The organism is Albidovulum inexpectatum, assembly GCF_002927635.1.
Classification (GTDB): domain Bacteria; phylum Pseudomonadota; class Alphaproteobacteria; order Rhodobacterales; family Rhodobacteraceae; genus Albidovulum; species Albidovulum inexpectatum.
In genome coordinates, this window is sequence record NZ_PRDS01000002.1 from 226,135 (window position 1) to 283,805 (window position 57,671).

The window sequence follows — 57,671 nt, forward strand, 5'->3', positions numbered from 1 at the left end:
CGTCCACGAATTCCTCCAGCGGCACGCCATATTGCAGGCCGACCGACACCGCGATGGCGAAATTGTTCATCATCGCCCGGAAGCCCGCGCCTTCCTTGTGCATGTCGATGAAGATCTCGCCCAGCGAGCCATCGGAATATTCGCCCGTGCGCAGATAGACCTTGTGGCCGCCCACGATGGCCTTTTGGGTATAGCCCTTGCGCCGATCGGGCAGCTTGCGACGGCCCCGCGCGACCTCCTTGACGATGATCTTCTCGACGACCTTTTCGGCCAGGACGGCGGCCTTTTCCTGCGGGCTGCCCGAAGCCAGGATTTCCTCGGCCTCGTCGTCGTCCTCGACCAGCGCCGAGGCCAGAGGCTGGCTCAGCTTCGATCCGTCACGATAGAGCGCATTGGCCTTGACGCCCAACTGCCAGGAAAGCTCGTAGGCCGCCAGAACATCCTCGATCGTGGCCGAGTTCGGCATGTTGATCGTCTTGGAGATCGCACCCGAAATGAAGCTCTGCGCGGCCGCCATCATGCGGATATGGCTTTCGACCGAAAGGAAGCGCTTGCCCTTCTTGCCGCAGGGATTGGCGCAATCGAAGACCGCGTAATGCTTCGGATCCAGATGCGGCGCACCCTCCAGCGTCATCGTCCCGCAGACATGGTCATTGGCTTCCTCGATCTGGCGGCGGGTAAAGCCCAAATGCCGCAACAGGTCGAAGGACGGGTCGTTCAGCTTCTCGGCCGGGATGCCCAGGGTCTCGCGGCAGAATTCCTCGCCCAGCGTCCACTGGTTGAAGACGAACCGGATGTCAAAGGCCGTGGGCAGCGCGGCCTCGATCCGGTCCAGCTGCTCCTTGCCGAAGCCGTGGCCGATCAGCGTCGTGTGGTTGATGCCGGGGCAATTGCCAAGGCTGCCATGACCCACGGCATAGGCGACGATCTCTTCGATCTCGGCGCTCGAATAGCCCAACTTTTCCAAGGCTGCCGGAACCGAACGGTTGATGATCTTGAAATAGCCGCCGCCCGCGAGCTTCTTGAACTTCACAAGGGCAAAGTCGGGCTCGATCCCGGTGGTGTCGCAGTCCATCACAAGGCCGATCGTGCCGGTCGGCGCAATCACGGTCGTCTGCGCGTTGCGATAGCCATGCGCCTCGCCCAGTTTCAGCGCATCGTCCCAGGCCTTGCGGGCAAGCTCGGACAGGGTCTTGTCGGGGCAGTTCGCGTGGTCCAGCGCCACCGGCTTGACGGCCAGACCTTCATAACCGTCGGTTTCGCCATGCGCCGCGCGGCGATGGTTGCGGATCACGCGCAACATGTGGGGCGCGTTGCGCTCATAGGCCGGGAAGGCCCCAAGCTCGCCCGCCATCTCGGCCGAGGTCGCATAGGCGACGCCCGTCATGATGGCCGTCAGCGCACCGCACAGCGCTCGGCCTTCATCCGAGTCGTAGGGCAGACCCATGTTCATCAGCAGGCCGCCGATATTGGCATAGCCCAGACCCAGCGTGCGGAAATCATAGGATCGCTGTGCGATCTCCTTGCTGGGGAACTGCGCCATCATCACGCTGATTTCCAGCGTGATCGTCCACAGCCGCGTGGCGTGAACATAGGCCTCGGCATCGAACTTTCCGTCGCGATAGAAGGTCAGAAGGTTCATCGACGCCAAGTTGCAGGCCGTGTCGTCAAGGAACATGTATTCCGAGCACGGGTTCGAGCCGCGGATCTCGCCATCCTCGGGGCAGGTATGCCAGGCGTTGATCGTGTCGTGGAACTGGATGCCCGGATCGGCGCAGGCCCAGGCGGCATGGCCCACCTGCTGCCACAACTCGCGCGCCTTCACGACCTTGGCAACCGAACCGTCCGTGCGGCGGATCAGCTCCCAGTCGGCATCCTCGCGCACGGCCTTCAGGAAGGCATCGGTCACACGCACCGAGTTGTTCGAGTTCTGTCCCGAGACCGACGCATATGCTTCGGAATCCCAGTCCGTGTCATAGGTCGGGAATTCGATGCTGTCATAACCCTGGCGGGCATAGTCCAGCACGCGCTTGACATAGGTTTCGGGGATCATCGCCCGGCGCGCGGCACGGATCGCGGCCTTGAGTGCGGCGTTCCTTGCCGGGTCGCAGGCGTCCTCTTCGGCGCCATCCCATTTGCGAATCGCGGCAAAGATCTCGTTCAGGTGTTTTTCGTGGGTCTTCGAGCCCGCGACCAGCGCCGCGACCTTCTGCTCTTCGATCACCTTCCAGTTGATGAACTGTTCGATGTCGGGGTGATCCATGTCCACGATCACCATCTTGGCCGCGCGCCGCGTGGTGCCACCCGACTTGATCGCGCCGGCGGCCCGGTCGCCGATCTTCAGGAAGCCCATGAGCCCCGACGACTTGCCGCCCCCCGACAGGGGCTCGCCCTCGCCGCGCAGGCTCGAGAAGTTCGTGCCCGTGCCCGAGCCATACTTGAACAGGCGCGCCTCGCGCACCCACAGGTCCATGATGCCGCCTTCGTTCACCAGGTCATCGCTGACCGACTGGATGAAGCAGGCATGCGGCTGGGGATGCTCATAGGCCGAGGCCGACTTGACCAGCTTGCCGGTGAAGGGATCGACGTAGAAATGCCCCTGCGCCGGGCCGTCGATGCCATAGGCCCAGTGCAGCCCGGTGTTGAACCATTGCGGGCTGTTGGGCGCGGCCATCTGGCGCGCCAGCATGTAGCGCATCTCGTCGAAATAGGCCCGCGCGTCTTCCTCGGACGAGAAATACCCGCCCTTCCAGCCCCAATAGGCCCAGGCGCCGGCCAGCCGATCAAAGACCTGACGGGCCGAGGATTCTCCCACGAAGCGTTCGCTTTCGGGCAGCTCGGCAAGCGCCGCCTCATCGGCGACCGAACGCCACAGGAATTCCGGCACGCCCTTTTCGCGCACCTTCTTCAGCCGCGCGGGCACGCCGGCCTTGCGGAAATATTTCTGTGCCAGAACGTCCGAGGCAACCTGGCTCCAGCTTTCGGGGACTTCGACGCGATCGTTGCGGAAAACGACGGTGCCGTCGGGATTGCGGATTTCCGACACCGTGGTCCGAAACTTGATGCCCGCATAGGCATCTTCCCCGGCCTTCGTGAATCTGCGTTCGATCTTCATCTCTGTCCCATCCTTGGTCGTCACATGCGCGGCGCGCGAAAACTTCGACTGACAGACGGACACACCTTCCCAGCCGCGGGCAACGGCCCCGCGTCGACGCCGACCTTGACGTCGGTGCGAACGGTTGGTGATCCAGCCTGCCACTAAATATTGTGGCCTACACTCTGCAGAACACAAACTGACGTAGCGGGCGCCGGTTGGTCAACGAATTTTTTTCGCTTTTCCACAGCGATTTTCTGTTGACGAAGGCCGCATGGCGGGCCGGCTTGATTCACCTGTGGGGCGCCGCCTCTCGCCGCCGGAACCGACTCGGCCGAAACATTGCTTGCGTTTCCAAGGATTGACGGGCGCAGTTCGCACGCCGTCTGAAATCCGGGGCGACCCCGGTGCGGGACGGACGCGGAGCGGCAGGTGAATGGTCGGGGCGGCGAGATTCGAACTCACGACCTACGGTACCCAAAACCGTCGCGCTACCAGGCTGCGCTACGCCCCGACGAAGCAGTCTCTAGCCCGACACGCGGTCAGAGGCAAGCTCAGGAACACGGCCACAGGGCTTTGTCCTGATCCAGCCGGGGATGACGCATGACCGCCCCCGGCCCCAGTCCCAGCGCCCTGGCCAGGCCGCCGTTGATTTCCAGCACCATCACCGTATCCGAAGGACCGGGGATGGGCGTCAGATCCAGAGGCTTTGCCATCGAATGCACGGCCGTGACGCGGCCATCGGGCGCGACAAAGATCATGTCCAGGGGAATCAGCGTATTCTTCATCCAGAAGGCCACGGGTCCGGGGCGGTCATAGACGAACAGCATCCCCGCCCCGCGCGGCAGACTTTCGCGGTGCATCAGCCCCCGCGCACGCTCGGACTCGTCATCGGCAATCTCGACCGAGAATCGCGCGGCCCCTCCGTCCCAGCGGAACTCGGCCACGCCCGGCGCGCAGGCCGCCCACGACGCGCCAGCACAGACGAACAGTCCGGCAGCAGCACACGCAAGGCGCGAGCGCCAATGACGGATCACTTCTGCGCTCCGCGCAACGCGACGTCCCAGGCATTCACCTGCGCAGCCATGCGCCCGCGCTTTCCCTCGATCACCCGCAGGCAAACGGCCTCGCCGGGCTGAAGATCGGCAAAGCCGGACCGGCGCAGCACATCGATATGGATGAACACATCCTCGGGCCTGCCAAAGACATTGGCAAATCCGAATCCCTTGGCCTTGTCGAACCATTTCACCCGCGCGGGTTCCAGCGGCAGCGCAAGGATCTGCTGCATGTCAGCCTCGGAAAGATCCGGTATCGGCGCGGTATTCTCCTCTGGCGGCAGGATCTCGATCACCTCGACCGCCTGGGCGCCGCGCGCCGTCCTCTGAACGATGACCTTGATTCGAGCATTGTCCGCGACCGAGCTTTGGCCGAAGTTCCGCAAGACATTCGCATGCAGAAGGATATCGCCTTCGGCACCATCGCCGACCACGAAACCGAATCCCTTGCCGGGGTCGAACCATTTCACGCGGCCCGTAACCACGTTCTGGTCCTGTTGTTGTTCTGCCATTGTCCGTTTCCCAATCCCGACGTGACCCTGTGCAGTAAGGGCCGGGCTGTATTCCAGGTTGAACGTGAACATCGGCACTCGGTAATCGCTCTGTGCGTTACATCACGGGTAAAGGCGCGTGACATCCCACGATCCGTCCGGACTGGCGCGGCGCCACCGGAAACGGTCGTGCAGCCTGAAAGGCCCGTCCGCCCAGAACTCGATTTCCAGGGGCGTGATCCGAATGCCGCCCCAGAAGGGCGGGCGCTTTGGATTCACCCCCTGTTCCGCCGTGACGCGCGCGACTTCGGCAAGCAATGCCGCGCGCGACGAAAGAGGTTCGGACTGACGCGAAGCCCACGCACCCAGCCTGCTTTTCAGCGAACGCGAGGCGAAATAGGCATCTGCCTTTTCCCCCTCTTCGCGACTTGTCAGGCCCCTTACTCGTATCTGTCGTCTTAGCGACTTCCAGTGTAGCACGAAAGCCGCCTTGCCGGATCGGGCGATTTCCTTCGCCTTAACCGACCCGTAATTCGTGTAGAAGATAAAGGCGTCCGGCTCAATCTCTTTCAACAGGACCATGCGTACATTTGGCAGGCCTTGTTCATCCACCGTGGCAAGCGCGATGGCATTGGGGTCGTTCGGCTCCAACGGCTCGGCCTCGGCCAGCCAGCGGCGCGCAATCGCGAACGGATCATCCCCGGCGAAGATACCTGTCCGGTCAGTCATGTCTTTCCCTTCCCCGACCGAACACACCACACTGGCGCGCACATCGCAAGCATGGTTGCGACGCTCGGGGTGATCGACGCGCCATTTCACCGGCAGCCTGCCCAGTCTTGAAGCCGGGTGCAACTTCGCCTAATGCTTGCAAACCAATCGAAATCGGCACGGGGACAGACATGGCGACCAAACTCATGGCCGGCAAACGCGGCCTAATCATGGGCGTGGCGAACGACAAGTCGATCGCTTGGGGAATCGCAAAGGTCTGTGCCGAACACGGTGCCGAGATCGCGTTCTCCTACCAGGGCGAAACCTTGCGCAAGCGGGTGCAACCACTGGCCGATCAGATCGGCGCGACCGAGCTGATCGAATGTGACGTCTCGCAGCCCGAGTCGCTGGACGCGCTCTTTGACCGGCTGAAGCAGGTCTGGGGCAAGATCGACTTCCTGGTTCACGCGATCGGCTTTTCGGACAAGAACGAACTGCGCGGCCGCTATGTGGACACCAGCCCCGAGAACTTCCGCATGACGATGGATATCTCGGTCTATTCCTTCACCGCGGCGTGCCAGCGCGCTGCGGCGATGATGCCCGATGGCGGCTCGCTTCTGACACTTACCTATTATGGCGCGGAACGGGTCATGCCGCACTACAACGTGATGGGCGTCGCCAAGGCCGCGCTCGAGTCCAGCGTGCGCTATATCGCCGAGGATCTGGGCAAGGATGGAATTCGCTGCAACGCGATCTCGGCCGGTCCCATCAAGACGCTTGCCGCCAGCGGCATCGGCGACTTCCGATATATCCTCAAGTGGAACGAGCTGAACTCGCCATTGCGGCGCAACGTGACGCAGGAAGAGGTCGGCAAATCCGCGCTCTACCTTCTGTCGGATCTGGGCTCGGGCGTCACCGGCGAGGTGCATCACGTCGATTGCGGCTATCACGTCGTCGGCATGAAGGCGGTTGACGCGCCCGACATCGACGCCGTCACCGGGCGCAAGGAGTAGGACCATGGTCGATCGTCTTCCCCACGAAAAGGGCTTTCACGTGTCCTGGGATCAGCTGCACCGCGATGCGCGGGCGCTGGCATGGCGGCTTGATGGCCGCGGACCCGACGACGGCGCGTGGCGCGCGGTCGTCGCGATCACGCGCGGCGGCATGGCCCCGGCGATGATCGTCTCGCGCGAGCTGGATATCCGCACGGTCGACACGATCTCGGTCAAGTCCTACAACCACCAGAACCAGACCGAACCGCGCGTCATCAAGGCCCCGCAATCGGACATCATGGGCGATGGTGGCGAAGGCGTGCTGATCGTCGATGACCTGGTGGATACCGGCAAGACGCTGGAACTGGTGCGCAAGCTGTTCCCGAAGGCACATTTCGCCACGGTCTATGCCAAGCCCGAAGGGCGGCGGATGGTGGACACCTACATCACCGAGGTCAGCCAGGATACCTGGATCTTCTTCCCCTGGGACATGGCGCTGCAATATGTCCAGCCCTTCCGCGGGACCGACTGACCGCGCGAGGGAGTCGTGTACCCGCTGAACCCATCGATCGCGGCCACCTCCGCACCACCGATCATGGAAGCGCGCGGCTGGCTGCGCGGCATGGTCTTTCCGCCCGACCGCCCGCTGATCGATGTCAGCCAGGCCGCGCCGATGGAACCGCCGCCCACGGAACTACGGCATGCGATCGCGCAGGCGGCGCTGAACGATCCGCAGGCCCATCTGTACGGCCCGGTACTTGGGTTGCCCGAACTGCGCACCGAGATTGCCACGCGCTGGTCAGCGGCCTATGGCGGCCGGATCGCCGCGGATGAGGTCGCGATCACGCAGGGATGCAATCAGGCCTTTTGCGCGATCATGGCAACGATTGCCGGACCGGGCGATGAAGTCCTGCTGCCCGTTCCGTGGTACTTCAACCACCGCATGTGGCTCGAGATGCAGGGCGCCCTGCCCGTTCCACTGCCGACCGGTGCCGACCTGCTGCCCAACCCCGATTCGGCCCGGGCCCTGATTACGCCACGGACGCGCGCGATCGTCCTGGTATCGCCGAACAATCCGGGCGGCGTGGAATACCCGGCCCGGCTGTTGCGCGCCTTCTTCGATCTGGCGCGCGAACACGATCTGGCGCTGATCGTGGACGAAACCTATCGCGATTTCGATTCGCGCCCCCAAAGACCGCATGACCTTTTCGCCGAAGCCGACTGGCGCGGCACGCTGGTGCATCTTTATTCCTTTTCCAAGATCTTTCGCCTGACCGGCCATCGCGTGGGCGCCATCATCGCGGATGCAGACCGACTGGCGCAGGTCGAAAAATTCCTGGATACCGTGGCGATCTGTCCCTCTCAGCTGGGGCAGATGGCTGCACTCTGGGGGCTGAGGAACCTTGGCGACTGGGTCGCAGCCGAACGCGCCGAGATCCTTGCCCGCCGGGAAACCCTGACCCGGGGCATCGAAAGACTTGCGGGGTGGCACCTGAAAGGCTGCGGTGCCTTCTTTGCGCTGGTCGAACATCCCCACCCCCTGCCCTCGCCCGACCTTGCGCGCAGACTGGTGGCCGAGGCGGGCGTGCTGACCTTGCCCGGCACGATGTTCCGCCCCGCCGGCGACCCAGATGGCGCGCGCGAGCTGCGGCTGGCATTCGCCAATATCGACCGCGCGGGGATCGAAACCCTGATCGCCCGGCTGACACGGTGGCACCCCTGAGCGCGGGCCTTGCCGCGCGCGCGGCGGTGGCCTAAGAACCCCTGAGCAAACGAACCTGGGAGCGGACCCGCATGTCGAACCCCTTGCGCAGCAAGAAGCGTGGCAACACCATAATCTGGATTCTGGTGGGTATGCTGATCCTTGGCCTTGGCGGATTCGGCGCGACCAATTTCGGCGGCACGGTCCGGTCGATCGGCTCGGTCGGCGACAAGGAAATCGACCTGCGTGACTATGCGCGCCTGCTGCAACGCGAAATGAACGCCCTTTCGGCCCAGATCGGTCGCCCGGTCACCTTCCAGGAGGCACAGACACTGGGCCTTGACCGCCAGGTACAGGCGCGGATGTTTGCCTCGGCGGCGCTTGACGACGAGGCCGCCCGCATCGGCCTGTCGATCGGCGACGAAGAAGTCGGCCGGCGCATCCTGGGGATCGAGGCCTTTCAGGGTATCGATGGCACCTTCGACCGCGAGGCCTACAAGCTGGCGCTTCAACGCGAGGGCCTGACCGAAGCCGAATTCGAGGAGCGCCTGCGCGAAGAGGCCGCGCGCTTCATCCTGCAGGATGCCGTGATGGGGGCGACCGTCGCCCCGCAGGTGATGGTCGACCGCCTTGCCGCCTGGGTACACGAAACCCGCAGCTTTACCCTGGCCGAACTGACCGCCTCCGACCTGCCGGAACCGGTGGGCGAACCCGGCGAGGACGACATCCGTGCCTACTACGAGGCGCATCCCGATTTGTTCACCGCCCCCGAGACGCGCCAGATCACCTATATCTGGCTGACGCCCGAGATGCTGCGCGACGAGGTCGAGATCGACGAGGAAGCCATTCGCAAGCTGTATGAGGACCGGATCGACGAATTCGTCACGCCCGAGCGTCGTCTTGTCGACCGGTTGGTCTATCCCGACGAACAGAGTGCGACAGAGGCGAAGGCGCGCCTTGAAGCGGGCGAGGCGACATTCGAGGACCTCGCCGCCGAGCGCGGCCTGACCCTGTCGGACATCGATCTGGGCGAAGTGACGCGTGACGATCTGGGCAACGCGGCCGACGCCGTCTTTGCCCTGACCGAACCCGGCGTCGTGGGGCCGATCCAGACCGACCTTGGCCCGGCCCTGTTTGCGATGAACGGCATTCTTGACGCCCGCGAGGTACCTTTTGAAGAAGCGCGCGATGAACTGGCCGGAGAGGCGCTGCTGGATCGCGCGCGGCGCGTGATCGCCGATCGCATGGACCAGATCGAGGACCTGCTGGCCTCGGGCGCCTCGCTCGAGGAGGTCGCGCAGGAAACCGGCATGAAGCTGGGGCAGATCGCCTATGCCCCGGACAGCGAAGACGAAATCGCCGGCTATTCTGCCTTCCGCGAAGCGGCCGAAAAGGCCCGGACCGAGGATTTCCCCGCGCTGGAATCGCTGGAAGACGGGGGCATCTTCGCGCTGCGGCTTGACCGGATCGACCCCCCGGCCCTGCGACCGATGGAGGAGGTGCGCGATGAGGTCATCGCCTATTGGCGCCGCGAAGAGACGCTGAAACGCCTGCGCGAGCTTGCCGCCGAAATCGAAGCGCGCGTCGCCGAGGGGACCCCGCTGTCCTCGACCGGGCTTGTCACCACGCGGTATGAACACTTCCGCCGGAACGGGTTCCTGTCGGGCGCGCCGCAGCAGGTCGTCGAGCGGGTCTTTTCGCTCTCGAAGGGGCAGACCGCGATCGTTGACGACGGCGAGACCGTGTTCGTTGTCGCGGTGGACGATATCCACGCTGCGGACCCCGAAGACGAGGAACTCCGCGCGACCCGTGAAGCCCTGGATGCCCAGATCGCCCAGGCGATCGGGACCGACATGCTTCAGGCCTTCACCGCCGCCGTTCAGGAACAGGCCGGCATCAACCTGAACACGGCGGCCCTGAACGCGGTGCATGCACAACTGAACTGAAGGACCGCATTCGTGCAGATCTCGCCCAGCTTTGACGAATTTGCCCGCGCCTGGGAGCAGGGAAAGAACCAGCTGGTCCATGTGCGACTGGCGGCCGATCTGGATACGCCGGTCTCGCTGATGCTGAAGCTGGCCGATGCCGGGCCGATGAGCTTCATGCTGGAAAGCGTCACTGGCGGCGAGGTGCGTGGACGCTACTCGGTCGTCGGGCTGAAACCCGATCTGATCTGGGAATGCCGGGGCGAAGGCAGCCGGATCAATCGACAGGCGCGCTATGATTCCGATGCGTTCGAGGATCAGCCCGATCACCCGCTGGAGGCCCTGCGCGCATTGATCGCCGAAAGCCGCATCGAGATGCCACAAGGCATCCCGGCAATCGCCGCGGGGCTGTTCGGTTATCTGGGCTATGACATGGTCCGGCTTGTCGAGCACCTGCCCAACGTCAAGCCCGACCCGATCGGCGTGCCGGACGCGGTCCTGATCCGACCGACGGTCGTGGCGGTGCTGGACGGCGTGAAGGGCGAGGTCACGGTCTGCTCGCCCGCCTGGGTATCGTCAGGCCTGTCGGCCCGGGCGGCCTATGCACAGGCGGCCGAACGCGTGATGGATGCGGTTCGCGATCTCGAGCGCGCGCCCGTCGGCAGCAGCCGTTCTCTGGGCAATGCCGCGCATCTGGGCGAGATGACGTCGAACTTCACCCCCGAGGGCTATCGGGCCGCCGTCGAGAAAGCCAAGGAATATATCCGCGCGGGCGACATCTTTCAGGTCGTTCCGTCGCAGCGCTGGACGGCCGAGTTCAACCTGCCGCCCTTTGCCCTGTATCGCAGCCTTCGACGCACGAACCCGTCGCCTTTCCTGACATTCTTCAATTTCGGCGACTTCCAGATCGTTGGCGCCAGCCCCGAAATCCTGGTCCGCGTGCGCGATGGCGAAGTCACGATCCGCCCGATCGCTGGCACCCGCCCCCGGGGCCGCACCCCCGAGGAAGACCGCGCGCTCGAGGCCGATCTGTTGGCCGACCAGAAGGAGCTGGCCGAACACCTGATGCTGCTGGATCTAGGCCGCAACGATGTCGGCCGCGTGGCGCGCATCGGCACCGTGCGCCCGACCGAGAAATTCATCATCGAACGCTATAGCCATGTGATGCACATCGTCTCGAATGTCGTTGGCGAGCTGCGCGAGGACCAGGACGCGTTGTCGGCCCTGCTGGCCGGCCTGCCCGCGGGCACGGTCTCGGGCGCGCCAAAGGTCCGCGCGATGGAGATCATCGACGAACTCGAGCCGGAAAAGAGAGGCATCTATGGCGGCGGCGTCGGCTATTTCGCGGCCAATGGCGAGATGGATTTCTGCATCGCGCTGCGCACGGCCGTGGTCAAGGATGGCAAGCTGTATATCCAGGCCGGAGGGGGCGTCGTCCATGACAGCGACCCCGAAGCCGAATTCCAGGAAACGGTGAACAAGGCCAAGGCGTTGAAGGCCGCGGCCGAGGCCGCCGGGATGTTCGTCGATACCGGCCGCAACAGCTAGGGCCGCAAGCCTGTATCCTGCGCAAGAATGGCCCGCCGGGCGGCGGGCTTCGGCCCCGTCACTGCCGGCTCAACAGCACCGCCGACACCGGTGCCACGACCATGTTGCTTGCACCATCCGCGACCCAGGCCTTCAGGCTGGCCACCGTTTCCGGACGCGCGCGCCCCAGAACGACGACTTCGCCCGAACGGCGGGCGTCAAGCGCTGCCATGTCAAGATAGCGCCGGATGGACAGGCGCGACTCGCCGCGCGCATCCAGCAGCCGATCGATGCTGGCGCTTGGCACGCCGAGCGACTCGGCAACCTGCCTGGCAGCATTCAGACCGCGCTTGACGCTGACCAATGCGCGGCCATCCTCGGCTGCCAGCTCGGCCACGTGCTGGGCAAGCGTCCTGTCTTTTTGCAACGGACTTGTCGGCAGGCTGACGATCCCGATTGCCTCGGGCACGGCCTCAAGGAAGCCTTGCCAGGCAATCTCGACATCCGAGGCGGCCGCATTTGCGGGCATGTCCGGGAACAGGATCGCGACCTCCAGACCAGCAGCGCGCAACGCACGCGCCCGGGCGGCGGCGTTCGGCGCAAGCGGGTCCACGGCAACCGTGACCGGCTGTCCGATCGCGGCGATCTCTTCGGCCTTCATCGGCGCGTCCGGTTCATCTGCAAGAACGACCGCAACCACTGGGGCGCCGTCGGCTCGCTCGACGCGGACGGCGAAACGCTCCAGCGCCGTGACCGTAGCGGGCGCCTCGGCTTGCTCGACTTCCTCGGCGGGCTCTGCCTGTTCCTGGACCGGATCGCCGATCCGCGGCAGACGGATGGCGCCATTGCCCGGCGCGGTCAGACCGGTCTGCACGCCCAACTCGTCTTGCGATGGGGTATCCGGCTCGGGCTCGACCGCGATGACCTTCGGCAGATCCGCGCCGGGCTGCGCGACGTCAGCGGCAGGCTCGCTGGCGGGGGTGACGATCCCGCTTTCGGCTGGCGGCGCGGGCGCGATCGCCGGGGGCTGAGTGATCGACCGGTCGATCGCGGGCGAGGCATCCGGGCTGTCCACCATCTGGTCCAGGCCCTCGCCCAAGCGTGCGGGGTTTTCGTCCTCGACCGCCTGCGGCAGGCTTTCTGATCCTTCGGTCGGCGCGTCGATCCCGTCGGGAATGGATGTCGCGGCTTCGGGAACGGGCGCGGGCAATCCATCGCTCGGCCGAGGCGTCGCGTCGGCTTCCGGCACACTGGGCGATGCGACCTCGGGCGCCTCGGGTGCGGGCTCGACTGCCGGGGCCATGGGTTCCGTGTCGGGCCGCTCGCGCGTGAATTCGGATCCCGCGGGCGGTTCCACGATCGGGGTTTCGGGGCGGTCTGCAGGCTGTGGCTCTGCTTCGGGGATGGGCGCGGGCGGTTCCGCATCGCCCGGTGCGGGCACCATCGGTTCCTGCGCGGGCGGTTCCTGCGCGGGCTCGGGACTGGCCGGGGCGCTTGCGGCTTCCGGTGCCGCGAAGTCCTGCGGCGGAACTTGCGCGTTGGCATCCGAAAGGTCGGTCGCGCCGATACGTTCGGCAATGCGCACGGGCGGCGCCATCAGCGAAACCCCCGCAAGCGCAAAAGTGCTGACCACCGTGCCGGCCAGCAGGCCCCGCATCACACCACCTGCCACGACTGCCTCCGCCTGTTCCGTCCTGCGTTTCGTCTTGTTCGGGGCCGCGTCATCCCTTGACCCGGATGCGCGGCTCTGACCATGTATAGCGCGATGTATAACCCGAAGGGATGCCGCTATTCACCCCCGAATATGCGCCCGCAGGCCAAAGGTCCGCCTATGTTGCTTCTGATCGATAACTACGACAGCTTCACCTACAACCTGGTGCATTATTTTGGCGAATTGGGCGCCGAGGTCGTCGTCCGCCGGAACGATGCCCTGGATGTCCAGCAGGCCATGGCGATGAAGCCGCAGGCGATCGTGCTGTCCCCCGGCCCCTGCGACCCCGATCAGGCGGGCATCTGCCTTGCGCTGACACTGGCGGCGGCGGAAACGCGCACGCCGCTTCTGGGCGTCTGCCTGGGGCATCAGACGATCGGCCAGGCCTTCGGCGGCCGCGTTGTTCGGGCGGGCGAGATCGTGCATGGCAAGATGGGCACGATCCACCATGCCGGACAGGGCGTGTTCCGCGCCCTGCCCTCGCCGCTGCTGGCCACCCGCTATCATTCGCTGATCGTCGAACGCGAAACCCTGCCGGATTGCCTGGAAGTGACCGCATGGCTCGAGGATGGCACGATCATGGGCCTGCGCCATCGCGAGCTGCCGATCGAAGGCGTGCAGTTCCACCCCGAGTCGATCGCCTCGGAGCATGGACACGACATGCTGCGCAACTTCCTTGAAGAAGCGCAGATCCCCGTTCAGCCGCTGAAGGAATCCGCATGACTGCCCCCGACATCCGCCCGCTGATCGGAATTGCCGCAGACCGGCCGCTGACGCCTGCCGAAGCCGAAGCCGCCTTCGAGGCCCTTTTCGAGGGGGCCGCGACCCCGGCGCAGATGGGGGGCTTTCTGATGGCCCTGCGCACGCGCGGGGAAACCGTGGACGAGATCGCCGCCGCGGCAAAGGTGATGCGCGCCAAGTGCCGGGCGGTGCGCGCGCCTTCGGGTGCGATCGACATCGTCGGCACGGGCGGTGACGGCAAGGGCACGCTGAACATCTCGACCGCCACGGCCTTTGTCGTGGCCGGCGCGGGGGTGGTGGTGGCCAAGCATGGCAACCGCAACCTGTCGTCGAAATCGGGCGCGGCCGATGCGCTGACGCAGCTTGGCATCAATGTCATGGTCGGGCCGGAAACCGTCGAACGCGCGCTGGCCGAATGCGGCATTGCCTTCATGATGGCGCCCATGCATCACCCGGCCATTCGCCACGTCATGCCCGCACGGACAGAGCTGGGAACGCGGACGATCTTCAATCTTCTGGGTCCGCTGACGAACCCCGCCGGCGTCAGGCGCCAGCTGACGGGTGCCTTCTCGCGCGACTGGATCCGGCCGATGGCCGAGGTTCTGGCTGCCCTTGGGTCGGAACGCGCCTGGCTTGTCCATGGCGGCGATGGCACCGACGAGCTTGCGATCTCGGCCGTCAGCCATGTGGCCGAGCTGCGCGACGGCAAGGTGCATGAATTCGAAATCCACCCCGAGGAAGCGGGGCTTCCCGTTCATCCGTTCGATGCCATCCTTGGCGGAACACCGCAGGAGAACGCCGCCGCGTTGCGTGCGCTGATGGCCGGTGAAAAGGGAGCCTACCGCGATGCGGTCCTGCTGAACGCGGCGGCGGCGCTCTTGGTTGCGGGCAAGGCCGCGAACCTGCGCGAAGGCGTCGAGATGGCGGCCGAGAGCATCGACAGCGGGCGCGCGGCGGAAAAGGTTGCTGCGCTGGCCCGCGCGGTTCCGGCCGAATGAGCGCGGCCGCCGATCCCGCACCGCTTGCCGAAGTCCCGGCAGCATGGGCCGACCTTACATTCTTTCGGGATGACTGGCCCGCAATCGCGGCGCATATCGCGGCCGAAGATCGCCCCGTCTATCCGCCCGCGCCCCGGATCTTTGCCGCGCTGCAGGCTTGTGCCCCCAGGGACGTTCGCGTGGTGATCCTGGGACAGGACCCCTATCACAGCCCCGGCAAGGCCGACGGGCTGGCCTTTTCGATCGCACCGGACTTTCGGGGGCCATTGGGCAGTCTTGGCAACATCTTTCGCGAGCTGCGAGACGATCTGGGCGTCGAGAGAACCCGGCAGGATCTTTCGGATTGGGCCGAACAGGGCGTGTTGCTGCTGAATACCGCGCTGAGCGTTCCGGCAGGTCAGCCCAAGGGGCACGCACGCATCGGCTGGGACCGGCTGGTGGCGCAGGTGCTTGCACGGCTGGACGATACGCCGCGCGCCTTCCTTCTGTGGGGCGGACCCGCACAAAGTATTGCCGCGCGCCATCTGAAGAACCCGGACCATCTGAAGGTGATGAGCGCGCATCCCTCGCCCCTGTCCGCGCATCGCGGGTTCTTTGGCTCGCGCCCCTTCAGCCGCGTCAACGAATGGCTGATTGCACATGGCCAGGCGCCAATACGATGGGCATAGCCACCCTGCCGATGTCGGGGCTTTTCGCGCAAGCTTGCCAAGGGTAGAACGACGACATGCACATTCTGGACAAGATCAAGAGCTACAAGCTGGAAGAGATCGCGCAGGCCAAGCGCGCGCGCCCGCAATCCGGCATCGAGGCAGAGGCGCGCGCTGCTGCCCCCGTGCGCGGCTTTGACGCCGCCCTGGAGCGGGCCGAGTCCAGGGGATATGGCCTGATCGCGGAAATCAAGAAAGCTTCGCCCTCCAAGGGCCTGATACGAGAGGATTTCGATCCACCCGCGCTGGCGCGCGCCTATGAAGAGGGCGGCGCGGCCTGCCTTTCGGTCCTGACGGATGCGCCTTCGTTTCAGGGAGCGCCGGAATACCTGATCGCGGCACGCGCGGCGGTTTCGCTGCCCGTTCTGCGCAAGGACTTTCTGTATGACACCTATCAGGTCGCCGAGGCCCGGTCATGGGGTGCCGATTGCATCCTCGTCATCATGGCAAGCGTCGATGATGCGCTGGCTGCCGAGCTGGTCGATGCCGCGCATCACTGGGGCATGGATGCCCTGATCGAGGTGCATGACGAGGCCGAGATGGAACGCGCCCTGCGATTGGATTCCCGCCTGATCGGCGTAAACAACCGAAATCTCAAGACCTTCGAGGTCAGCCTTGACGTAACGCGGCGACTGGCGCCGATGGTTCCGTCCGATCGTCGACTGGTCTGCGAAAGTGGGCTGTTCACGCCGTCCGATCTGGCGCAGATGGCCCGCTGCGGCGCGCGGTCCTTCCTTGTCGGCGAAAGCCTGATGCGACAGCCTGACGTCGCGGCCGCGACCCGTGCGCTGCTGGCCAATCCGGTGGAGGCATAGATGACCCTGACCCATTTCGACGCCGAAGGCCATGCGCATATGGTCGATGTCTCGGACAAGGCCGTCACCGATCGCATCGCGGTTGCGGAATCGTTCGTGCGGATGCGGCCCGAGACGCTGGCATTGGTAACCGAGGGACGCGCCCGGAAAGGGGACGTTCTGGGGGTGGCGCGGATTGCCGGGATCATGGCGGCCAAGAAAACCTCGGACCTGATCCCGCTATGCCACCCGCTTCCCATCACCAAGGTGTCCATCGATCTGGTGCCGGATGAACGACTGCCCGGCGTGCGCATCACCGCAACCGTCCGCACGACCGGGCAGACCGGGGTCGAGATGGAGGCGCTGACAGCGGCCTCGGTCTGCGCCCTGACGGTTTACGACATGCTGAAGGCGGCAGAAAAATCTATGGATATCGGGGGCTTGCGGGTTGTTTTGAAAGATGGCGGCAAGTCCGGTCGCTACGAGGCCAGCTCGGAGGGTTGACCCATGATCCCGGTTGAAGTCGCCCTCGAGCGCGTTCTGGAACTGTGCGAACCGCTGGCGACCGAGATGATTGACCTGCGCGAAGCCGCGGGAAGGGTTCTTGCCGAACCAGCCACCGCGCGCCGCGCCCAGCCGCCCTTCGCGGCCTCGGCGATGGATGGCTACGCCATTCGCGACGCGGATCACCGTCCCGGGTGCAAGTTGAAGGTGATCGGCACATCGGCCGCCGGCCGCGGCTATTCGGGAGCCGTTTCCTTGGGAGAGGCCGTTCGCATCTTCACCGGCGCGCCCGTGCCCGAAGGTGCCGAACGCGTCGTGCTGCAAGAAGACGTTGAGCGCGACGGCGACACGATCACGCTGGGTAACTCGCTGGAAGAGGCCCGCCATGTCCGCCCCGCGGGACAGGATTTTGAAGATGGCTTCCGTTTTCATCCGCGTCGCCGGCTGTCCCCGGCGGATCTGGCCCTGATCGCGGCCATGAACGTGCCTCGCGTCACGGTCCATCACAGGGCTGATGTGGCCATCCTGTCGACCGGCGATGAACTTGTCATGCCCGGAGAAACGCCGGGGCCCGACCAGATCATCGCGTCGAATGGCTTTGCCCTGGCCGCGATCGCCGAAGAGGAAGGCGCGACCGCAAGAATCCTGCCAATCGCGCGAGATGATGAGGAATCGTTGCGTTACGCTCTGGATCTGGCACGCGATGCCGACCTGATCGTCACGATCGGCGGCGCGTCGGTCGGCGATCACGACCTTGTCGCCAAGGTTGCTGGGTCGGCGGGGGCCGAACAATCGTTCCACAAGGTGGCGATGCGCCCCGGCAAGCCCCTGATGGCCGGACGCCTGGGCCGGTCGATCATGCTTGGTCTGCCGGGGAATCCTGTTTCGTCAATCGTTTGCGGCCATATCTTCTTGCGGCCGATGTTGCGCGCCCTGCACGGATTGCCCAAGGCACCGCTTCCGACGCGGCGTGGCCGGCTGGGCACGGATGTCGCCGCCAACGGACCGCGAACGCATTTCATGCGCGCGCGCCTGTCCGATGCAGACGGCCAGACCGTGGTGACGCCATTCGACCGGCAGGGCAGCGCGCTCTTGACCGTGATGGCCGATGCCGATGCGCTGCTGATCCGTCCGGCACAGGACGGTCCGCGCGAGCGTGGCGAAGAGGTTCGGTTTATCCCCTTGAAAACGCTGGAGTGACGCCGCCAGGGCCGTTGACACAAAGCACGAACACGCATAGAACATTCCTTGAACCATTGGGCGAAGAGGATATGGAATGCTGACGCGCAAACAGCTGGAGCTTCTTGAATTCATACATGCGCGGCTGGCGCAGGATGGCGTTCCTCCCTCGTTCGACGAGATGAAGGACGCGCTGAACCTGCGCTCGAAATCGGGCATTCACCGCCTGATCACCGCGCTGGAGGAACGCGGCTTCATCCGCAGGCTTGCCCATCGCGCCCGCGCCATCGAGATTGTCCGCCTGCCGGAATCGCTGGAAAAGGGCGACAAGTCCGGTTTTGCGCCTCGGCTCGTCAAGGGGGACCGTCCGCCTGCGCGACCGCGCGAGGCCATGGACATATCCGTGGACGCGCTGGAGATCCCGCTGATGGGGCGTATCGCGGCCGGCGTGCCGATCGAGGCCATCTCGGAAGTGTCGCGCCATGTTGCGGTGCCCGGCTCGCTGCTTTCGGGCAGCGGTCAGCATTACGCGCTGGAGGTCCGGGGCGATTCAATGATCGAAGCCGGCATCAATGACGGCGACATCGTGATCATCCGCGAACAGGGCACCGCCGACAATGGCGATATCGTCGTTGCCCTTGTCGAAGGCCACGAAGCAACGCTGAAGCGCTTCCGCCGCAAGGGCGGCATGATCGCGCTGGAGGCCGCGAACCCCGCCTACGAGACGCGCGTCCTGCCCGAAGACAGGGTCAAGGTGCAAGGCAAACTGGTCGGACTGATCCGAAGCTACTGACGCCCGGCCTTGTCTGCATACGAGGTCCAGGGTCGATGACCCGCGATTGCGTTCGCCGCGACGATCTCGACGCCGTGGTGCGAGGGATGCAGGGCAAGGCTACCGGTTCGCCGCAACATCGACCGGTCGATCAACAGGCAGTTCGCGGGCGTGGATTCGTTCCAATCGGCCGCAAGAACGATGATGGCGCCATCGATGCAGTTTGGGCCGACGCGATCCTTTGTCCCCTTTCCGCCCAGGTGAACGATTGCCCGCCCCATGATCTGGGCGCGCCGCTCTCCCTTGAATCCATCGAAGCCCGCCCTTTCCGCGGCCTGGGCCTGATCGGCCAGATCACCGTCGTTCTGCAGCCAGTTCTGCGCGGCAAACCCTGCGCCGCGCGCGCGTGACAGCACCCTTCCCTCGGGGCCCATGACGCCGACCAGCGCGGCATCGGGTGCGACCAGAATGACCGGCCGTTCGGCGATGGCCCATGACGCAAAGCCGAACGCAATTCCCAGAGCCGCGGCAATGCGCAGGATGTGGGCCTGCGTCAGCACCAGGGAAAGCGCGCTTGCGGCAAGCAGCGGAAGAACGAAATCGGGCGGCGCCATGACCGGGCGAACGGCTCCGTCCAGCCCCGCGACCCAATCGGCAATGACGAGGATGAGAGCGGTTCCCTGCCCCATGACCCAAAGCGCTGGCTCGGCCAGTCCCACAGGTGCAAGCACCGCCGCAATCACGCCCGCCGGCATGACGATTGCCCCCATCAGCGGCACTGCGAGAATGTTCGCCAACAGGCCGTATTCCGCCAGCCGATTGAATTGCGCGGCCGAGATCGGAGCAGTCGCAAGACCGGCCGCCAGGGACGACAGCGCCAGCAATGCCACCGGCCTGACCAATCCGGGAACGCGATCTCGCAACCTCAGCCAGGCCTGATAGGTCACGATCAGCGCGACCGTGGCGGCAAAGCTCATCTGAAAGCCCGGTCCCAGCAGCGACTCGGGTTCGAGGGTCAGTATGATCAAGGCTGCAAGGGCAACCGAGTTCAACGACACGGCGCGCCGATCAGCCAGAACGGCAAGAAGCATCACCGCGACCATGACGAAGGCCCGCCGGGTTGCGACACTTGGCCCGGCCAGCATCAGGTAGAATGCCCCTGCGGCAAGTGCGACGATGGCCGCCGCTTTCCTCGTCTCGATGCGCAGCGCAAGGGCGGGCAGCAAAGCCATTCCGTATCGGCAGGCGGCAAAGACGAACCCCGTCAGCAATCCCATGTGCAGCCCCGAGATTGCGATCAGGTGCGACAGGTTCGCGGCGCGCAAGACCGAAATGCTGTGTCGGTCAAGCCCGGACCGATCGCCACTCAGCAGCGCCGCGGCCAATGCGCCCGGCTGCCCGGATATGCGCGCGCGGATCGATTGGGCAATCCAGTGACGCAGGCGCCCTGGCCATTGCGCCGCACCTTCGGGTCTTGCCAAGGCCAGAACCGGCGTGCGGGTGTATCCCACCGCACCGAGCGATTGGAACCATGCAAGTCGGCGGAAGTCGAACCCTCCGGGCTCGACGGGGCCGTTCGGCGGGGAAAGATGCGCCGTCAGGATGACGACCATCCCGGGTTCGGGGCGCAAGTGCGGCTGATCGCCATGCAAGGTTACCCGCACGCGATGCGGAGTTTCCCTGCGATCGAGCCCCTGAAGAACGACATCCCCAAGGGTCAGCCGCAGCAGATCTGTGCTCGACCGGCCGATATCGACGATCCTGCCTTCGACCGGCCCGTAATAGCGGTGCGGCAGGACGGGTGCCGCGACCAGGTTGGCCCGAAGATCGGCCAGCAGAACGCCCGCCCCGATCAGAGCAAGCCACAAGGCAGGCGCCTGTATCGTCCAGGGCCCGAAAAGACCGATGGTGCCTCCGATCAGGACGGTGGCGGCCATCAGGATTATTTCTGCCAAACCGGGTTCCCGGGGCAAGCTGAAATACGCACCGATTCCACAACCGATCAGAACCGGCGCCCACAGCACGATCCGTGCCCGCGCCGCGCCAAGCGCATCGATCAGCCCGTGGCGAAGGCGCACCTTGTTTCCTACCCCGGCTTTGCCTAATGACGTTGCAAAGCGTGAAGCCACAAGGTTTCCGAAAGGTTAACGCCAAATCGAACAGGCTGGCGCCCCGCGCCAACCGGATGCGAAAGGTTCGTTCCATGACAGACACCACCCAGATGCAAGCCTCCGACCGCCCTGTCGTGACGCGCTTTGCCCCCTCGCCCACTGGTTATCTGCATATCGGGGGCGCGCGCACTGCCCTGTTCAACTGGCTCTACGCGCGCGGCCGTGGCGGGAAATTCCTGCTGCGGATCGAAGATACCGACCGCGAGCGTTCGACGCCCGAGGCGACCGATGCCATTCTCAAGGGGTTGAAATGGCTGGGGCTGGACTGGGACGGCGAGCCGATCAGCCAGTTCGCCCGGGCCGAGCGCCACGCCGAAGTGGCGCGTCGGATGCTGGAAACCGGGCATGCCTACAAGTGCTTTTCGACACCCGATGAAATCGCGGCATTTCGCGACCAGGCCAAGGCAGAGGGTCGCTCGACCATGTTCCTCAGCCCCTGGCGTGACGCGGACCCCGCGACCCATCCCGATGCGCCCTATGTCATTCGGCTGAAGGCGCCGCGCGATGGCGAAACCGTGGTCCGGGACGCCGTTCAGGGTGACGTGACCTTTCGCAACGATCAGCTTGATGACATGGTGCTGCTGCGTTCCGACGGAACCCCGACCTACATGCTTGCCGTCGTGGTGGACGATCACGACATGGGGGTGACCCATGTCATCCGCGGCGACGACCACCTGAACAACGCCGCGCGCCAGATGCAGATCTATCACGCCATGGGCTGGGAGGTCCCGGTCTTTGCCCATATCCCGCTGATCCACGGCCCCGATGGCAAGAAACTGTCAAAGCGTCACGGCGCGGTCGGTCTGGAACAGTATCAGGCCATGGGATACCCGGCTGCGGGTATGCGCAACTACCTGGCCCGCCTGGGCTGGAGCCATGGCGATGACGAATTCTTCACGGACGCCCAAGCCATGGCCTGGTTCGATCTGGACGGGATCGGCCGTGCGCCCGCGCGGCTGGACTTCAAGAAGCTGGAACATATCTGTGGCCTGCACATCGCCGCAATGGACGACGATGCGCTGATGGCCGAGCTGGAGGCCTTCATGAAGGCCTCCGGACGGCCCGAACTGACAGACAAGCAGAAACAGCGGCTTTCGCGCGCGCTGTATTGCGTGAAGGACCGGGCCAAGACCTTTCCGGACCTTCTGGACAAGGCGCATTTCGCCCTGATCGATCGTCCGGTCGAACCCGACGAAAAGGCAGCAAAGATCCTGGATTCAGTATCCCGTGGTATACTGAATCAATTGACGCCGCAGCTGCAAAATGCTAGCTGGGATCGGGACAAGCTGGAAGCCGTGGTGGCCGAAGTGGCCGAGGCAAACGGAATCGGATTGGGCAAGATCGCGGGTCCGTTGCGCGCGGCCCTTGCTGGCCGGACGGTCAGCCCCAGCGTCTTCGACATGATGCTCGTGCTTGGGCGTGACGAAACGCTCGCCCGGCTGAAGGATGCGACGGCCTGATGAACAGCGCCACGCTGGTTCTCGCCGCGTGGGAAATGCCCGGCACGTCCGCGCCGGGTCCGAACAATAGGGAGCCGAGATGGACAAGGTAAACAAGACAGCCACCCTCAGCGTGAACGGAAAGACGATCGAGCTTCCCGTTCTGCAGCCCACCGTGGGCCCCGACGCCATCGACATCCGAAAGCTGTATTCGGAAGCCGGCGTCTTTACCTACGATCCGGGCTTTACCTCGACCGCCTCTTGCGACAGCGCCATCACCTATATTGATGGCGACAAGGGCGAATTGCTGTATCGCGGCTACCCGATCGAGCAGCTGGCCGAAAAGTCGCACTATCTTGAGGTCTGCTACCTGCTTCTGTACGGCGAACTGCCCACGCCGGAACAGCTGGCCGATTTCGAGGAGCGGATCACGCGGCATACGATGGTGCATGAACAGATGCACTATTTCTTCCGCGGCTTCCGGCGCGACAGCCACCCGATGGCCACGATGGTCGGCGTGGTCGGCGCCATGTCGGCCTTCTATCACGATTCGACCGACATTTCGGACCCCTGGCAGCGCGAGGTGGCGGCGATCCGCATGATCGCCAAGGTGCCTACGATCGCGGCGATGGCCTACAAGTATTCGATCGGCCAGCCTTTCATCTATCCGCGCAACGACCTCGATTACGCGGCCAACTTCCTGCACATGTGCTTTGCCGTGCCGTGCGAGCCCTACATCGTTCGCCCCGAACTGGCGCGCGCGATGGATCGCATCATGATGCTGCATGCCGATCACGAGCAGAACGCATCGACCTCGACCGTTCGGCTTGCCGGTTCTTCGGGGGCAAACCCGTTTGCCTGTATCGCGGCCGGCATCGCCTGCCTGTGGGGGCCCGCGCATGGCGGCGCCAACCAGGCCTGCCTCGAGATGCTGCGTGAAATCGGCTCGGTTGACCGCATCCCCGAATACATCAAGCGCGCCAAGGACAAGAACGACCCGTTCCGCCTGATGGGTTTCGGGCACCGGGTGTACAAGAACTTCGACCCGCGCGCGAAGGTGATGAAGGAATCGGCCGACGAGGTGCTGGACCTCTTGGGCATCAAGAACAACCCGACGCTTCAGGTCGCCAAGGAGCTGGAGCGCATCGCGCTGCAGGACGACTACTTCATCGAGAAGAAGCTGTACCCGAACGTCGATTTCTATTCGGGCATCATCCTCGAGGCGATGGGCTTCCCCACGTCGATGTTCACGCCGATCTTTGCCGTCAGCCGCACGGTGGGCTGGATCTCGCAGTGGAAGGAGATGCTGACCGATCCGACACAGAAGATCGGCCGTCCGCGCCAGCTGTATATCGGCCATACGCGGCGCGACTATGTCGATCTGGAGCAGCGCGGATCGTGATGATCTTGCCGACGGCCGCCCGATGGGCGGCCGTTTCGCTTTCGGGAAACCGCAAGTCAGGCCGAGGCTTTCGCCCGCTCTTTCGCGATCCTCTCGGCCTCCTTGCCGTGAATTTCCTCGTAGTGATCGAATTCCGATTGATGCCAGGCCGTTCCCTGGGTGGCTGAACCAAGCGCCATGACCAGATCCTCTTCGGCCGAAGCGGGCAGCAAGCCCCGGAACAGGTCCCAGCCACGATGGGCGGGATGGGGCTCGAACCCCAGGACCTGCCCTTTCAGCGAGGAAATCAGCGACACCATCGCCCCCGAATGCACCGAGGGGACATGAATCGTGACGCGATTGATCGGCTGCAGCAGGACCGGCCCTGCCTTGGCCAGCGCCTCGCGCAGACCCATGCGCGCGGCGGTGCGGAATGCGTGGTCGGAACTGTCCACGGCGTGGTGCTTGCCATCCGTCAGGGTGACGACGATATCGGTGACGGGAAAACCGAGCGGTCCCTGGCCTAGCGCGTCGCGGAAGCCTTCCTCGACGGCCGGGATATAGTTTCTTGGCACCGCGCCGCCCTTGACCGTTTCGGAAAACTCGAATCCCGATCCGCGGGAATTTGGCCGCAAGGTAAAGGCGATATCGGCGAATTGACCCGCACCGCCGGTCTGCTTGCGATGGCGATAATGATGTTCGACCGATTGCGATGCGGTTTCCAGATACCGGGGTGCGGGCGCTTCGGTCGCAACGGACAGGCCCATTTCCTCGGCAAGAATGGCAAGCACCTCGCGTTCGTGGATGGGGCCCTGGAACCGGACCACCGGATGCCCCGAGCCGGTATCCTGCTCGACGCTCAGCATCGGATCGATCTCGGCCAGTCGCTGGAGCGCGGCCGACAATCGCGTCTCGTCGCGCTCATTCTCGGGGCGGATGATCCGAGCCAGGGACGGAGGGCAGCTCCGCGCCCAATCCGGCGCGGGCGCTGCGCTATCGGGGCTTGGCACGCTTCCCGCCGAAAGGTGGTCGGACTTGACCGCCAGCCCCAGCGCGCCCGGCGGGATCCGATCGGCCCCTGCCTTTCCACCCGGACCGATCAGGCCGCCAATTCCGGCCCCCGCCAGCTTGTCGCCCACATGCAGCGTTGCGCCAAGGCTGCGCAGCAACACGCATTTTCCCAGATGCTTGCGCATCTGTCCGTGAAAGGCGACAGCCACGGCCCGGTCGTTGCCCAGGCGGTCCCTGAGCACCTCCACCTCGGGGACCTCATGGCGCAAGGCCTTCATAAGGCGCAGCACGCCATTGCGATGACTGGCGGCCCCAAGGAAGGCCGGCACGATCTGTCGCTCCTGCGTTTCGCGCCGAACGATGTGGAACAAGGCGTCCGAGCCGGGTTCGTGATCTTCGATCAGCTCCTCCAGCAGCGCGTCGTCGTAATCCGACATCTGTTCCATCAACTCGGCGCGGGCTTCGTTCTCGCGTTCGGCTGCGTCGCGCGGCATCTCGATCAGTTGCGATGGCCCGCCCTCGCGATAGCGCCACGCCCGTTCCGAGATCAGATCGATTGCCCCGACGATTCGACCATCTTCGCGGATCGGGATCTGGCGCAGGACGATCGGATGCGAGGAATAGCCCTGAAGGGCTGCAACGACATCGCGGACCCGGCTCCGCGCGGCATCCATCTTGTTGATGAACAGAAAGCACGGGACGCTGGCGGACTCGACCGCGCGCAACCATGGCGCGGCCAGAACGGCGGATTCCGTCTCGGGTGTCACACACAATACGGCCGCATCGGCAGCCATGAGCGCCGCGCCGGCCATCCGAGCGTCCTCTGGACCGCCGTGAAGATCGATCGCCCCCCATTCCTGGCCCATGAAGGCAAAGCGCGTGATCTTAAGCCTGCCCAGGTCTTCGGTTTCCGGCTGGGCGCCCTCCAGCGTTGACAAGGCGTGAACCAGTTCCGTCTTGCCCGACTGGCTGGGCCCCATGAACACGATACAGCGCATCGCCACCCCCCCTTTGCGGCGGATCGGGGCGCGCGCCGGAACCGGCCCCGCGCCGCTCGAGGCCCACGCGATGCGGCGGCACCCAGGGCATTCAGTGTGGGCGCACGGGCAGATTCGGGTCAAGCCCGGCGAGGCGCGGGCTCAGCAGCCCTTGAAAACGGGGGGGCGCTTTTCAAGGAAAGCCTGGATGCCCTCGCGGAAATCGGCATCGCCGCCGCATTCACCTTGCAGACGCGCCTCAAGCGCTAGCTGTGCCTCAAGATCGTTCGCGGCTGCGGCCCGCATGGCCGCGCGCAGGCGACGATAGGCGCGGCTGGGCCCCTGGGCCAGGTGCATCGCGCGCGCCTGCCATGTTTTCTCGAACGCCTCATCCGCGACGCATTCCCAGATCATTCCCCAGGACGCCGCCTGTCGCGCGGTGATCTTCTCGGCGAAGAGCGCGGCCCCCATGGCTCGGGCAAGGCCCACAAGGCGCGGCAGGAACCAGGTCCCACCCGCATCGGGTATCAGGCCGATACGCGTGAATGCCTGGACGAAACTGGCACTTTCTGCGGCAATGACGACGTCACAGGCCAATGCAAGATTTGCACCCGCTCCGGCCGCGACGCCGTTCACCGCTGCGATCACCGGCACGGGGCAATCGACGATCGCGCGCAGCATGGGTTCGTATTCCTCGGCCAGAACGCGCTCCAGCCCCTTTTGCAAGGCCGAGCCGTCGGACAGGTCCTGTCCCGAGCAAAAGCCCCGTCCGGCGCCGGTCAGAACCACCACGCGCGCATCCCCCAGTCCTTCGGTCAGGATATGGGTGATCTCGGCCCGCATTCGCGCATTCAGGGCGTTCATCACCTCGGGCCGGTTCAGCGTGACGATCGCGATGCCTTCTCGAAGCTCATGCGTGACAGTCTGCAAATCCATGGAATCCTCCCGCGTTTCACGGGGCAGATTAACCGGCGCCTGGGTTCGGGAAAGCGAAACCCTGCGTCACCCGCGCCTAGTCGCCAAGGATCTCTCGCAGGCGGGCTTCCTCTTCGGCGCTAAGCGGTTGAGCGGTTTCCTCGCGACCGTTGCGGCGCCGCCGCAGATACAACCCCGCCCCCGCCAGCGCGGCCAGAAACATGGCCGGCCCTGCAATCCACAGGATCAGGTTTTCGCCCCGAGCCGTCGGCTGCAGCAGAACATATTCGCCGTACCGATCCACAAGATAGGCGATTACCTCTTCGTCGCTGTCGCCTGCCTTAAGCCTCTCGCGGACCAGAATTCGCAGGTCCCGCGCCAGATCCGCATTCGATTCGTCGATATTCTCATTGCGGCAGACAAGGCAGCGCAGCCCCTTGGACAATTCCCGGGCGCGCGCCTCCAGAACCGGATCGTCCAGCACCTCGTCGGGCTGAACGGCCGCGGCGGGAAGGGCCACAAGGATCATCAGGGCAACAAGGGCCGCGCGCATGGGAATCCTACTCTGCCGGTTGCGGGATGGCGGCCGCGCCCCGCCGCGCGCCTGCCGCCACGCGATAGCGTCTGTCTGACAGGCTGGCCAGCCCCCCAAGCGCCATCATGATCGCACCCGCCCAGATCCAGTTGGCGAAGGGCTTGATGTAAGTGCGGACCGCCCAGCCCCCGGAATCCTGCGGGTCGCCGATGACCAGATAGATGTCGCGCCACACCCCATTGGCGATGGCGGCTTCTGTCGTGGGCATGCCGGCGACCGGATATACACGCTTTTCGGGGTGCAGCACGGCGATCTCGCGACCATCCCGTGCGACATGGAATGTGGCCATGGTCGAAATGTAGTTCGGGCCCTGAACGCGCTCGACCCGGTCCAGGGTGATGTCATAGCCCGCAACGTTGAACGTTTCGCCTTCGCGCACCACGCGGATATCCTCGACATCCCACGCGGTAAGGCAAGCGATGCCGATGAAGGTGACGCCAAGTCCTGCATGGGCGATCGCCCTGCCCCAGTCGGCGCGCGGCAGGCGCGCAAGTCGCGCCCGGACATGTCCCGCCCGAAGCCAGATATCGCTGGCCGCCCCCGCGATCAGCCACACACCCAGGCCTACGCCAATCGGGCCCAGCGCCGAACGTCCGGTTCCCATTGCATAGGCCAGCAAGGCGAAGGCCACCGCGACGACAGCCGCGCCGCGCAGGTGACGCAAGGTGCGCCCGATCCGCGCCCGTTTCCAAGGCAGCATGGCCCCGATGGGCAGAATGATCGCCAGGATGATCATGAAGGGCGTGAATGCCTGGTTGAAGAACGGTGCCCCGACCGACAGCTTTCGCGAGAAGGCAAGCTCGGCCACCAGCGGCCAGATTGTTCCGACAAACACCACAAAAGCTGATACGGCCAGAAGGACGTTGTTCAGGACCAAAGCCGATTCTCGGCTGACGAAACCGAACACGCCCTTTGCCTGCATCGCAGACGCGCGCGCGGCGTAAAGCGTCAGTGCGCCGCCAACAAAGAAGGCAAGTATGCCCAGAATGAACACGCCGCGTTCGGGGTCATTGGCAAAGGCATGGACCGAAGTGATGACGCCCGATCGCACGATGAACGTCCCGATCAGCGAGAATCCGAAGGCAAGGATCGCCAGCAGGATCGTCCAGCTCTTCAGCGCCTCTCGCTTTTCCACGACGATGGCCGAATGAAGCAGCGCCGCGGCGATCAGCCATGGCATGAAGCTGGCATTCTCGACCGGGTCCCAGAACCAGAACCCGCCCCAGCCGAGTTCGTAGTAGGCCCACCACGACCCCAGCGCGATGCCGACGGTCAGGAACATCCAGGCCGCAAGCGTCCACGGACGCACCCACCGCGCCCAGGCTGCGTCGACGCGTCCTTCGATCAGCGCCGCGACGGCAAAGGAGAAGGCCACCGAAAGCCCGACATAGCCGAGGTAGAGGAACGGCGGATGGAAGGCCAGCCCAGGATCCTGCAGCAATGGGTTCAGGTCCTGCCCGTCAAAGGGTGGCTCGGCAAGGCGCAGGAAGGGGTTCGACGTGAAGATGATGAAGGCCAGGAAGGCAACGCCGATCAGTCCCTGCACGCCCAGCACCCGGGCCTTCAGGCGATCCGGCAGATTGCGGCCAAACCAATGGGTCGAAGCGCCGAACAGCGCAAGGATCAGAACCCAGAGCAGCATCGAGCCTTCGTGGTTCCCCCATACGCCCGATACCTTGTAAAGCATCGGCTTGGCGGTATGCGAGTTCAGCACGACCAGGCGCAGCGAGAAATCCGACGTGACAAAGGCATGGGTCAGCGCGGCGAATGACACCGCCAGCGCAAGGACCTGTGCCGTCGCGGCCGGGCCGCCGACGGCCATCCAGTCGCGCCAGTCCTTGTGTGCACCGATCATGGGGATCGTCGCCTGAACGGCGGCGATCATCAGCGCCAGAATGAGTGTGAAATGACCAAGCTCTGCAATCATGCCGCGGATCATAGAGATCCGGAGAGCCCGCGCCAATGGGCTGCGATGCGATGTCGCAGAACTTTGTTCCCGCTGCCGATATCCCGCTGCCGCCGCAGGGTCAGCCGCCGCGGCGGCGCCATTCCTCCAGAGCGGGATTACCCGTCTTTTGCGCCGCTTTGGCCCCGGACGGCCGCCCCGCGGCGACCGCGCCACGCAAGCGCAGATAGTGAGCCTCGCGCGCGCCAAAGTAGAAGCCGACGATCGCCGCCAGCAGCCACCACAGCGGTTCGGGCACCAGGGACAGGCCGACCATGCGGCGGGAAAATCCCTCGGGGTCGATCATCGCGTGAACGAACAACGCAATCGTCCCGAAGGCCAGCAACGGCCGAGGCAGACGATTCATCCCATTCACGAACCTGTCGAACGCGCCATCGCCGGCCCAACCGAATTCCGCGCCAAGTTGACCAAGCGCTGCGATATAGGCGGCATGGGCGTTCTCCATCTGCCGCGTCGCGTTCGGGGTAAAGACTTCGGCCACACCCGTCGCGGCCCGACCGATGGCCTCGGCACCGCCCCCCGAGATCAAGCGCGATATCAGCCCCATTTGGCAGTCCTCTCACGATGCTCGGCGTCGCTCAGATGAAAGCGGGGCGAGATGAACTCTTCCGCCCGCCGGATCCAGCCCCCTTTCCCGCCATCCCGCCGCCGCGCAAACTTGCGGCTTGCAGGTCGCGCATCAGCCAGCGCGTAATAGTAGTTGCGCCGCGCGATTCCATAGGCATCCGCGACCAGCACCGGATCATCGGCACAGGCGCGCCATGCCGCACCCGCCGTCAGCGGGCCGATCACGCCGTCAACGACCAGATCGAAACCCATCTCATTCAGAAGACCCTGCAGAAGCCGAACCGCGGTCGAGCCGGAATTGACATACATGTCAAAGACGGACGGCTGCAGGATGGGCGGAAGCATGTCGATCCGCGGCTTGCGAAAATACTGATCGATCAGGATGCGCTCGGCCTGATCGCGGCTCAGCTCCCTCACGTCATTCGCTGTCACGCGCCCGTCGCCGTCCAGATCCAGCCCCAAGCGCCGCATCGTGTGAATCGTGATGCCATATTTCGTTGCGCCCCCCGGATCGGCGGGGTCATTCACGTAACCGCCCTCGCGGGCGATGATGGATCGCGCAATGTCCTGAACGCTGTGCATCTGGCCTTCCCCCGAAAAGTTGCGGGGGAAGGCTGCAGAAAAATGGTTAATTCGTCGCTGGACCAGCGTTCGGATCCACATAGACGCCCTGCTCCTTCAGGGCGTCTATGACCTCCTTGGGCATGTATGTTTCGTCATGCTTGGCCAGGATCTCGGTCGCGACGAAGGTTCCATCGACCAGGCGGCCGGTCGCCACCACGCCCTCGCCCTCTCCGAACAGGTCCGGCAGAACGCCTTCATAGCGCACGGGGATCGCCGCCCCGCCATCGGTCACGCGAAACGTGATCTCGGCGCCCTGACCGCGGACCAGGCTGCCCTCTTCCACCAATCCGCCGATGCGAAAGGTCTCGTTCGGTCCCGGCGGGCTTTCGACGACCTCGCTGGGCGCGCGAAAATATTGCAGGGCATCCGGTGCCGCCAGATAGAAGGCCGCAAAGCTGGCCCCCATCGCCAGAAAGGCCAGAACGATGATCTGGATACGGCGCTGTTTCTTCAATCCCTTCATTCGGCCCTCATGGGAATACGGGGGACAGCATCAGCCCGGATGTCTCGGGCAGGCCCAGCATCAGGTTGGCATTCTGCACCGCCTGACCTGATGATCCCTTGTTCAGATTGTCCAGCGCCGCGACGACCATCGCCCGGCCCGGCTTGCGGTCGCCAACGACGCCGATATCGCAGAAATTCGACCCGAGCACGCCACCGGTCCCCGGTGCCTTGCCAAAGGGAAGAACGCGAATGAAGGGCTCATCCGCGTAACGCTCGGCCAGTGCCGAATGGATGGCATGCGCGTCGCCCTTGACATAGCACGACGCAAGGATGCCGCGCGACATCGGCACCAGATGTGGCGTGAAGATGATCTCGACCTTGCGGCCCGCGATCGCGCTGAATTCCTGGTCGAACTCACCCAGATGACGATGCTTGCCCCCCTGTGAATAGCCCAGGACGTCGCTCGCGCGCTCGGTGAACAGCATCGCCTCCTTGGCCGCACGCCCCGCGCCCGAAATTCCGTTCTTCAGATCACATATGATGTCATCCAGATCGATCAGCCGTCGCTCGATCAGCGGGCGCAGGGCGTACTGCACCGTCGCGGCATTGCAGCCCGTGCCCGCGACCAGCCGCGCTGTCCGAATCTGGTCGCGATAAAACTCGGTCAGGCCATAGACGGCCTCTTTCTGCAACTCGGGCGCGGCATGGGGCGCCCCATACCATTTCTCGTAGGCCGCGGGATCGCGCAGGCGAAAATCGGCCCCAAGGTCCACGACCTTCACATGGCGCGGCAAGTCGCGCACCAGGGCCTGGCTCAACCCATGTGGCAGGGCGACAAAGCACAATTCGATCTTGTCAAAATCGATCTCGTCAATCGTGCACAGGCGCGGCAGGTCCAGATGCCGAAGATGCGGATAGACATCGGACATCTCTTGCCCGGCCTTGCGGTCGGCGGACAACGCCGCGATCCGCAGCTGCGGATGGGTTGCAATGATACGGATCAGTTCCGCGCCGGTATAGCCAGAGGCGCCAAGAATCGCGATCGAATGTGTCATCGGGTCTTTCCGATCTGGTAATTGTCTATCTGCACGAGCGTGCCGGAAAAGTCAGGCGGCCTCGAACGTGATCTTTCGTCGCAGGAACTGCGTCGCCTTGGCCGAAACCCTTTCAGGATCACCCGTCGTCAGGAACCGTGCCCGTGTTCCCGATCCGACGAATTCGGGTCTGCGCTTCAGGTAATCCTTCAGGCTCTCGGCCACCAGATTGGCCTGCGAGAAAACCTTGACCTCTGGCCCCAACGCCTCCTGAAAGGCCTTTTCCATCAGCGGGTAATGCGTGCAGCCAAGGACGGCGGCCTCGGGCTTCGGCATCCGCCGCTTGAGCGCCTCGACATGACTGCGTACCAGCGCCTCGGCCAGCAGTTCGTCACCATCCTCGATCGCATCGACAAGTCCTCCGCATGGCTGCGCCTCGACATCGACGCCAATCGCGCGAAAGGCCAGCTCACGCTGGAAGGCACGGCTGGCAACCGTCGCGGGGGTCGCAAACAGCGCCACATGCTTGATCGCGACCTCACGCGGGGGCGAATTGTCCCCCCACTGACGTTCCGTCAGGGCCTCGATCAGCGGTACGAACACGCCAAGGACACGCTTGTCCTTCGGCACCCAGGTTTCCTGCATCCGGCGCAGCGCGACAGCGGCTGCCGTGTTGCACGCCAGGACAACAAGGTCGCAGCCTTCATCCCAAAGACGCTCCACCCCTTTGCAGGTCAGGCGAAAGATGTCTTCGGCATCGCGCACGCCATAAGGCGCATGGGCATTGTCGCCGTAATAGACAAAGGCCACGTCGGGAATTGCCTTGGCCACGGCGTCGTAAACCGTCAGACCGCCAAGACCCGAATCGAACACTCCGACCGCCATCGCGCCCTCCACATGGTCCGGGGCACAGCCCCTGCCGCCCCCGAAAGGTAATGCGACCCAACGACATGGACCGCACCGATGGCCCTGTCATAAAGACCTTCGGCGCGGAAATCCATCGCCTGAATACAGGGCTTACTCGGCGGCAATTCGCCTCGGAGCGCCGCCCGAGCGGATCGTCGCCAAAAGCTCTTGTCGGCGTTTCTCGGCCTCACGCATGGCCTTTTCCTTCACCGGCCCGAACCCGCGGATCTCAAGCGGCAGACGCGCCAATGCCAAGGCCGGTTCCAGCGTTTCCGGCGTGACCAGTGGAAAGATCTCACGCATGTCCTTTTCATATTGGCGGATCAGCGCGCGCTCCCTGCGCCGCTCTGCGCCATAGCCGAACGGATCAAGCGGCGTGCCGCGCAACCTGTGCATCCGCGCCAGAACCCGGAAAACTGGCAAAATCCAGGGACCGAATTCGCGCTTTTTCGGCCGACCATCCGGCCCCGGCCGCGACAGAAGCGGCGGCGCCAGATGGAATGTCAGCCCGAAATCGCCCTCGAATTCCTCGCGCGCCAGATCGGCGGTCTTCAGGTGAAGCCGGGCCACCTCGTATTCGTCCTTGTAGGACAAGAGCTTGTGGTACCCCAACGCGACGGCCTCGCGCATGTCGGCGGGGGCTGCATCCACCAACTTGCGATAGCGGCGCGCAAGCCGGCGCCCCTGATACTCGGTCAGATGGCGCATGCGCGCGTCGATGCGCTCCTCCAGCGTCGCGGGCTGTTCGGGTTCCGCGTGGATGTGCCGCGCGGCCTCCTCGGGATGCAGGATCGCCCAGCGCCCGATCTCGAAGGCGCGCAGGTTGCCCTCGACCGCGGCGCCATTCAGCTCGATCGCCTGCCGGATCGCTTCGCGTGGCACCGGCAAAAGCCCCATCTGCCACGCAGCCCCCAGCAGCAGCATGTTCGAAAAGATCGCATCGCCCAGCAGCCTGCGGGCAAGCTCGGTCGCATCGAACAAGTGCAGCCTGTCGCGAAGCCGCGCTTCAAGAGACAACTTCAAGGCACTGACAGGAAGCCGGAATTCACGGTTCCTTGTGAACTCGCCGGTGATGATCTCGTGACTGTTGACGACTGCGCCCGTGCGCCCGGTCTTCATCAACCCCAGATCGCGCGCGCCCGCCGTGACCACCAGATCGCCACCGATCACGCAATCGGCCTCGCCCACGGACACCCGGATTGCATTGATGTCTTCAGGCCGCCTTGCCAGACGCAGATGGATGTTCACCGCACCACCCTTCTGGGCAAGCCCGGCCATCTCCATCATCCCCGCCCCCAGACCGGCGATCTGCGCGGCCTGCGCCAGCACCGCGCCGATCGTCACGACGCCGGTTCCGCCAACGCCGGTGACCAGAACGTTCCAAGTACCCTCGATCCTGGGCAGGTCGGGCTCGGGCAGCTCGGGCAAGGACAGTTCCGCCGCCTCTTCCTTTCGGATGCTGGCCCTGGAAAGCGTCACGAAGGATGGACAAAATCCGTCAAGGCAGGAAAAATCCTTGTTGCACGATGATTGATCGATTGCCCTCTTGCGGCCGAACTCGGTTTCGACCGGCACGATCGAGACACAGTTGGACTGAATCCCGCAATCGCCGCACCCCTCGCAGATGTCGGTATTGATGAAGACCCGCCGGTCGGGATCCGGGAAAGTGCCCCGCTTGCGCCGCCTGCGCTTTTCCGCCGCGCATGTCTGCACATAAATTATGACGGAAACACCCTTGATTTCACGAAACTTCTTCTGAACCTCCATCAGCTCGTGGCGCTCATGATGGGTGACACCGGCGGGGAATTTCGATCGGTCGATGTCTTCCTTGTCGTCATAGACCAGGGCGACATGCTGCACCCCCATCGCCAGAACCTCGCGCGCGATCCGATCCGGCGTCAGGCCACCCTCATTGGGTTGGCCGCCTGTCATGGCCACGGCGTCGTTGAAAAGGATCTTGTAGGTGATGTTGGTCCCCGCCGCGAGCGCCGCGCGGATCGCAAGTATGCCCGAATGATTGTAGGTTCCGTCGCCAAGGTTTTGAAAGACATGCTGGCGGGTGGAAAATGGCGCTTCGCCGACCCAGTTCACGCCCTCGCCGCCCATCTGGGTAAAGCCGACCGTGTTGCGGTCCATCCACTGCACCATGTAGTGGCAGCCGATCCCCGCATAGGCGCGGCTGCCTTCGGGCAGCTTGGTCGAGGTGTTGTGGGGGCAGCCCGAACAGAAATAGGGAAGCCGGGTCGCCAGATCGGGCGCGTTGTCGGCACGGCGCGCCTCGCGTACGGCTTCAAGCCCCGCGCGTATCCGTTCGGTGCCGCGGCCTTCCTCGATCAGGATCTCGCCCAGTTTTTCCGCGATCCATGCCGGATCCAGGGCATAGCGGGTGGGGAACAGCTCCTCGCGATGCATCGCGCCCGCGCCGCCCTTGTACCAGCCATAGACCCGCCGACCGCGGCGATCGTCAAAGATCGCCTCCTTGATCTGCACCTCGATCAGCTTGCGCTTTTCCTCGACCACCACGATCAGATCCAGACCTTCGGCCCAGTCGTGAAAGCCCTTCATGTCCAGAGGCCAGGTCTGGCCGACCTTGTAGGTCGTGATCCCCAGCCGCTCTGCCTCCTCGGCGGTCAGGCCCAGCAGTTCCAGCGCGTGGCACAGGTCGAGCCAGCTCTTGCCGGCAGCCACGAAACCGATCTTCGCACCCGGCTTGCCCCAGACCCGGCGGTCGATCCGGTTGGCATGGGCGAAGGCCTCGGCCGCATAGCGCTTGTAGTCGATCATGCGGGCTTCCTGCGCCACCGGCGTATCACCCAACCGTATGTTCAGCCCACCTTCCGGCATGTCGAATTCGGGGCGCACGAAGTTCATGCGGAACGGATCCCCGTCGACAACCGCCGTGGCCTCGACGGTATCCTTCATGGTCTTCAGCCCCACCCAGACACCCGCAAAACGCGACAGGGCCCAGCCATACAGGCCATAATCCAGAATCTCCTGCACGCCGGCCGGAGACAGCACGGGCATGTAGGCGTCCACCATGGCCCAATCGGACTGATGCAGCGTTGTCGAGCTTTCGCCAGTATGGTCGTCCCCCATCGCCATGATCACGCCCCCATTGGGCGAGGTTCCGGCCATGTTCGCATGCCGCATCACATCGCCCGATCGGTCCACTCCCGGCCCCTTGCCGTACCACAGGGCAAAGACCCCGTCATACTTGCCCTCGCCGCGCAATTCGGCCTGCTGGGTCCCCCAGCAGGCGGTCGCGGCCAGATCCTCGTTCAGACCGGGTTGAAAGACGATGTCGTTCGCGCGCAACAGCTTGTCGGCGCGCATCATGTTCAGATCGACCCCCCCAAGCGGCGATCCCCGGTACCCCGTGACATAGCCCGCCGTATTCAGACCCGCGCGGCGGTCGCGCTCTTTCTGCATCAGAACCAGACGCACCAGCGCCTGCGTGCCGTTCAGCAAGACCGGCGACCTGGTCAGATCGAACCGGTCCTTCAAGGTGATTTGTGGCTTGCTCATATCGCCCTCCCCGCTGCATGAGCTCGGGGGCATTATAGGTCAAAATTGCTGACCCACAAAGCGTCATGTTCGGGCCCGGTCAGCGGCTCACGAATTGTTTTTCTTTTGCGGGCAAAAGAATTCCGTCATAAAGCCCAGATGCAAAATCGACAGAAAGTGATCCTATGGATTGGGACAAGCTCAGGATATTTCATGCGGTCGCAAGCGCAGGCAGCCTGACCCATGCGGGCGACGTTCTGAACCTGTCGCAATCTGCCGTCAGCCGTCAGATTCGCGCGCTCGAGGAAAGCCTTAACACCACCCTGTTCCACCGCCATGCGCGGGGACTGATTCTCACCGAACAGGGCGAGTTGCTCTATGACGCGACCAGCGCCATGGTGAAACGGCTCGAGGCGGCCGAAGCGCGCATCCGGGACAGCGAAGACGAGGTCTATGGCGAACTGCGCGTCACCACGACGACCGCGTTCGGGGTTCTGTGGCTCGCACCGCGTCTGGGCAAGCTTTACGAGAAATACCCTGACCTGAAGATCGATCTGATGCTGGAAGAGCGCGTGCTGGATTTGCCCATGCGCGAAGCCGACGTCGCGATCCGCATGAAGGAACCCAGCCAGGCCGACCTGATCCGGCGTCGCCTGATGAATATCCGCATGCGGCTGTATGCGACGCGGTCCTATCTTGACAGGCACGGGACGCCCTCGTCGCTCGAGGATCTCGCCCAGCACCGGCTGATCAGCCAGAATCTCAAGGCACCGCAGGTCGCCGCCGGCGCCGCGCTGGTCCAGACCCTGCTTGCGCATGAGATCCGCCCCTGCCTGACGGTGAATTCCTATTACGGCGTGCTGCAATCTGTGCTCTCGGATCTGGGCATCGGGGTGCTTCCGCATTACCTGACGGCGGACTTCCCCGGCCTGGTCCGTGTCCTGCCCGAGATCGAATCCGGCGATGTGCCCGTGTTCCTCGCCTATCCCGAGGAACTGCGGCAATCCAAGCGCGTCTCTGTCTTCCGCGATTTCGTCACAAGCGAAATCGTCGCCTACCGGAATCGCCTGCAGGATGAAGTTCTGGCCTGACAGCCTGGTGAGGCATGCAGGCAACGCATGACGGGTTTGATGCAATTGCAGGGTGTTTTTTCTTGCCCCCGCGGCCCCCAGCACATAATTGAGGCGTCGAAGACGGCGATTGAGTTTGCTCTCGCCGACTTCTACCTCCCTGTTGGACTAAGGCCGAGCTTGTCTCGGCCTTTTTTTTGCCTGAACGACGTACTACAAAGACGCGGCCTGCCCTGTCAGCTATATTGAACGCCTGCAGCGGGTCGTCTCAAGCCGGGCGGCGAAATGCGCCGCTGGAATCGGCGCATGCCCCTTCACGCGGCACATGAAAGGGCCCACTGCCCGAATGCCGCGCATTTTGAGAATGGCCCGGACCGCCCAGACGCGACGGAGCTGCACGAACCCGCATGTCCTGGGCTTTTACTCTCTTTCCTCGCGCCCCCCTTGCCCGTAAAAGGCAGCGCAGGATGCCATGCCCCGGGGGAAACCGATGCAAGAACCGAAGATCACCGAGGACCTGATCGCCGCGCACGGGCTCAAGCCCGACGAATACCAGCGAATCCTCGAAATCCTGGGGCGCGAGCCGACCTTCACCGAACTTGGCATCTTCTCGGCCATGTGGAACGAGCATTGCTCCTACAAGTCGTCGAAGAAGTGGCTGCGCACCCTGCCGACCAAGGGGCCGCGCGTCATCTGCGGGCCGGGCGAGAATGCCGGCGTCGTGGATATCGGCGATGGCCAGGCGGTGGTCTTCAAGATGGAAAGCCACAACCACCCGTCGTATATCGAGCCCCATCAGGGCGCTGCCACCGGCGTCGGTGGCATCCTGCGCGACGTCTTTACCATGGGCGCGCGCCCCATTGCGGCAATGGACTCGCTTTCCTTCGGGATGCCCGACCACCCGAAGACCGCGCATCTGGTCAAGGGCGTGGTCGAAGGCATCGGCTCGTACGGCAACAGTTTCGGCGTGCCGAATGTCGGGGGCGAGGTACGCTTTCACCCGGCCTATAACGGCAATTGCCTGGTCAATGCGTTTGCGGCCGGCATCGCCGATGCAGACAAGATCTTTTATTCGGCTGCGTCCGGCGTGGGGATGCCGGTCGTCTATCTGGGCGCGAAAACGGGGCGCGACGGCGTGGGCGGCGCCACGATGGCAAGCGCCGAGTTCGACGACACGATCGAGGAAAAGCGCCCCACCGTGCAGGTCGGTGACCCCTTCACCGAAAAGCGCCTGCTCGAGGCCTGTCTTGAACTGATGGCCTCGGATGCCGTCATCTCGATCCAGGACATGGGCGCCGCGGGGCTGACCTGCTCGGCCGTCGAGATGGGCGACAAGGGCGGCCTTGGCATCCGACTGAATCTTGACCGGGTTCCGCAGCGCGAAACCGGCATGACCGCCTACGAGATGATGCTGTCGGAATCCCAGGAACGGATGCTGATGGTGCTGAAGCCCGAGAAGGAGGCCGAAGCCCGCGCGATCTTCGAGAAATGGGATCTCGACTTCGCCATCGTGGGCGAGACCATCGCCGAGGACAGGTTCATCATCATGCATGGCAACAAGGTGATGGCCGATCTGCCGCTTTCCAAACTGTCCTCGAACGCGCCTGAATACGACCGCCCCTGGGTCGAACCGCAGCCCCCCGCCCCGCTGGGAACGATCCCCGAAATCGACCCGATCGAGGCGCTTCGGCGGCTCATCGGCTCGCCCAATTACGCGCACAAGGGCTGGGTGTGGGAGCAATATGACACGATGGTCGGTGCCGACACGGTGCGCACCCCGGGTCTTGGCGCGGGCGTGGTTCGGGTCCACGGCACGAACAAGGCCCTGGCCTTCACGTCGGATGTCACGCCGCGCTATGTGCGTGCCAACCCATTCGAGGGCGGCAAGCAGGCCGTGGCCGAGGCCTGGCGCAACCTCACCGCGGTTGGCGCGCTGCCCCTTGCCGCGACCGACAACCTCAACTTCGGCAACCCCGAAAAGCCCGAAATCATGGGCCAGTTCGTCGGCGCGATCCGCGGCATCGGCGAGGCCTGCACGGCGCTCGAGATGCCGATCGTGTCGGGCAATGTCTCGCTTTACAACGAAACCGACGGACAGGCGATCCTGCCAACACCGACGATCGGCGCGGTCGGATTGCTGGAATCGCTTGACGACATGATTGCAGGCCTGCCGCAGGACGATGACATCGCTCTGGTCATCGGCGAAACGCGGGGGCATCTGGGACAATCCGCCCTGCTGTACGAGGCCTTCGGCCGCGAGGAAGGCGACGCGCCCCATGTCGATCTGGCCGCCGAACGGCGCAACGGGGACTTCCTGCGCGCAAATCGCAAGCTGGTGCGCGCCGCCACCGACCTTTCCGATGGCGGCCTTGGACTGGCCGCGTTCGAGATGGCCGAGGCCGCAGGCCTTGGCGTGACGCTCGACAGCGACGACATCGCTCATCTCTTCGGAGAGGATCAGGCCCGCTACCTCGTCGCCGTCGCACCAGCTGACCTGAATGCCCTGATGGCCGAGGCCGAAAAGGCCGGTGTTCCGCTCGCGCGCGTTGGCAGGTTTGGCGGAAATGCGGTGACGATGGGCCGCTCGTCAGCCCCCCTGAACGAACTGTCCCGGATCTACCGCACGGCTTTTAGGCAGGCGATCTTCGGCGCGTGATCCGGCGCGATGCGTGGTCGCGGGGTCTTTGCCCCGCGCCGCCTTGCACGCGCGCGGTCCAGCATCTATCTAGTCTTCAAAGACCGAAGGAGCCCAAGTCATGGCCATGCAAGCCGAGGAAATCGAAGCGCTGATCCGCGCGGCATTTCCCAATGCCCGCATCACGATCACCGACCTCGCAGGCGACGGCAATCACTACGCCGCCGAAGTCATCGATGAAAGCTTTCGCGGCATGAACCGGGTCCAGCAGCAGCGCGCCGTCTATGCCGCCCTGAAGGAAAAGATGGCCGGCAGCAATGGCGAGCTTCACGCGCTGGCCCTGACGACCAAGGCGCCGGACTGACCGTCACCTTGCCGCATTCCCGCGGGCCGCTGCCCGCCATCACAGGACGATCCCCATGACCGACGTCAAGACCCGCATCGAAGAAACCATCAAGTCCAATGACGTGGTGCTGTACATGAAGGGCACCAAGACGATGCCGCAATGCGGTTTTTCCAGCCGCGTCGCGGGTGTGCTGAACTACCTGGGCGTCGACTATGTCGATGTGAACGTCCTGGCGGACGAAGAGATCCGACAGGGCATCAAGGATTATTCCGACTGGCCGACCATCCCCCAGCTTTACGTCAAGGGAGAGTTCGTCGGCGGTTGCGACATCGTCACCGAGATGACGCTTTCGGGCGAGCTTGACGAACTGTTCGATGCAAAAGGCATTTCCTACAACAAGGAAGCCGCCGAACAGATCCGCGCCGCCAACAGCTGAACCCGAAATCGAAAGTTCAGACCGTTAAGGGTCCCCTCGCGGGGACCCTTTTCGCATCACGGCGGGGGCCAATCTCGCGGATCACGCGGGCGCCTGATCAGCGTCGCCCGATTTCTTTCCACGCGTCGCGATCCTGTCTGCCAGCGACTCGGCGCGCGCGGTGATTTCCTCGAAGCTGTCCACGACGATCTGGGGCACCACGGGCACCTCGACCGTTCGGGGATTGGCGCGCGCCTCCTCTGCCACTCGCTCGGCGGCGATCGCGCGCTCTTCGGCGCTGCGCAGCTGCTCCTCGAGCCCGGCAACCTTGTCCGCGACCATGAGAGCCGCCATCAAGAGCATTCGCGCCTCGGGCAGTCGGCCCATCTGCTCGGTCAGGTGCGACGCTTCGCGATCGACCATGCGCGCGGCCGTCAGCAGAAATTCCTCTTCGCCGTCCTGACAGGCGACCTGATAATCGCGTCCACCGATCGTGATCGTCATCTCGGGCATCAGGCGACCTCCTCGATCAAGGGCTTGAGCTCGGCAAGAATTGCCTCGATTTCGGCAATTTCGCTGCGCCGTGCGGCGCGCAGCGCTTCGTTTTCGGCGGCAAGAGCCGCGTCGATGGTCGTTCCGGCGGGCGCCGCGCCGGTCGTTGCGCGCACAAGCTCGCGATTGGCCTCGACAAGGGCCAGGTTGGCCTGTGTCTGGCGATGCAGTTCTTCGCCAAGACGGTCAAGCTGGTCGTTCAGGCGCGCGATCTTGTCCTCAAGACCCGAAATCAGACTGTCCTGCCGTTCGCGCAGCGTGCTCAGCTGTTGGGTCAGTTCCGCATTTCTGGTGCGCTCTTGCTCCAGTTCCGCCTCAAGGCGCGCAAGCGTTTCGGTTCCGCCACCGGCCCCACTTTCCACCGCGGCCTCGATACGCCCCAAGGCGGCCGAAAGCCGCGCCGCAAGTTCCGTCATGTCACTCATGCGTTCTGCCCCCGAATACCGCCCAAAGAATACGCAACCGTACCTGAAGCCGTCGCGAATCGGCAAATGAATGCCCCGGATGTCAGTCTAGCGCAGAGCCGAGCCAAAAATCCGCCCCTTTGCCACACCGCACGGTCCGGCACGCTTGATCTTGCTCTTCAGCCTGCTATCAAGCCACCGATCCTTGCTCAAGCCGAAAGGAAGCAGCCCGTGGACATCGCCACACTTCGCAAGAACCATCCCGACCACTGGATGAAGGCCTGCGCGATCCGGGCGCTGGCCATGGATGCCGTCCAGGCGGCGAATTCCGGTCATCCGGGCATGCCGATGGGCATGGCCGACGTCGCCACCGTCCTGTTCGAAAAGCATCTGAAATTCGACGCGGCCAACCCCGATTGGCCTGACCGCGACCGCTTCATCCTGTCGGCGGGCCATGGCTCGATGCTGCTTTACGCGCTGCTGTACCTGACCGGTTCGCCCGACATGACGATCGAGGAGATCCGCAATTTCCGTCAGTGGGGCTCGAAGACCGCGGGACATCCCGAATATGGTCACGCGAAGGGGATCGAGACCACGACCGGCCCTCTGGGTCAGGGGATTGCGAATGCGGTGGGATTCGCAATCGCCGAGGAAGCGATGCGTGCCCGCTTTGGCAAGAAGATCGTCGATCACCACACCTGGGTCATCGCGGGCGACGGGTGCCTGATGGAGGGCATCAGCCAGGAGGCCATCGGCCTTGCCGGCAAGCAGAAGCTGAACCGCCTGATCGTGCTGTGGGACAACAACAATATCTCGATCGACGGGCCGATCAGTCTGTCCGACGTGACGGACCAGCACAAGCGGTTCGAGGCTTCGGGCTGGAAGGTCCTGTCCTGCGACGGTCATGACCCGGTCGATATCGATCGCGCCATGACAGAGGCGAAGAAATCGGACCGTCCCGTCCTGATCGACTGCAAGACGCATATCGGCTTTGGCAGCCCCAACAAGCAGGACAAGGCCGCGGCGCATGGCTCGCCACTTGGCCCTGACGAAATCAAGGCAACCAAGGAAATCTATGGCTGGCCCTATGGCCCGTTCGAGATCCCGCAGGACATTCTGGACGCCTGGCGCGCCATCGGCCGACGCGGCGCGGCCGAACGCGAGGCCTGGGAGGCCCGTCTTGCCGCCCTGTCCTCGGCCCGCAGGAACGAATTCGAACGTCAGCTGACCGGGGCACCGCCGCGCAAGCTGGCCGCCACGATCCGCGCGCTGAAGAAACAGAATTCCGACGCCCAGCCCAAGGTCGCAACCCGCAAGGCCAGTGAAATGGTGCTGGAGGTCGTCAACCCGATCATGCCCGAAACGATCGGCGGCTCGGCCGACCTGACCGGATCGAACAACACCAGGACCGGCGATCTGGGCATCTTCGAACCCGAAAATCGCAAGGGTCGCTACATCCATTACGGCATTCGCGAACATGGCATGGCGGCGGCCATGAACGGCATGGCGCTGCATGGCGGTGTACGGCCCTATGGCGGCACGTTCCTGTGCTTTACCGATTATGCGCGCGGCGCGATGCGCCTTTCGGCGCTGATGGGCGTGCCGGTCGTTTATGTCATGACCCATGACTCGATCGGCCTGGGCGAGGATGGCCCAACCCACCAGCCGGTGGAGCATCTGGCCATGTGCCGCGCAACGCCGAACACCTGGACCTTCCGCCCCGCCGACCTGATCGAGACGGCCGAAGCCTGGGAGCTGGCGCTGACATCGCGGCGCACGCCGTCCGTTCTGGCCCTGAGCCGCCAGAACTTGCCGACCGTCCGGACCCAGCACACCAACCGCAACCTGACCGCCCAGGGCGCCTATATCCTGCGCGAGGCCGAGGGCAAGCGGCAGGCGATCCTTCTGGCCACGGGCTCGGAGGTCGAAATCGCGCTGAAGGCCCGTGACATCCTGCAGGCCGAAGGGATCGGCACGCGGGTTGTGTCCATGCCCTGCATGGAGCTCTTTGCCGAGCAGCCCGAAGCCTATCGCAAGAAGATCCTGCCCGCCGGGCCGGTGCGCGTGGCGGTCGAGGCCGCCGTCCGTCAGCCCTGGGATCGCTGGCTTCTGGGCGAGCGTGGGCGCGAGGCCAAGGCCGGCTTCGTGGGCATGGACGGTTTCGGCGCTTCGGCCCCGGCCGAACGCCTGTACAAGGAATTCGGGATCACGGCCGAGGCCGTCGCCGAAAAGGTCAAATCGCTCTTGTAAACGTCATCGCGGGCAGCACGCCCGCGCATGCCTTTCCCGGCGGTCGGTCTTCAATGATCGGCCGCTTCTTTCTTTCCCGTCACAAGCCGCGCGAGAGGCGCCAGAATCCTGGTCACGATCGGGATCAGAACCATCCCCAGGGTCAGACCGAACACGCCGTCCAACGTGGCGGTAACCGTCCATTCGACCGCGCCGCGCAGCCCTTCGCCCACGCCATGGCCTACGGCGACGGCAAGGTGATGGATCGTGTCATAAAGCATTGGCCAACCCAGAACATCCATCCCGTGCAGGATGATAGACCCGCCGACCCACAGCATCGCCGCCGTTCCGACTGTGGACAGGAAAGCCATCAGCATGGGCATGAACTTGACAAGGCCCTTGCCCAGGGCCCGCCCCGCACCGGTGCGCGCCGTCGCGGCCATGTACAGCCCGATATCATCCATCTTCACGATCAATGCGACCGACCCGTAAACCAGGATGGTGATACCGATCGCGACGATTGCCAGCGTAAGCGCCTCCATCCACAGCGCGCCTTCCGGAATGGCCGCCAGGGCGATCGTCATGATCTCGGCCGAGAGGATGAAATCCGTCTTGATGGCGCCGCGCACACGGGTTTCTTCCAGATGCGCGAGATCGCCCACGGCAAAGTCCATCTCGACCTGGCGGTCCGCATGTGGGAACAGATTGTGAAACAGCTTTTCAGCTCCCTCGAAGCACAGATAGGCCCCACCCAACATCAGGAGCGGAGTCACGATCCAGGGCATGAACGCATTCAAAAGCAGCGCAACGGGCAGAAGGATCACCAGCTTGTTGAACAGCGAGCCCTTGGTGATCTTCCAGATGATCGGCAGCTCACGTTTTGCCTCGAACCCATGAACGTATCTCGGCGTAACGGCGGCGTCGTCGATAAGCACCCCCGCGGTCTTCGAGCCTGCCTTTGCCGCCATTCCTGCGACGTCGTCCACGCTTGACGCGGCGACTTTCGCAATCGCCGCGACGTCGTCCAGAAGTGCCAGAAGTCCGCTCATTTCGTCCTCATCCCGATGCGCCACCGTGATGCGCAACGTAAACAAGCTGCAGGTTCAGGCAAGGCCGCAAACCCCACGCTCGACCAAGATGTTAACGCCACCATTCCGTGTTTACGCTAACATATTGATTGATAGTCTTTTTTTAACTTGAAAGCTCTGATATCGGGCGCGTCATACCGCGCATTCAGCAGGAGTTGGACCATGACCGTGACAATCGGTATCAACGGATTCGGGCGCATCGGGCGCTGCACCTTGGCCCATATCGCCGAAGCCGGCCGTAACGACGTTCAGGTAGTGAAGATCAACGCCACCGGCCCGATCGAAACCAATGCCCACCTGTTGAAATACGATTCGGTCCACGGGCGATTTCAGGGACAGATCCGGGTGTCGGGCAACACGCTGGATCTCGGGCGAGGACCGATCGAGGTCATGTCCACCTACAACCCCGAAGAGCTGGACTGGGGCGGTGTCGATGTCGTTCTGGAATGCACGGGCAAGTTCAACGACCGCGACAAGGCGGCCGTGCACCTGACGCGCGGCGCGAAGCGGGTCCTGGTGTCGGCGCCTGCGCGCAACGCAGACAAGACGATCGTCTATGGCGTCAACCACCGCGAGCTTCAGCCCGACCATCTGGTCGTGTCGAACGGGTCTTGCACGACAAACTGCCTTGCGCCCCTGGCAAAGGTTCTCAACGACGCGATCGGAATCGAGTCCGGCGTGATGACGACGATCCATTCCTATACCGGGGACCAGCCGACACTGGATCGCCGCCACAAGGACCTGTATCGCGCGCGCGCCGCGGCAATGGCGATGATCCCGACCTCGACCGGCGCGGCCAAGGCCATCGGCGAGGTCCTGCCCGAACTTGCCGGCAAGCTGGACGGGACCGCCATTCGCGTTCCCACGCCCAATGTCTCGGCCGTCGATCTCACCTTCCAGGCGAAGAAATCCGTTACCGTGGCCGAGGTCAACGAGATCGTGCGCGAGGCCGCTGCGGGTTACATGGGCATGGTTCTGGCCTATGACCCGGAACCGAAGGTGTCGATCGACTTCAATCACACGCCCTATTCGTCTATCTTCGCGCCGGACCAGACCAAGGTCGTGGGCCGGACGGTCCGGGTTCTGGCCTGGTATGACAACGAATGGGGCTTCTCCTGCCGAATGGCCGACGTGGCCGCAGCGATGGGGCGGCTCCTTCAATAGGGAGAGAAGGGCCCTGCCCCGCCCATGACAAACAGAATCGCCATTGGCCTTTTCCTTGTCGTGATACTGGCCCTTCTGGTCGATTACCTCTGGCTGGATTTCGCCGCCGCGCTTTTTGTTGCGCGGCGGTTGGTCATGCTTGTCGAAATGCTCGCCTTCTGGCGTTAGAGCGTGTCTCGTCCACGCGCGTTCACCGGATCCGCTTTGACCCTTTGCGCTCGCATGTCCTATTGCGAAACACCGTGAACCACATTTGAGCGGCCGGAGCTGCGCTGTTACTATGGTGTTGACCTTTTGGCGCAATCGTTCATGTTAGCGCCAACAGAACCACCCCGCCGGGTGGCAGTCAGCCATGGAGGATCAGCGCATGACCGTCAATGTAGCCATCAACGGCTTTGGACGCATCGGTCGGAACGTTCTGCGGGCCATCATCGAATCCGGCCGCACCGATATCGAGGTCGTGGCCATCAACGATCTTGGCCCGGTCGAAACCAATGCCCATTTGCTTCGCTTTGACAGCGTGCATGGCCGTTTCCCAGCCGAGGTCAAGACCGGCGATGACTGGATAGATGTCGGTCGTGGCCCGATCAAGGTCACTGCCATCCGCAATCCGGCCGAACTTCCATGGAAGCATATCGACGTCGTGATGGAATGCACCGGCATCTTCACCGATCGTGAGAAGGCTGCCGTTCACCTGGAGAATGGCGCCAGCCGGGTGCTGGTCTCGGCGCCGTCCAAGGGCGCGGACAAGACGATCGTCTTTGGCGTGAACCATGACACCCTGACCAAGGACGATCTGGTCGTTTCCAACGCCTCGTGCACGACGAACTGCCTGGCCCCGGTCGCCAAGGTGCTGAACGACGCCATCGGCATCACGCGCGGTTTCATGACCACGATCCATTCCTACACGGGCGACCAGCCGACGCTGGACACCTATCACAAGGATCTCTACCGCGCGCGTGCAGCGGCTTTGTCGATGATTCCCACCTCGACCGGCGCCGCGCGTGCAGTGGGGCTGGTCCTGCCCGAGCTGAACGGCAAGCTGGACGGTGTCGCGATCCGCGTTCCCACGCCGAACGTGTCCGTGGTTGATCTGACCTTCGAGGCGTCCCGCGACACGACGGTGGAAGAAATCAACGAAGCCATCCGCGCCGCCGCGGACGGGCCGCTGAAGGGCATCCTGGGCTATACCGAATTCAAGAATGTCTCGTCCGACTTCAACCATGACCCACGCTCGTCGATCTTCCACATGGATCAGACCAAGGTCATGGATGGCCGCCTGTGCCGCGTCCTGTCGTGGTATGACAACGAATGGGGCTTCTCGAACCGCATGAGCGACACGGCCGTCGCCCTGGGCAAGCTTATCTGAACCCGGAACCAGAGAACAGACTGAAAGCCGGCCCCGGGATCGCCCCGGGGCCGGCTTTCTGTTTCAAACCACCTTGCGGGAACGGCCGGCTCAGTCCCCTGTGGCGAAACGGCGCTGAAGCGCCTCGCGCACCCAGGGCGTGACGAATGACGACACATCGCCACCCAGACGCGCGATTTCCTTGACCAGACGCGAAGCAATGGCCTGACGCCGCGCATCGGCCATCAGGAACACCGTCTCGATCGAGGAATCCATCGCGCGGTTCATGCCGACCATCTGGAATTCGTATTCGAAATCGGCGACCGCGCGCAGGCCACGCACGATGACGGTCGCGCCGACATCGCGGGCACAGTCGATGAGCAGGTTCTCGAACGGATGGACCAGGATCTCTCCGCCCGTACGCCGGGTGATTTCTGCGCATTCGCGTTCGACCATGGCGACCCGCTCTTCCAGGCTGAACAGCGGGTTCTTGTCGCGATTGATCGCCACGCCGATGACCAGCCGATCCACCAGCGCCATCGCGCGTTCGATGATATCGCTGTGACCCAGAGTGATCGGGTCGAACGTGCCGGGATACAGGCCGATGCGCATGGAATCTGTCCGCTCTGTGATCGTGTTTCCGCGGCACGCAACAATATTGCGCGGCCAATTGCAAGCCCGGCCGGATCAGTTTCCCATGATCATGCCGGCCAGCGCATCCTTTTCCATCTTCAATTCGGCCAGACGCGCGGCAACGACGTCACCGATCGAGATGATGCCGATCATCTGCCCATCCTCGATCACCGGCATGTGGCGGAAGCGCCCGGCCGTCATCTGCTCCAGCACGCCATCTGCCTGGTCCGCCGGGCTGCAGGTGACGATGTTCTTTGTCATCAGTACATCGACGGAATCGTTCAGACAGCCCGAGCCACGCCGGCCCAGTTCGCGCACGATGTCGCGTTCCGACAGGATGCCGATCGGCGTCTTGCCATCCGCGGACACCACCACCGCACCGATGCGCCGCTCTGCCAGAAGGCGTGCCGCCTCGGAGATCGACGTTCCCGGCTGGACGGTGATCACGGCCTGCTTCGGCTTGGACTGAAGAATCTGACGCACCAGCATGGAAAACTCCCGTAATTATGCGGCCTTGGTCAAAGCGTCGCGCCTTGGTGCCAATCTGTCAAGCCAAGCCTTCAAGCCGCGCGACTTCGCGACGGATCCCTTGGGCAAGAAGCTCGGCAAAACGGTTGAACCGTTCGACCCGCCGATCGTCCGGATGCCGGATAAGATAGAATGACCGGCGCAGGGACACCTGATCGGGAAGGATCCTGACCAGATCGGGCGCGGCGGGCAGCGCGAAGTCATGCACGACGGCCACGCCCGCGCCCGTCCGCACCCAGTTGAACTGGACCGAGACCGAATTCGAGGCCATCTGGACCGATTCCATGCCCACTTCGGACTGGTAATCCAGCTCCGGGTCGAAAATCATGTCGCGGATATAACCGATGGTCCGGTGATGACGCAGGTCGCCGACTGACCGGATCGGTGGGTGCCGGTCCAGATAGCTGCGCGCCGCCGCCAGCGAAAGCCGGTAATCCGTCAGTTTCTGAACGATCAGGTGGCCCGCCGCGGGCGGGCTGACGGCAATCGCCATGTCGGCCTCGCGCTTGGACAGGTTGAATACCCGAGGCAGGGCGACGATCTGCACTTCCAGCCCCGGATGTTCGTCGCAGATGCCCGCCACAACCTGTGGCAAAAGGAAATTCGCACAGCCATCCGGAGCCCCGACCCGGATCTGACCCGAAAGGCCAGTATCACTGGCCCCAAGATCATGCATGGCCTGGGCCACGGCCTCTTCCGCGCGCATTGCATGGGCCAGAAGCTGCTGACCCGCCGAGGTCAAACCATAGCCCTGCGACGACCGCAGGAAGAGCCGTACGCCCATTGCCGTTTCCAGCCGAGCGATCCGACGGCCGACGGTGGCCGGGTCCAGGCCAAGAATACGGCCCGCACCCGAAAGGCTTTCGCCCCGGGCAACCGCAAGGAAGATCCGCAGGTCGTCCCAATCCGTCTTTTGTTCGGCCGACATTGAACCTTTGCAATCCTGCAAAACCGATTTGGGAAAGTTCCTCTTCCTGCGACAAAATTGCAAGCTATCCTGCGCGCCAGAAAAGGGAGGCTTCACGATGAACGAACTTACCCACTGGATCGACGGCAAGCACGTCAAGGGCAGCTCGGGCCGCTTCGGCGACGTCTACAATCCTGCGACCGGCGAGGTTCAGGCCAAGGTGCCGCTGGCGTCCAAAGACGAACTGGACGCGGCGGTTGCCTCGGCCGCCGCAGCGCAGCCGAAATGGGCCGCGACCAACCCTCAGCGGCGTGCGCGCGTTCTCATGGAATTCGTGCGGCTGCTGAACCGCGACATGGACAAGCTGGCCGAGGCGCTGTCACGCGAACATGGCAAGACCCTGCCCGATGCCCGCGGTGATGTTCAGCGCGGTCTGGAAGTGATCGAGTTCTGCATCGGCGCCCCCCATCTGCTGAAGGGTGAATTCACTGACAATGCCGGCCCCGGCATCGACATGTATTCGATGCGCCAGCCCCTGGGCGTCGTGGCCGGCATCACGCCATTCAATTTTCCGGCCATGATCCCGATGTGGAAGCTAGGGCCGGCGATTGCCTGCGGCAACGCCTTCATCCTCAAGCCGTCCGAACGTGACCCCTCGGTTCCGCTGATGCTGGGAGAGCTGCTGAAGGAAGCCGGCTTGCCCGACGGCATCTTCCAGGTCGTGAACGGCGACAAGGAGGCCGTGGACGCGATCCTGGACAACCCCACGATTCAGGCGATCGGCTTCGTCGGTTCCACACCGATCGCGCAATATATCTATGCCCGGGGCTGTGCGAACGGCAAGCGCGTGCAGTGCTTCGGCGGCGCGAAGAACCACATGATCGTCATGCCCGATGCCGACATGGATCAGGCCGCGGATGCACTGGTGGGTGCGGGCTATGGCGCGGCCGGCGAACGCTGCATGGCGATCTCGGTTGCCGTGCCCGTCGGGGAAAAGACGGCCGACGCCCTGATCGAGAAACTGATCCCGCGGATCGAAAAGCTGAAGGTCGGCCCCTACACGGCCGGCGAGGACGTGGATTACGGCCCGCTGGTCACGCGCGAGGCGATGGAACGCGTCAAGGGCCTGATCAATTCGGGCGTCGAGCAAGGCGCGAAACTGGTCATCGACGGACGCGACTTCAAGTTGCAGGGTTATGAAAACGGCTTTTTCGTGGGCCCCACCCTGTTCGACAACGTGACGCGCGACATGGATATCTACAAGCAGGAGATATTCGGTCCGGTCCTGTCGACGGTCCGCGCAAAGACCTATGAGGAAGCCCTGTCCTACGCGATGGACCACGAATACGGCAACGGCGTCGCCATCTTCACCCGCGACGGCGACACCGCGCGCGACTTTGCGCATCGCATCAACATCGGCATGGTGGGCATCAACGTGCCGATCCCCGTGCCTCTGGCCTATCACACCTTCGGCGGATGGAAGAAATCGGCCTTCGGCGACCTCAACCAGCACGGACCGGACGCCTTCCGCTTCTATACCCGGACCAAGACCGTGACGGCCCGCTGGCCATCGGGACTGAAGGAAGGCGGCGAGTTCCACTTCAAGGCGATGGACTAGACATTGATGCGAGGCCCGGCGACCACAGCCGGGCCTCGCGGCCATCAGCAGCCTGCCTTTTTGTTGCGCACATGCGCCGCCATGTGCAACTTGATTGCGACAGCGGCACAGGCCGAAGGGGGACAGGGCAGGACCATGGCAATTTCCGTGCATATTCTGAAACAGCGTGGCCTGGTTTATGTCCGCTACAGCGGGCAGATCCGGGTGGAGGAAACCATGGCCGCCTTCGCCGCCCACTTGAAGCACCCGGACTTTCGCCCCGGCATGAAGCAACTTGTGGACCTTGCAGCGGTGACGGGGTGGGACCACGATTTCGTCGGCCTGATGGAGATGCAGGCGGAAAAGGCGCAACACCTGATGGATCCGCGCCGCGAGCTGATCTTTGTCTATTATGCGCCAACCCCGGTCACGCGCAGCCTTGCCCAGACCATCATCCGCAGCTGGGAGGGAATCGACGCCGTGATCGTGCGCGTTCAGGAAACCGAAGCCGGCGCCTTGTCGATTCTTGGCCAACCCGAAACCAGTTTCGCCGACCTTCTGGATCACGCCCGCTGAAATCGGGTCGGCTTGCCCGCGTCCAGCGCTTGCAAAAGTCTGGAAACAGTTCGAATTTAACAAGCGTTCAATTCACACACCGGGGGAGAGGCCGCAGTGGATTTCGAACTCAGCGAGGAACAGCAGGCCATATTCGACATGGCGCGCGCCTTCGGGGCCGAAGAAATCGCACCCCATGCAAGGCAGTGGGAGCAGCAGGGAACGATCCCGCGAGATTTGTGGAGCAAGGCGGCCGAGCTGGGCCTTGGCGGCATCTATGTCAGCGAAGAACATGGCGGTTCGGGCCTGTCGCGGCTGGACGCGACACTGATCTTCGAGGCGCTGTCGATGGCCTGCCCGTCGGTCGCCTCGTTCCTGTCGATCCACAACATGTGCGGCGGCATGATCGACAAGTTCGGATCAGCCGAGGCCAAGGCGCGCTGGCTGCCCGATCTTTGCGCCATGCGCAAGATATTTTCCTACTGCCTGACCGAACCCGGGTCAGGGTCCGACGCGGCCGCGCTGCGCACACGGGCAGAGCGCAAGGGGGACGGCTGGCTCCTGAACGGGACCAAGGCCTTCATCTCGGGCGGGTCCTATTCCGATGTATATGTCGTGATGGTGCGCACGGGTGGCGATGGCCCCAAGGGGATTTCGACCATTCTTGTCGAGACCGGCACGGCGGGCCTGTCCTTCGGCGCGCTGGAAGACAAGATGGGCTGGCGCGCCCAGCCCACGGCGCAGGTGCAGTTCGATGACTGCCTTGTGTCGGTCGAGAACCTGCTTGGTGAAGAGGGGCGCGGTTTCTCCTATGCCATGGCGGGTCTTGATGGCGGCCGGCTGAATATCGCCGCCTCTGCCCTTGGCGGCGCACAGGCGGCATTCGACGCCACACTGCGCTACATGGGGGAACGGCGCGCCTTTGGTCAGACGCTGGACCAGTTCCAGGGCCTGCAGTTCCGCCTGGCCGAGATGGAAACCCGGCTGCAATCGGCCCGGACCTTCCTGCGTCAGGCGGCGTGGAAGCTCGATCGGGGCGACAGGGACGCCACCAAGTTCTGCGCCATGGCCAAGCTCCTGGTCACTGACGCCGCCTTTGACGTTGCCAACCAATGCCTTCAACTGCATGGCGGCTATGGATATCTTGCCGATTACGGGATCGAGAAGATCGTGCGCGATCTGCGCGTTCACCAGATCCTTGAAGGCACGAACGAGATCATGCGCGTGATCATCAGCCGCGCCCTGCTGGCCGAGAGGGGATGATGTCCGAACAGGAAATCCTGATCCGCAAGGAAGGCCGCGCGGGACGGATCACCCTGAACCGTCCGCGCGCCCTGAACGCCCTGACGCTGGAAATGTGCCACGCCATCGATGCCGCCCTGCGCGAATGGCGCGACGATGCCGACGTGTCGCTGATTATGATCGATGCCGAGGGCGAACGCGCGTTCTGCGCGGGCGGCGACATTCAGAAGATGTACGAGGCCGGCACGCGCGGCGAATATGGCTATGGGCGCGATTTCTGGCGCGACGAATACAGGATGAACGCCCGGTTGAAGGAGTTCCCCAAGCCGATCGTCAGTTTCCTGCATGGCTTTGTCATGGGCGGCGGCGTCGGGGTCGGCTGTCATTGCAGCCATCGGATCGTGGGGGAAACCGCTCAGATCGCGATGCCCGAATGCGGGATCGGCCTGGTGCCCGACGTCGGCGGGTCATTTCTTCTGTCACGCGCGCCGGGAAGGCTTGGGGAATATCTGGGCACGACGGGCAGTCGCATGGGCCCGGCCGACGCGATCCTGTGCGGCTTTGCCGATTTCTTCGTGCCACAGGATGAGTGGCCAGCGCTCAAGGCCCGGCTGGTTTCCAGCGGCGATGCCGACGCCGTGTCGCAGGCCGCGCGCCCAGCGCCCCGGCCCGCACTGACCGGCCTGCGGCAGCAGATCGACGGGCACTTTGGTGGCGAGACCTTTGCCGACATCATCCGATCCCTGCGAACCGATGACAGCGCGTTCGCGCGCGAAACCCTGACGGCACTGCAGCGTGTCTCGCCCCTGTCCGCGGCCTGCACCGTCGAGATGATCCACCGCGTCCGTGCCCTGCCCGGCCTGCGTCACGCGCTGGAGATGGAATACCGGTTCACCTGGCGCGCGATGGAACATGCCGATTTCATCGAAGGCATCCGCGCGGCGATCATCGACAAGGACCGCAATCCGCGCTGGCGCCACGAAGGCCCCGAGGCCGTGCCAGCCGCCGAGGTCGCGCGCATGCTGATGCCCCTGGGCAAGGACAAGCTGACATTTGGGGAGGATTGAGACATGAAGATCGGTTTCATCGGTCTTGGCAACATGGGGGCGCCGATGGCGCGCAACCTTGCCGCCGCGGGTCATGAGGTTCTGGGCTACGATCCGAATGCGGCGGCGCCCGACGGCGTCCAGGCCGTCGCCAGCGCCGTCGAGGCCGCGAAAGATGCGGATGTCGTCATCACGATGCTGCCCAATGGCGATATCCTGCGTGCCGTCGCGGCCGAGGTCGTTCCGGTCATGCGCAAGGGAGCGATCTTCTGCGACTGCTCGACAGTGGATGTCGACTCGGCCCGCGCCGTTGCCACGCAGGCCGAACAGGCGGGCATCCTTGCACTCGACGCGCCGGTTTCGGGTGGCGTCGGCGGAGCGGCGGCTGGCACCCTGACCTTCATGGTCGGCGGACCCCAGCAGGCATTCGAAACGGTCCGCCCGCTGTTCGACATCATGGGGCAAAAGGCCGTGCATTGTGGCACATCGGGCAGCGGACAGGCCGCGAAGATCTGCAACAACATGATCCTGGGCGCCACGATGATTGCCACCTGCGAGGCCTTTGCGCTTGCCGACAAGCTGGGCCTGGATCGTCAGAAGATGTTCGACGTGGTTTCGACCTCGTCCGGGCAAAGCTGGTCGATGAATATCTATTGTCCGGCCCCCGGCGTCGGGCCGAAATCACCGGCCGACAATGGCTACAAGCCGGGCTTTGCCGCCGAATTGATGCTGAAGGATCTGCGACTGTCGCAGCAGGCCGCCGAAAGCGTCGATGCCGACACGCCCATGGGGCAGCTCGCCGCCGCGCTGTATGAAAGCTTTGTCGAACGCGAAGGTGGAAGGGGCCTGGATTTCTCTGCCATGCTTCCCCGTTTCGAAAAGCGAAGCCGCAAGGGCCAGTGATCACGGCTTCGTATTGTGTGACTTCGTCACTGTCCGACGCCGGAACGGTGTGCGAATATCAAGAAGTCAGGGCAGCGTGTTGCCCGAAACGCAAAGGATATCAGCCATGTTCAAGCATAATGTCGGCACGACTGATCGCATCATCCGGATCGTGGTCGGCCTGGCCCTGATCGCTTGGTGGTATTTCTCGCCCGGCATGGGGCTACGCTGGCTTCCGCTGGTACTTGGCATCATTGCCTTGGCAACGGGCCTTCTTTCCACATGCCCGCTCTATTCGATTCTGGGCATCAATACTTGCCCCATGAAGAAGAGCTGACCGGGCGCAACAGGCCAGTACAGTCTGAACACCGAAGGCGCGCCCCCGCAGGGGCGCGCCGTGATTTTTCGCTGATCCGATCTTTTGCTTGAGGGATTGGCCGCATTCGCCGCTACTCGGCGGCAATCCGCGCCGCCTTCAGCATCGGCGCCAGATAGCGGCCCGTATGGCTTGCCTCGACCTGGGCAATATCCTCGGGCGTTCCGGTTGCCACGATCCGACCGCCGCCATCCCCGCCCTCGGGGCCGATATCGATGATCCAGTCCGCGGTCTTTATGACATCGAGGTTATGCTCGATCACGACAACCGTGTTGCCCTGATCGACCAGCTCGTGCAGCACTTCCAGCAACTTGCGCACGTCCTCGAAATGCAAACCGGTTGTCGGTTCATCCAGAATGTACAGCGTTCGCCCAGTTGCGCGACGCGACAATTCCTTGGACAGCTTGACACGCTGAGCTTCGCCGCCCGAAAGCGTCGTGGCCTGCTGCCCCACCTTGATATAGCCCAGACCGACGCGGCACAGGGCCTCCATCTTCTCGCGAATTGACGGAACGGCTGAAAAGAATTCGCGCGCCTCCTCGCATGTCATGTCAAGAACGTCGGCTATGCTCTTGCCCTTGAACTTTATTTCAAGCGTTTCTCGGTTATAGCGCTTGCCCTTGCAGGTCTCGCAGGTGACATAGACGTCCGGAAGAAAGTGCATCTCGATCTTGATGACACCGTCACCCTGACAGGCCTCGCACCGTCCGCCCTTGACGTTGAAACTGAACCGCCCCGGCGCATAGCCGCGCGCCTTGGCCTCGGGCAGACCGGCGAACCAGTCCCGGATCGGGGTAAAGGCACCGGTATAGGTTGCGGGATTTGAACGCGGCGTGCGTCCGATCGGGCGCTGGTCGATATCGATCACCTTGTCGAGATGCTCGAACCCCTTGATGGTGTCGCATGGTGCGGGCGTCTCACGTGCGCCGTTCAGGCGCAAGGCCGCCGTCTTGTAGAGCGTCTCGATCGTCAGGGTCGACTTGCCCCCACCCGACACACCAGTCACGCAGACGAACTTGCCCAGCGGAAAATCGACCGTGACTCCCTTCAGGTTGTTTCCCGTCGCATTGACGACGGTCAGCACCTTGCCATTGCCCTCGCGCCGGCAGCGAGGAACTTCGATACGCCGGGTGCCCGACAGATATTGGCCGGTCAGCGAAGCCGGGTCAGCGGCGATTTCCGGCGGTGTGCCGCGCGCCACCACACGCCCCCCATGCACACCCGCACCGGGCCCGATATCCAGGACATAATCGGCCTCGCGGATGGCTTCCTCGTCATGTTCGACCACCAGAACGGTATTGCCCTGGTCACGCAGGTTTTTCAGCGTCCGGATCAGTCGGTCATTGTCACGCTGATGCAGGCCGATCGACGGTTCGTCCAGAACGTACAGAACCCCGGTCAGACCGGAACCGATCTGGCTGGCCAGCCGAATGCGCTGGCTTTCCCCGCCCGAGAGCGTGCCGGCCGACCGCGCCAAGGTCAGATAGTCCAGCCCCACATTGACCAGAAACCCCAGACGCTCGCTGATCTCCTTCAGGATCATCTGGGCGATTTCGTTCTTTTGCCGTGTCAGATGCCCGGGAACCGTCGCGATCCAGTCATGGGCCTGACGGATCGACATCTGCACGACCTCACCAATATGCAACCCGCCAATCTTGACAGCCAATGCCTCTGGGCGCAGGCGATACCCACCGCAGGCACCGCAGGGGCGGTTGTTCTGATAGCGCTCGAATTCCTCGCGCACCCATGCGCTGTCGGTTTCGCGCCATCGCCGCTCCATGTTGGGGATCACGCCTTCGAATGTGCGTGAAACCTCATAAACCCGGCCGCCATCGTCAAAGCGAAAGCGGATTTCCTCGCCATCCGAGCCATACAGGAAGAGCTTCTGGATCTTTTCCGGCAGATCCTTCCATGGCTTGTTGGCATCGAAGCCATAGTGCCGGGCCAGCGCGTCGATCGTCTGCAGGAAATAGGGCGTCCTGGTCTTGCTCCACGGCGCGATCGCCCCGTCCTTGAGCTTGCGCGTCACGTCCGGAACGATCAGGCGTTCGTCGAAAAACAGCTCGACTCCCAGCCCGTCGCATTTCGGGCAGGCCCCGAACGGGGCGTTGAAGGAAAACAGCCGCGGCTCGATCTCGGGGATGGTAAAGCCCGATACCGGACAGGCGAAATTCTCCGAAAAGGTAATGCGTTCGGGCTCGCCCTCGGCCGGTGCGGTTT

Annotated in this window: 51 protein-coding genes and 1 tRNA gene (2 of these 52 only partly in view); 28 read left to right on the forward strand and 24 right to left on the reverse strand. The window is 63.9% G+C overall.

All coding sequences use genetic code 11. The annotated features are described in order from the left end of the window. The 5 genes from LV82_RS04405 to pdxH all read right to left on the reverse strand — a co-directional run. Positions 1-3,115: the 5' portion of a vitamin B12-dependent ribonucleotide reductase gene (locus LV82_RS04405; RefSeq protein WP_104069770.1), read on the reverse strand. Its footprint begins 536 nt before the window's first position; the window shows 3,115 of its 3,651 coding nt (coding positions 1-3,115); its start codon is at positions 3,113-3,115; the stop codon falls past the left edge of the window. Between the two features lie 416 nt (positions 3,116-3,531). Beyond that, positions 3,532-3,608 (reverse strand) — tRNA-Pro (locus LV82_RS04410). Between the two features lie 40 nt (positions 3,609-3,648). Beyond that, positions 3,649-4,131, reverse strand: a complete 483-nt coding sequence (locus LV82_RS04415) for a DUF192 domain-containing protein (protein WP_170063350.1) — start codon at positions 4,129-4,131, stop codon at positions 3,649-3,651. Beyond that, entirely contained in the window at positions 4,128-4,661 is a 534-nt protein-coding gene (locus LV82_RS04420; protein WP_104069506.1) for a cold-shock protein, read from the reverse strand. Before LV82_RS04420 ends, LV82_RS04415 begins: the two co-directional genes overlap by 4 nt. 102 nt (positions 4,662-4,763) lie before the next feature. Continuing rightward, positions 4,764-5,369 (reverse strand): pyridoxamine 5'-phosphate oxidase, encoded by a 606-nt coding sequence (gene pdxH / locus LV82_RS04425; protein ID WP_104069507.1) that lies wholly within the window; start codon positions 5,367-5,369, stop codon positions 4,764-4,766. 170 nt (positions 5,370-5,539) lie between these two features. Here pdxH and fabI point away from each other — a divergent pair, with 170 nt between their 5' ends. The 5 genes from fabI to trpE all read left to right on the forward strand — a co-directional run bounded on the left by fabI (position 5,540) and on the right by trpE (position 11,515). Then, positions 5,540-6,361: an enoyl-ACP reductase FabI gene (fabI, locus tag LV82_RS04430; RefSeq protein ID WP_104069508.1), complete on the forward strand. Its 822-nt coding sequence runs from the start codon at positions 5,540-5,542 to the stop codon at positions 6,359-6,361. A gap of 4 nt (positions 6,362-6,365) precedes the next feature. Continuing rightward, a complete protein-coding gene (gpt, locus tag LV82_RS04435) occupies positions 6,366-6,872 on the forward strand; it encodes a xanthine phosphoribosyltransferase (RefSeq protein WP_104069509.1) in 507 nt (168 codons plus the stop codon). 15 nt (positions 6,873-6,887) lie between these two features. Continuing rightward, complete coding sequence (locus LV82_RS04440) at positions 6,888-8,063, forward strand: aminotransferase (RefSeq protein ID WP_281259911.1); 1,176 nt, start codon at positions 6,888-6,890, stop codon at positions 8,061-8,063. A gap of 71 nt (positions 8,064-8,134) precedes the next feature. Further along, on the forward strand, positions 8,135-9,988 hold the full coding sequence (locus tag LV82_RS04445; RefSeq protein WP_104069511.1) for a peptidyl-prolyl cis-trans isomerase: 1,854 nt from the start codon (positions 8,135-8,137) through the stop codon (positions 9,986-9,988). Positions 9,989-10,000: 12 nt separating this feature from the next. After that, complete coding sequence (gene trpE / locus LV82_RS04450; protein WP_104069512.1) at positions 10,001-11,515, forward strand: anthranilate synthase component I; 1,515 nt, start codon at positions 10,001-10,003, stop codon at positions 11,513-11,515. Between the two features lie 58 nt (positions 11,516-11,573). On the opposite strand, the gene LV82_RS04455 is transcribed toward trpE, so the two are convergent. Beyond that, positions 11,574-13,166 (reverse strand): divergent polysaccharide deacetylase family protein, encoded by a 1,593-nt coding sequence (locus tag LV82_RS04455; RefSeq protein WP_146065120.1) that lies wholly within the window; start codon positions 13,164-13,166, stop codon positions 11,574-11,576. Positions 13,167-13,325: 159 nt separating this feature from the next. Here LV82_RS04455 and LV82_RS04460 point away from each other — a divergent pair, with 159 nt between their 5' ends. The 7 genes from LV82_RS04460 to lexA all read left to right on the forward strand — a co-directional run bounded on the left by LV82_RS04460 (position 13,326) and on the right by lexA (position 18,921). Further along, the gene (locus LV82_RS04460; RefSeq protein WP_104069514.1) at positions 13,326-13,928 is read left to right on the forward strand and encodes an anthranilate synthase component II; all 603 of its coding nucleotides are present in this window, start codon (positions 13,326-13,328) and stop codon (positions 13,926-13,928) included. Then, complete coding sequence (gene trpD, locus LV82_RS04465; protein ID WP_104069515.1) at positions 13,925-14,944, forward strand: anthranilate phosphoribosyltransferase; 1,020 nt, start codon at positions 13,925-13,927, stop codon at positions 14,942-14,944. The genes LV82_RS04460 and trpD overlap by 4 nt, the downstream gene beginning before the upstream one ends. Continuing rightward, positions 14,941-15,612: a uracil-DNA glycosylase gene (locus LV82_RS04470; RefSeq protein ID WP_104069516.1), complete on the forward strand. Its 672-nt coding sequence runs from the start codon at positions 14,941-14,943 to the stop codon at positions 15,610-15,612. The genes trpD and LV82_RS04470 overlap by 4 nt, the downstream gene beginning before the upstream one ends. A gap of 56 nt (positions 15,613-15,668) precedes the next feature. Beyond that, positions 15,669-16,466 carry an indole-3-glycerol phosphate synthase TrpC gene (trpC, locus tag LV82_RS04475; RefSeq protein ID WP_104069517.1) on the forward strand — a complete coding sequence of 266 codons (798 nt, stop codon included), beginning with the start codon at positions 15,669-15,671 and terminating at the stop codon, positions 16,464-16,466. After that, a complete protein-coding gene (moaC, locus tag LV82_RS04480) occupies positions 16,467-16,949 on the forward strand; it encodes a cyclic pyranopterin monophosphate synthase MoaC (protein ID WP_104069518.1) in 483 nt (160 codons plus the stop codon). A gap of 3 nt (positions 16,950-16,952) precedes the next feature. Continuing rightward, on the forward strand, positions 16,953-18,149 hold the full coding sequence (locus tag LV82_RS04485; RefSeq protein WP_104069519.1) for a molybdopterin molybdotransferase MoeA: 1,197 nt from the start codon (positions 16,953-16,955) through the stop codon (positions 18,147-18,149). Positions 18,150-18,225: 76 nt separating this feature from the next. Further along, entirely contained in the window at positions 18,226-18,921 is a 696-nt protein-coding gene (gene lexA, locus LV82_RS04490) for a transcriptional repressor LexA (protein WP_104069520.1), read from the forward strand. Here the strand turns inward: lexA and LV82_RS04495 are convergent. Then, complete coding sequence (locus LV82_RS04495) at positions 18,915-20,978, reverse strand: ComEC/Rec2 family competence protein (protein WP_245873066.1); 2,064 nt, start codon at positions 20,976-20,978, stop codon at positions 18,915-18,917. The genes lexA and LV82_RS04495 overlap by 7 nt on opposite strands. 125 nt (positions 20,979-21,103) lie before the next feature. Here LV82_RS04495 and gltX point away from each other — a divergent pair, with 125 nt between their 5' ends. Together gltX and gltA are read left to right on the forward strand one after the other, a co-directional pair. Next, entirely contained in the window at positions 21,104-22,531 is a 1,428-nt protein-coding gene (gene gltX, locus LV82_RS04500; RefSeq protein ID WP_245873067.1) for a glutamate--tRNA ligase, read from the forward strand. 79 nt (positions 22,532-22,610) lie between these two features. Then, positions 22,611-23,912, forward strand: coding sequence for a citrate synthase (gene gltA / locus LV82_RS04505; RefSeq protein ID WP_104069521.1), 1,302 nt, complete (start codon positions 22,611-22,613; stop codon positions 23,910-23,912). 56 nt (positions 23,913-23,968) lie between these two features. Here the strand turns inward: gltA and LV82_RS04510 are convergent, their stop codons facing one another. From LV82_RS04510 to LV82_RS04555, 10 genes are all read right to left on the reverse strand, one after another. Beyond that, complete coding sequence (locus tag LV82_RS04510; RefSeq protein ID WP_104069522.1) at positions 23,969-25,900, reverse strand: elongation factor G; 1,932 nt, start codon at positions 25,898-25,900, stop codon at positions 23,969-23,971. 141 nt (positions 25,901-26,041) lie between these two features. Further along, the gene (locus LV82_RS04515) at positions 26,042-26,815 is read right to left on the reverse strand and encodes an enoyl-CoA hydratase-related protein (RefSeq protein ID WP_104069523.1); all 774 of its coding nucleotides are present in this window, start codon (positions 26,813-26,815) and stop codon (positions 26,042-26,044) included. A gap of 76 nt (positions 26,816-26,891) precedes the next feature. Next, positions 26,892-27,347: a cytochrome c-type biogenesis protein gene (locus LV82_RS04520; protein WP_104069524.1), complete on the reverse strand. Its 456-nt coding sequence runs from the start codon at positions 27,345-27,347 to the stop codon at positions 26,892-26,894. 7 nt (positions 27,348-27,354) lie between these two features. Beyond that, on the reverse strand, positions 27,355-29,316 hold the full coding sequence (locus tag LV82_RS04525) for a heme lyase CcmF/NrfE family subunit (protein ID WP_104069774.1): 1,962 nt from the start codon (positions 29,314-29,316) through the stop codon (positions 27,355-27,357). Positions 29,317-29,416: 100 nt separating this feature from the next. Further along, a complete protein-coding gene (locus LV82_RS04530) occupies positions 29,417-29,902 on the reverse strand; it encodes a holin family protein (RefSeq protein WP_104069525.1) in 486 nt (161 codons plus the stop codon). After that, complete coding sequence (locus LV82_RS04535; RefSeq protein WP_104069526.1) at positions 29,893-30,504, reverse strand: holin-associated N-acetylmuramidase; 612 nt, start codon at positions 30,502-30,504, stop codon at positions 29,893-29,895. The genes LV82_RS04530 and LV82_RS04535 overlap by 10 nt, the downstream gene beginning before the upstream one ends. 46 nt (positions 30,505-30,550) lie before the next feature. Next, positions 30,551-31,009, reverse strand: a complete 459-nt coding sequence (ccmE, locus tag LV82_RS04540) for a cytochrome c maturation protein CcmE (protein WP_104069527.1) — start codon at positions 31,007-31,009, stop codon at positions 30,551-30,553. A 7-nt stretch (positions 31,010-31,016) separates the two neighbouring features. Beyond that, entirely contained in the window at positions 31,017-32,045 is a 1,029-nt protein-coding gene (argC, locus tag LV82_RS04545; RefSeq protein WP_104069528.1) for an N-acetyl-gamma-glutamyl-phosphate reductase, read from the reverse strand. 51 nt (positions 32,046-32,096) lie between these two features. Beyond that, a complete protein-coding gene (murI, locus tag LV82_RS04550; protein WP_104069776.1) occupies positions 32,097-32,909 on the reverse strand; it encodes a glutamate racemase in 813 nt (270 codons plus the stop codon). 132 nt (positions 32,910-33,041) lie between these two features. Then, entirely contained in the window at positions 33,042-36,455 is a 3,414-nt protein-coding gene (locus LV82_RS04555) for an indolepyruvate ferredoxin oxidoreductase family protein (protein WP_104069529.1), read from the reverse strand. 164 nt (positions 36,456-36,619) lie between these two features. Between LV82_RS04555 and LV82_RS04560 the strand changes: the two genes are divergently transcribed. The 4 genes from LV82_RS04560 (at position 36,620) to grxD (ending at position 40,921) form a co-directional block, all read left to right on the forward strand. After that, positions 36,620-37,525, forward strand: a complete 906-nt coding sequence (locus tag LV82_RS04560; RefSeq protein ID WP_104069530.1) for a LysR family transcriptional regulator — start codon at positions 36,620-36,622, stop codon at positions 37,523-37,525. Positions 37,526-37,994: 469 nt separating this feature from the next. Next, positions 37,995-40,160, forward strand: coding sequence for a phosphoribosylformylglycinamidine synthase subunit PurL (purL, locus tag LV82_RS04565; RefSeq protein ID WP_104069531.1), 2,166 nt, complete (start codon positions 37,995-37,997; stop codon positions 40,158-40,160). A gap of 100 nt (positions 40,161-40,260) precedes the next feature. Further along, complete coding sequence (locus LV82_RS04570) at positions 40,261-40,503, forward strand: BolA family protein (protein ID WP_104069532.1); 243 nt, start codon at positions 40,261-40,263, stop codon at positions 40,501-40,503. Between the two features lie 55 nt (positions 40,504-40,558). Further along, on the forward strand, positions 40,559-40,921 hold the full coding sequence (grxD, locus tag LV82_RS04575; protein WP_104069533.1) for a Grx4 family monothiol glutaredoxin: 363 nt from the start codon (positions 40,559-40,561) through the stop codon (positions 40,919-40,921). Between the two features lie 81 nt (positions 40,922-41,002). On the opposite strand, the gene LV82_RS04580 is transcribed toward grxD, so the two are convergent. Both LV82_RS04580 and LV82_RS04585 read right to left on the reverse strand, forming a co-directional pair. Further along, positions 41,003-41,413, reverse strand: a complete 411-nt coding sequence (locus LV82_RS04580) for a cell division protein ZapA (protein WP_104069534.1) — start codon at positions 41,411-41,413, stop codon at positions 41,003-41,005. Next, positions 41,413-41,877, reverse strand: a complete 465-nt coding sequence (locus LV82_RS04585) for a hypothetical protein (RefSeq protein WP_146065121.1) — start codon at positions 41,875-41,877, stop codon at positions 41,413-41,415. The genes LV82_RS04580 and LV82_RS04585 overlap by 1 nt, the downstream gene beginning before the upstream one ends. A 210-nt stretch (positions 41,878-42,087) precedes the next feature. Between LV82_RS04585 and tkt the strand changes: the two genes are divergently transcribed. Next, positions 42,088-44,106: a transketolase gene (gene tkt, locus LV82_RS04590; RefSeq protein ID WP_104069536.1), complete on the forward strand. Its 2,019-nt coding sequence runs from the start codon at positions 42,088-42,090 to the stop codon at positions 44,104-44,106. Between the two features lie 50 nt (positions 44,107-44,156). Here the strand turns inward: tkt and LV82_RS04595 are convergent, their stop codons facing one another. Next, entirely contained in the window at positions 44,157-45,134 is a 978-nt protein-coding gene (locus LV82_RS04595) for a DUF808 domain-containing protein (RefSeq protein WP_104069777.1), read from the reverse strand. Between the two features lie 201 nt (positions 45,135-45,335). On the opposite strand from LV82_RS04595, the gene gap (LV82_RS04600) reads away from it, so the two are divergent. The 3 genes from gap (LV82_RS04600) (at position 45,336) to gap (LV82_RS04605) (ending at position 47,706) form a co-directional block, all read left to right on the forward strand. Further along, on the forward strand, positions 45,336-46,337 hold the full coding sequence (gene gap, locus LV82_RS04600; protein ID WP_104069537.1) for a type I glyceraldehyde-3-phosphate dehydrogenase: 1,002 nt from the start codon (positions 45,336-45,338) through the stop codon (positions 46,335-46,337). 24 nt (positions 46,338-46,361) lie between these two features. Then, on the forward strand, positions 46,362-46,505 hold the full coding sequence (locus LV82_RS14855; protein WP_170063351.1) for a hypothetical protein: 144 nt from the start codon (positions 46,362-46,364) through the stop codon (positions 46,503-46,505). A 199-nt stretch (positions 46,506-46,704) separates the two neighbouring features. Further along, entirely contained in the window at positions 46,705-47,706 is a 1,002-nt protein-coding gene (gene gap / locus LV82_RS04605; protein ID WP_104069779.1) for a type I glyceraldehyde-3-phosphate dehydrogenase, read from the forward strand. 90 nt (positions 47,707-47,796) lie between these two features. Here gap (LV82_RS04605) and coaD read toward each other — a convergent pair whose 3' ends face one another. The 3 genes from coaD to LV82_RS04620 form a co-directional block, all read right to left on the reverse strand. After that, complete coding sequence (coaD, locus tag LV82_RS04610; protein WP_104069538.1) at positions 47,797-48,297, reverse strand: pantetheine-phosphate adenylyltransferase; 501 nt, start codon at positions 48,295-48,297, stop codon at positions 47,797-47,799. Positions 48,298-48,372: 75 nt separating this feature from the next. Beyond that, positions 48,373-48,807: a CBS domain-containing protein gene (locus LV82_RS04615; RefSeq protein WP_104069539.1), complete on the reverse strand. Its 435-nt coding sequence runs from the start codon at positions 48,805-48,807 to the stop codon at positions 48,373-48,375. Between the two features lie 58 nt (positions 48,808-48,865). After that, the gene (locus LV82_RS04620; RefSeq protein WP_104069540.1) at positions 48,866-49,774 is read right to left on the reverse strand and encodes a LysR family transcriptional regulator; all 909 of its coding nucleotides are present in this window, start codon (positions 49,772-49,774) and stop codon (positions 48,866-48,868) included. Positions 49,775-49,871: 97 nt separating this feature from the next. Between LV82_RS04620 and LV82_RS04625 the strand changes: the two genes are divergently transcribed. The 6 genes from LV82_RS04625 to LV82_RS04650 all read left to right on the forward strand — a co-directional run bounded on the left by LV82_RS04625 (position 49,872) and on the right by LV82_RS04650 (position 55,412). Next, positions 49,872-51,371 (forward strand): CoA-acylating methylmalonate-semialdehyde dehydrogenase, encoded by a 1,500-nt coding sequence (locus LV82_RS04625; protein WP_104069541.1) that lies wholly within the window; start codon positions 49,872-49,874, stop codon positions 51,369-51,371. Positions 51,372-51,506: 135 nt separating this feature from the next. Then, positions 51,507-51,926 carry a hypothetical protein gene (locus tag LV82_RS04630; RefSeq protein WP_104069780.1) on the forward strand — a complete coding sequence of 140 codons (420 nt, stop codon included), beginning with the start codon at positions 51,507-51,509 and terminating at the stop codon, positions 51,924-51,926. Between the two features lie 96 nt (positions 51,927-52,022). Beyond that, positions 52,023-53,168, forward strand: a complete 1,146-nt coding sequence (locus tag LV82_RS04635; protein ID WP_104069542.1) for an acyl-CoA dehydrogenase family protein — start codon at positions 52,023-52,025, stop codon at positions 53,166-53,168. After that, positions 53,168-54,214: an enoyl-CoA hydratase/isomerase family protein gene (locus LV82_RS04640; RefSeq protein WP_104069782.1), complete on the forward strand. Its 1,047-nt coding sequence runs from the start codon at positions 53,168-53,170 to the stop codon at positions 54,212-54,214. The genes LV82_RS04635 and LV82_RS04640 overlap by 1 nt, the downstream gene beginning before the upstream one ends. Before the next feature lie 3 nt (positions 54,215-54,217). Then, the gene (mmsB, locus tag LV82_RS04645) at positions 54,218-55,096 is read left to right on the forward strand and encodes a 3-hydroxyisobutyrate dehydrogenase (RefSeq protein ID WP_104069543.1); all 879 of its coding nucleotides are present in this window, start codon (positions 54,218-54,220) and stop codon (positions 55,094-55,096) included. A gap of 106 nt (positions 55,097-55,202) precedes the next feature. Next, positions 55,203-55,412 (forward strand): YgaP family membrane protein, encoded by a 210-nt coding sequence (locus LV82_RS04650; RefSeq protein WP_104069544.1) that lies wholly within the window; start codon positions 55,203-55,205, stop codon positions 55,410-55,412. 112 nt (positions 55,413-55,524) lie between these two features. Here LV82_RS04650 and uvrA read toward each other — a convergent pair whose 3' ends face one another. Beyond that, on the reverse strand, positions 55,525-57,671 hold the 3' portion of the coding sequence (gene uvrA, locus LV82_RS04655; protein WP_104069545.1) for an excinuclease ABC subunit UvrA. The gene runs 712 nt beyond the window's last position; 2,147 of the gene's 2,859 nt are visible here — the last part of the coding sequence; the start codon falls outside the window, past its right edge; the stop codon is at positions 55,525-55,527.

Bases quoted from the DNA above. Each gene is read 5' to 3' on its own strand.
- murI (WP_104069776.1), bottom strand. From the start codon at position 32,909: ATGGCGGTCGGAGTGTTCGATTCGGGTCTTGGCGGTCTGACGGTTTAC.
- gap (WP_104069537.1), top strand. From the start codon at position 45,336: ATGACCGTGACAATCGGTATCAACGGATTCGGGCGCATCGGGCGCTGC.
- LV82_RS04460 (WP_104069514.1), top strand. From the start codon at position 13,326: ATGTTGCTTCTGATCGATAACTACGACAGCTTCACCTACAACCTGGTG.
- purL (WP_104069531.1), top strand. From the start codon at position 37,995: ATGCAAGAACCGAAGATCACCGAGGACCTGATCGCCGCGCACGGGCTC.
- mmsB (WP_104069543.1), top strand. From the start codon at position 54,218: ATGAAGATCGGTTTCATCGGTCTTGGCAACATGGGGGCGCCGATGGCG.
- LV82_RS04650 (WP_104069544.1), top strand. From the start codon at position 55,203: ATGTTCAAGCATAATGTCGGCACGACTGATCGCATCATCCGGATCGTG.
- LV82_RS04630 (WP_104069780.1), top strand. From the start codon at position 51,507: ATGGCAATTTCCGTGCATATTCTGAAACAGCGTGGCCTGGTTTATGTC.
- LV82_RS04445 (WP_104069511.1), top strand. From the start codon at position 8,135: ATGTCGAACCCCTTGCGCAGCAAGAAGCGTGGCAACACCATAATCTGG.
- LV82_RS04530 (WP_104069525.1), bottom strand. From the start codon at position 29,902: ATGGGGCTGATATCGCGCTTGATCTCGGGGGGCGGTGCCGAGGCCATC.
- LV82_RS04560 (WP_104069530.1), top strand. From the start codon at position 36,620: ATGGATTGGGACAAGCTCAGGATATTTCATGCGGTCGCAAGCGCAGGC.
- fabI (WP_104069508.1), top strand. From the start codon at position 5,540: ATGGCGACCAAACTCATGGCCGGCAAACGCGGCCTAATCATGGGCGTG.
- ccmE (WP_104069527.1), bottom strand. From the start codon at position 31,009: ATGAAGGGATTGAAGAAACAGCGCCGTATCCAGATCATCGTTCTGGCC.
- coaD (WP_104069538.1), bottom strand. From the start codon at position 48,297: ATGCGCATCGGCCTGTATCCCGGCACGTTCGACCCGATCACTCTGGGT.
- LV82_RS04510 (WP_104069522.1), bottom strand. From the start codon at position 25,900: ATGCGCTGTATCGTGTTCATGGGGCCCAGCCAGTCGGGCAAGACGGAA.
- pdxH (WP_104069507.1), bottom strand. From the start codon at position 5,369: ATGACTGACCGGACAGGTATCTTCGCCGGGGATGATCCGTTCGCGATT.
- LV82_RS04470 (WP_104069516.1), top strand. From the start codon at position 14,941: ATGAGCGCGGCCGCCGATCCCGCACCGCTTGCCGAAGTCCCGGCAGCA.
- LV82_RS04525 (WP_104069774.1), bottom strand. From the start codon at position 29,316: ATGATTGCAGAGCTTGGTCATTTCACACTCATTCTGGCGCTGATGATC.
- LV82_RS04485 (WP_104069519.1), top strand. From the start codon at position 16,953: ATGATCCCGGTTGAAGTCGCCCTCGAGCGCGTTCTGGAACTGTGCGAA.
- argC (WP_104069528.1), bottom strand. From the start codon at position 32,045: ATGACACATTCGATCGCGATTCTTGGCGCCTCTGGCTATACCGGCGCG.
- LV82_RS04615 (WP_104069539.1), bottom strand. From the start codon at position 48,807: ATGCTGGTGCGTCAGATTCTTCAGTCCAAGCCGAAGCAGGCCGTGATC.
- LV82_RS04580 (WP_104069534.1), bottom strand. From the start codon at position 41,413: ATGCCCGAGATGACGATCACGATCGGTGGACGCGATTATCAGGTCGCC.
- trpC (WP_104069517.1), top strand. From the start codon at position 15,669: ATGCACATTCTGGACAAGATCAAGAGCTACAAGCTGGAAGAGATCGCG.
- LV82_RS04625 (WP_104069541.1), top strand. From the start codon at position 49,872: ATGAACGAACTTACCCACTGGATCGACGGCAAGCACGTCAAGGGCAGC.
- gap (WP_104069779.1), top strand. From the start codon at position 46,705: ATGACCGTCAATGTAGCCATCAACGGCTTTGGACGCATCGGTCGGAAC.
- LV82_RS04620 (WP_104069540.1), bottom strand. From the start codon at position 49,774: ATGTCGGCCGAACAAAAGACGGATTGGGACGACCTGCGGATCTTCCTT.
- lexA (WP_104069520.1), top strand. From the start codon at position 18,226: ATGCTGACGCGCAAACAGCTGGAGCTTCTTGAATTCATACATGCGCGG.
- LV82_RS04420 (WP_104069506.1), bottom strand. From the start codon at position 4,661: ATGGCAGAACAACAACAGGACCAGAACGTGGTTACGGGCCGCGTGAAA.
- LV82_RS04570 (WP_104069532.1), top strand. From the start codon at position 40,261: ATGGCCATGCAAGCCGAGGAAATCGAAGCGCTGATCCGCGCGGCATTT.
- gltA (WP_104069521.1), top strand. From the start codon at position 22,611: ATGGACAAGGTAAACAAGACAGCCACCCTCAGCGTGAACGGAAAGACG.
- LV82_RS04535 (WP_104069526.1), bottom strand. From the start codon at position 30,504: ATGCACAGCGTTCAGGACATTGCGCGATCCATCATCGCCCGCGAGGGC.
- gpt (WP_104069509.1), top strand. From the start codon at position 6,366: ATGGTCGATCGTCTTCCCCACGAAAAGGGCTTTCACGTGTCCTGGGAT.
- LV82_RS04515 (WP_104069523.1), bottom strand. From the start codon at position 26,815: ATGGATTTGCAGACTGTCACGCATGAGCTTCGAGAAGGCATCGCGATC.
- trpD (WP_104069515.1), top strand. From the start codon at position 13,925: ATGACTGCCCCCGACATCCGCCCGCTGATCGGAATTGCCGCAGACCGG.
- LV82_RS04555 (WP_104069529.1), bottom strand. From the start codon at position 36,455: ATGAGCAAGCCACAAATCACCTTGAAGGACCGGTTCGATCTGACCAGG.
- grxD (WP_104069533.1), top strand. From the start codon at position 40,559: ATGACCGACGTCAAGACCCGCATCGAAGAAACCATCAAGTCCAATGAC.
- LV82_RS04520 (WP_104069524.1), bottom strand. From the start codon at position 27,347: ATGCGCGCGGCCCTTGTTGCCCTGATGATCCTTGTGGCCCTTCCCGCC.
- LV82_RS04640 (WP_104069782.1), top strand. From the start codon at position 53,168: ATGTCCGAACAGGAAATCCTGATCCGCAAGGAAGGCCGCGCGGGACGG.
- LV82_RS14855 (WP_170063351.1), top strand. From the start codon at position 46,362: ATGACAAACAGAATCGCCATTGGCCTTTTCCTTGTCGTGATACTGGCC.
- moaC (WP_104069518.1), top strand. From the start codon at position 16,467: ATGACCCTGACCCATTTCGACGCCGAAGGCCATGCGCATATGGTCGAT.
- LV82_RS04595 (WP_104069777.1), bottom strand. From the start codon at position 45,134: ATGAGCGGACTTCTGGCACTTCTGGACGACGTCGCGGCGATTGCGAAA.
- LV82_RS04585 (WP_146065121.1), bottom strand. From the start codon at position 41,877: ATGAGTGACATGACGGAACTTGCGGCGCGGCTTTCGGCCGCCTTGGGG.
- gltX (WP_245873067.1), top strand. From the start codon at position 21,104: ATGACAGACACCACCCAGATGCAAGCCTCCGACCGCCCTGTCGTGACG.